Annotated in this window: 47 protein-coding genes, 1 rRNA gene and 1 pseudogene; 35 read left to right on the top strand and 14 right to left on the bottom strand. The window is 72.1% G+C overall.

All coding sequences use genetic code 11. From position 1 onward, the window contains the following. Positions 1-378 precede the first annotated feature (378 nt). The 5 genes from ACWGJO_RS24080 to ACWGJO_RS24060 all read left to right on the top strand — a co-directional run bounded on the left by ACWGJO_RS24080 (position 379) and on the right by ACWGJO_RS24060 (position 3,038). The gene (locus tag ACWGJO_RS24080; protein ID WP_452186721.1) at positions 379-570 is read left to right on the top strand and encodes a hypothetical protein; all 192 of its coding nucleotides are present in this window, start codon (positions 379-381) and stop codon (positions 568-570) included. Further along, positions 554-1,066 (top strand): DUF6879 family protein, encoded by a 513-nt coding sequence (locus ACWGJO_RS24075; RefSeq protein WP_452186719.1) that lies wholly within the window; start codon positions 554-556, stop codon positions 1,064-1,066. Before ACWGJO_RS24080 ends, ACWGJO_RS24075 begins: the two co-directional genes overlap by 17 nt. Then, positions 1,063-2,034, top strand: a complete 972-nt coding sequence (locus tag ACWGJO_RS24070) for a helix-turn-helix domain-containing protein (protein WP_452186717.1) — start codon at positions 1,063-1,065, stop codon at positions 2,032-2,034. The genes ACWGJO_RS24075 and ACWGJO_RS24070 overlap by 4 nt, the downstream gene beginning before the upstream one ends. Positions 2,035-2,316: 282 nt before the next feature. Further along, the gene (locus ACWGJO_RS24065; RefSeq protein WP_452186716.1) at positions 2,317-2,790 is read left to right on the top strand and encodes a hypothetical protein; all 474 of its coding nucleotides are present in this window, start codon (positions 2,317-2,319) and stop codon (positions 2,788-2,790) included. Beyond that, positions 2,730-3,038 carry a hypothetical protein gene (locus ACWGJO_RS24060; protein WP_452186714.1) on the top strand — a complete coding sequence of 103 codons (309 nt, stop codon included), beginning with the start codon at positions 2,730-2,732 and terminating at the stop codon, positions 3,036-3,038. The genes ACWGJO_RS24065 and ACWGJO_RS24060 overlap by 61 nt, the downstream gene beginning before the upstream one ends. Positions 3,039-3,074: 36 nt before the next feature. Here the strand turns inward: ACWGJO_RS24060 and ACWGJO_RS24055 are convergent, their stop codons facing one another. Both ACWGJO_RS24055 and ACWGJO_RS24050 read right to left on the bottom strand, forming a co-directional pair. Continuing rightward, positions 3,075-5,312 (bottom strand): transglycosylase domain-containing protein, encoded by a 2,238-nt coding sequence (locus ACWGJO_RS24055; protein ID WP_452186713.1) that lies wholly within the window; start codon positions 5,310-5,312, stop codon positions 3,075-3,077. Positions 5,313-5,551: 239 nt separating this feature from the next. Then, the gene (locus tag ACWGJO_RS24050; RefSeq protein WP_452186711.1) at positions 5,552-6,136 is read right to left on the bottom strand and encodes a YceI family protein; all 585 of its coding nucleotides are present in this window, start codon (positions 6,134-6,136) and stop codon (positions 5,552-5,554) included. Between the two features lie 213 nt (positions 6,137-6,349). On the opposite strand from ACWGJO_RS24050, the gene ACWGJO_RS24045 reads away from it, so the two are divergent. Beyond that, positions 6,350-6,703 carry a UBP-type zinc finger domain-containing protein gene (locus ACWGJO_RS24045; protein ID WP_359905082.1) on the top strand — a complete coding sequence of 118 codons (354 nt, stop codon included), beginning with the start codon at positions 6,350-6,352 and terminating at the stop codon, positions 6,701-6,703. Between the two features lie 297 nt (positions 6,704-7,000). Then, positions 7,001-8,308 (top strand): aspartate--tRNA(Asn) ligase, encoded by a 1,308-nt coding sequence (gene aspS, locus ACWGJO_RS24040; RefSeq protein ID WP_452186710.1) that lies wholly within the window; start codon positions 7,001-7,003, stop codon positions 8,306-8,308. Positions 8,309-8,419: 111 nt separating this feature from the next. Here the strand turns inward: aspS and ACWGJO_RS24035 are convergent, their stop codons facing one another. Together ACWGJO_RS24035 and rrf are read right to left on the bottom strand one after the other, a co-directional pair. Further along, on the bottom strand, positions 8,420-9,133 hold the full coding sequence (locus ACWGJO_RS24035; protein WP_030246527.1) for an IclR family transcriptional regulator: 714 nt from the start codon (positions 9,131-9,133) through the stop codon (positions 8,420-8,422). A 245-nt stretch (positions 9,134-9,378) separates the two neighbouring features. Continuing rightward, positions 9,379-9,495 (bottom strand): 5S ribosomal RNA (gene rrf, locus ACWGJO_RS24030). A gap of 391 nt (positions 9,496-9,886) precedes the next feature. On the opposite strand from rrf, the gene ACWGJO_RS24025 reads away from it, so the two are divergent. From ACWGJO_RS24025 to ACWGJO_RS23945, 17 genes are all read left to right on the top strand, one after another. Then, complete coding sequence (locus tag ACWGJO_RS24025) at positions 9,887-10,675, top strand: response regulator transcription factor (protein WP_452186709.1); 789 nt, start codon at positions 9,887-9,889, stop codon at positions 10,673-10,675. Positions 10,676-10,687: 12 nt separating this feature from the next. Then, complete coding sequence (locus tag ACWGJO_RS24020; RefSeq protein WP_452186707.1) at positions 10,688-12,187, top strand: sensor histidine kinase; 1,500 nt, start codon at positions 10,688-10,690, stop codon at positions 12,185-12,187. A 237-nt stretch (positions 12,188-12,424) separates the two neighbouring features. Continuing rightward, on the top strand, positions 12,425-13,318 hold the full coding sequence (locus tag ACWGJO_RS24015) for an LAETG motif-containing sortase-dependent surface protein (protein ID WP_452186705.1): 894 nt from the start codon (positions 12,425-12,427) through the stop codon (positions 13,316-13,318). A gap of 500 nt (positions 13,319-13,818) precedes the next feature. Further along, entirely contained in the window at positions 13,819-15,363 is a 1,545-nt protein-coding gene (locus ACWGJO_RS24010; RefSeq protein ID WP_452186703.1) for a cytochrome ubiquinol oxidase subunit I, read from the top strand. A gap of 33 nt (positions 15,364-15,396) precedes the next feature. Next, positions 15,397-16,422 (top strand): cytochrome d ubiquinol oxidase subunit II, encoded by a 1,026-nt coding sequence (gene cydB, locus ACWGJO_RS24005; protein WP_452186701.1) that lies wholly within the window; start codon positions 15,397-15,399, stop codon positions 16,420-16,422. A gap of 4 nt (positions 16,423-16,426) precedes the next feature. Then, positions 16,427-19,951 carry a thiol reductant ABC exporter subunit CydD gene (gene cydD, locus ACWGJO_RS24000; RefSeq protein ID WP_452186699.1) on the top strand — a complete coding sequence of 1,175 codons (3,525 nt, stop codon included), beginning with the start codon at positions 16,427-16,429 and terminating at the stop codon, positions 19,949-19,951. An 81-nt stretch (positions 19,952-20,032) separates the two neighbouring features. Then, a complete protein-coding gene (locus ACWGJO_RS23995) occupies positions 20,033-21,847 on the top strand; it encodes a GAF domain-containing protein (protein WP_452186697.1) in 1,815 nt (604 codons plus the stop codon). 244 nt (positions 21,848-22,091) lie between these two features. Continuing rightward, positions 22,092-22,505, top strand: coding sequence for a hypothetical protein (locus ACWGJO_RS23990; protein ID WP_452186695.1), 414 nt, complete (start codon positions 22,092-22,094; stop codon positions 22,503-22,505). Next, a complete protein-coding gene (locus ACWGJO_RS23985; protein WP_359914327.1) occupies positions 22,495-22,899 on the top strand; it encodes a hypothetical protein in 405 nt (134 codons plus the stop codon). Before ACWGJO_RS23990 ends, ACWGJO_RS23985 begins: the two co-directional genes overlap by 11 nt. Before the next feature lie 392 nt (positions 22,900-23,291). Continuing rightward, positions 23,292-24,335 (top strand): PstS family phosphate ABC transporter substrate-binding protein, encoded by a 1,044-nt coding sequence (locus ACWGJO_RS23980; protein ID WP_452186693.1) that lies wholly within the window; start codon positions 23,292-23,294, stop codon positions 24,333-24,335. A 246-nt stretch (positions 24,336-24,581) separates the two neighbouring features. Next, the gene (locus ACWGJO_RS23975; protein WP_387693984.1) at positions 24,582-25,175 is read left to right on the top strand and encodes a hypothetical protein; all 594 of its coding nucleotides are present in this window, start codon (positions 24,582-24,584) and stop codon (positions 25,173-25,175) included. 313 nt (positions 25,176-25,488) lie between these two features. Further along, positions 25,489-28,041 carry a hypothetical protein gene (locus ACWGJO_RS23970; protein WP_452186691.1) on the top strand — a complete coding sequence of 851 codons (2,553 nt, stop codon included), beginning with the start codon at positions 25,489-25,491 and terminating at the stop codon, positions 28,039-28,041. A gap of 158 nt (positions 28,042-28,199) precedes the next feature. Continuing rightward, complete coding sequence (gene pstC, locus ACWGJO_RS23965; RefSeq protein ID WP_387693982.1) at positions 28,200-29,231, top strand: phosphate ABC transporter permease subunit PstC; 1,032 nt, start codon at positions 28,200-28,202, stop codon at positions 29,229-29,231. Between the two features lie 109 nt (positions 29,232-29,340). Beyond that, positions 29,341-30,579 (top strand): phosphate ABC transporter permease PstA, encoded by a 1,239-nt coding sequence (gene pstA / locus ACWGJO_RS23960; protein ID WP_452186688.1) that lies wholly within the window; start codon positions 29,341-29,343, stop codon positions 30,577-30,579. Positions 30,580-30,617: 38 nt separating this feature from the next. Then, on the top strand, positions 30,618-32,435 hold the full coding sequence (locus tag ACWGJO_RS23955) for a phosphate ABC transporter substrate-binding protein PstS (protein ID WP_452186686.1): 1,818 nt from the start codon (positions 30,618-30,620) through the stop codon (positions 32,433-32,435). Further along, positions 32,432-33,343, top strand: coding sequence for a sortase (locus ACWGJO_RS23950; RefSeq protein WP_452186684.1), 912 nt, complete (start codon positions 32,432-32,434; stop codon positions 33,341-33,343). Before ACWGJO_RS23955 ends, ACWGJO_RS23950 begins: the two co-directional genes overlap by 4 nt. Positions 33,344-33,366: 23 nt before the next feature. Next, positions 33,367-34,284 carry a phosphate ABC transporter ATP-binding protein gene (locus tag ACWGJO_RS23945; protein ID WP_452186682.1) on the top strand — a complete coding sequence of 306 codons (918 nt, stop codon included), beginning with the start codon at positions 33,367-33,369 and terminating at the stop codon, positions 34,282-34,284. Positions 34,285-34,378: 94 nt separating this feature from the next. Here ACWGJO_RS23945 and ACWGJO_RS23940 read toward each other — a convergent pair whose 3' ends face one another. After that, positions 34,379-35,221, bottom strand: coding sequence for an HAD family hydrolase (locus ACWGJO_RS23940; RefSeq protein ID WP_452186680.1), 843 nt, complete (start codon positions 35,219-35,221; stop codon positions 34,379-34,381). 161 nt (positions 35,222-35,382) lie between these two features. On the opposite strand from ACWGJO_RS23940, the gene ACWGJO_RS23935 reads away from it, so the two are divergent. Then, positions 35,383-35,571: a hypothetical protein gene (locus ACWGJO_RS23935; protein ID WP_359898072.1), complete on the top strand. Its 189-nt coding sequence runs from the start codon at positions 35,383-35,385 to the stop codon at positions 35,569-35,571. 195 nt (positions 35,572-35,766) lie between these two features. On the opposite strand, the gene ACWGJO_RS23930 is transcribed toward ACWGJO_RS23935, so the two are convergent. From ACWGJO_RS23930 to ACWGJO_RS23920, 3 genes are all read right to left on the bottom strand, one after another. Next, complete coding sequence (locus ACWGJO_RS23930) at positions 35,767-36,471, bottom strand: hypothetical protein (protein ID WP_452186678.1); 705 nt, start codon at positions 36,469-36,471, stop codon at positions 35,767-35,769. A gap of 94 nt (positions 36,472-36,565) precedes the next feature. Continuing rightward, entirely contained in the window at positions 36,566-37,432 is an 867-nt protein-coding gene (locus tag ACWGJO_RS23925) for a hypothetical protein (protein WP_452186676.1), read from the bottom strand. Next, on the bottom strand, positions 37,429-37,974 hold the full coding sequence (locus tag ACWGJO_RS23920; RefSeq protein WP_452186674.1) for an RNA polymerase sigma factor: 546 nt from the start codon (positions 37,972-37,974) through the stop codon (positions 37,429-37,431). Before ACWGJO_RS23920 ends, ACWGJO_RS23925 begins: the two co-directional genes overlap by 4 nt. A gap of 86 nt (positions 37,975-38,060) precedes the next feature. Here ACWGJO_RS23920 and ACWGJO_RS23915 point away from each other — a divergent pair, with 86 nt between their 5' ends. The 4 genes and pseudogenes from ACWGJO_RS23915 to ACWGJO_RS23900 all read left to right on the top strand — a co-directional run bounded on the left by ACWGJO_RS23915 (position 38,061) and on the right by ACWGJO_RS23900 (position 40,428). Next, positions 38,061-38,972 carry a serine/threonine-protein kinase gene (locus tag ACWGJO_RS23915; RefSeq protein WP_452186672.1) on the top strand — a complete coding sequence of 304 codons (912 nt, stop codon included), beginning with the start codon at positions 38,061-38,063 and terminating at the stop codon, positions 38,970-38,972. 87 nt (positions 38,973-39,059) lie between these two features. Further along, positions 39,060-39,296: pseudogene (locus ACWGJO_RS23910) on the top strand (LLM class flavin-dependent oxidoreductase); the annotation flags it as partial. Positions 39,297-39,367: 71 nt separating this feature from the next. Continuing rightward, a complete protein-coding gene (locus ACWGJO_RS23905; protein ID WP_452186670.1) occupies positions 39,368-39,964 on the top strand; it encodes an ArsR family transcriptional regulator in 597 nt (198 codons plus the stop codon). Beyond that, on the top strand, positions 39,961-40,428 hold the full coding sequence (locus ACWGJO_RS23900) for a hypothetical protein (RefSeq protein WP_452186668.1): 468 nt from the start codon (positions 39,961-39,963) through the stop codon (positions 40,426-40,428). The genes ACWGJO_RS23905 and ACWGJO_RS23900 overlap by 4 nt, the downstream gene beginning before the upstream one ends. A gap of 20 nt (positions 40,429-40,448) precedes the next feature. Here the strand turns inward: ACWGJO_RS23900 and ACWGJO_RS23895 are convergent, their stop codons facing one another. Continuing rightward, positions 40,449-41,693 carry a hypothetical protein gene (locus tag ACWGJO_RS23895; RefSeq protein ID WP_452186666.1) on the bottom strand — a complete coding sequence of 415 codons (1,245 nt, stop codon included), beginning with the start codon at positions 41,691-41,693 and terminating at the stop codon, positions 40,449-40,451. Positions 41,694-41,725: 32 nt separating this feature from the next. After that, entirely contained in the window at positions 41,726-42,040 is a 315-nt protein-coding gene (locus ACWGJO_RS23890; protein ID WP_363571795.1) for a hypothetical protein, read from the bottom strand. Between the two features lie 80 nt (positions 42,041-42,120). On the opposite strand from ACWGJO_RS23890, the gene ACWGJO_RS23885 reads away from it, so the two are divergent. Then, complete coding sequence (locus ACWGJO_RS23885) at positions 42,121-43,008, top strand: LLM class flavin-dependent oxidoreductase (RefSeq protein WP_452186664.1); 888 nt, start codon at positions 42,121-42,123, stop codon at positions 43,006-43,008. A gap of 92 nt (positions 43,009-43,100) precedes the next feature. Next, positions 43,101-43,721 carry a hypothetical protein gene (locus tag ACWGJO_RS23880; RefSeq protein WP_452186662.1) on the top strand — a complete coding sequence of 207 codons (621 nt, stop codon included), beginning with the start codon at positions 43,101-43,103 and terminating at the stop codon, positions 43,719-43,721. Positions 43,722-43,748: 27 nt separating this feature from the next. Here ACWGJO_RS23880 and ACWGJO_RS23875 read toward each other — a convergent pair whose 3' ends face one another. Genes ACWGJO_RS23875 through ACWGJO_RS23860 form a run of 4 tightly spaced genes read right to left on the bottom strand, consistent with a single transcriptional unit; the run spans position 43,749 to position 47,614 of the window. Beyond that, positions 43,749-44,276 (bottom strand): hypothetical protein, encoded by a 528-nt coding sequence (locus ACWGJO_RS23875; RefSeq protein ID WP_452186660.1) that lies wholly within the window; start codon positions 44,274-44,276, stop codon positions 43,749-43,751. Then, entirely contained in the window at positions 44,273-44,878 is a 606-nt protein-coding gene (locus ACWGJO_RS23870; RefSeq protein ID WP_452186659.1) for a hypothetical protein, read from the bottom strand. Before ACWGJO_RS23870 ends, ACWGJO_RS23875 begins: the two co-directional genes overlap by 4 nt. Next, positions 44,875-47,157, bottom strand: a complete 2,283-nt coding sequence (locus ACWGJO_RS23865) for a hypothetical protein (protein ID WP_452186657.1) — start codon at positions 47,155-47,157, stop codon at positions 44,875-44,877. The genes ACWGJO_RS23870 and ACWGJO_RS23865 overlap by 4 nt, the downstream gene beginning before the upstream one ends. A 13-nt stretch (positions 47,158-47,170) precedes the next feature. Further along, on the bottom strand, positions 47,171-47,614 hold the full coding sequence (locus tag ACWGJO_RS23860) for a hypothetical protein (protein WP_452186655.1): 444 nt from the start codon (positions 47,612-47,614) through the stop codon (positions 47,171-47,173). A 215-nt stretch (positions 47,615-47,829) separates the two neighbouring features. Here ACWGJO_RS23860 and ACWGJO_RS23855 point away from each other — a divergent pair, with 215 nt between their 5' ends. From ACWGJO_RS23855 to ACWGJO_RS23840, 4 genes are read left to right on the top strand one after another with little or no spacing between them, the layout of a single operon-like run. Then, positions 47,830-48,807, top strand: a complete 978-nt coding sequence (locus tag ACWGJO_RS23855; protein WP_452186653.1) for an ABC transporter ATP-binding protein — start codon at positions 47,830-47,832, stop codon at positions 48,805-48,807. Beyond that, positions 48,791-49,690 (top strand): ABC transporter permease, encoded by a 900-nt coding sequence (locus ACWGJO_RS23850; RefSeq protein ID WP_452186651.1) that lies wholly within the window; start codon positions 48,791-48,793, stop codon positions 49,688-49,690. Before ACWGJO_RS23855 ends, ACWGJO_RS23850 begins: the two co-directional genes overlap by 17 nt. Before the next feature lie 27 nt (positions 49,691-49,717). After that, positions 49,718-50,635: an ABC transporter ATP-binding protein gene (locus tag ACWGJO_RS23845; protein ID WP_452186649.1), complete on the top strand. Its 918-nt coding sequence runs from the start codon at positions 49,718-49,720 to the stop codon at positions 50,633-50,635. A gap of 58 nt (positions 50,636-50,693) precedes the next feature. Next, positions 50,694-51,410 (top strand): ABC transporter permease, encoded by a 717-nt coding sequence (locus ACWGJO_RS23840; protein WP_452186647.1) that lies wholly within the window; start codon positions 50,694-50,696, stop codon positions 51,408-51,410. The last annotated feature ends 114 nt before the right edge of the window (positions 51,411-51,524 follow it).

Raw genomic sequence — 51,524 nt, 5'->3', positions numbered from 1 at the left:
CTCGGCCCCCCCCCCCCGGGGCGGCCCCCCCCCCCCCCCCCCCCCGGGCGGTGTTTGGCGGCCTACCCCCCCCCCCCCCCCCTAAGCTTCCCCCCCGGCGGCCCCTTGCACCCCGCAAGCACCCGCCGGTCAACGAGACTGTGGGGCAGGCGCATTCTCGCTTTCGAACACCTGCGTCCTCCGGACATCCTCCCCGGCAGGCTGTCCGATGAGCGGACGATCCGGGAGACAGAACCCGGCGTACAGGCCGACATCGGGAGCCAGGTCTTCCTTCCCCTCCGCGCCCTGTCTATGCGGAAACGTGAATGATCCTTGCCCGCCGACTTTCAGGCTCCCTAGGGTTCTGGTCACCAACCCGCACAGCATGTGGAGGGGACGATGGAGCTCACACGGATCGCAGGCGGCGACCCGAACTGCCGCAACGACGACTGCCCGACGATCTACACCACTGACCGGGGCACCATCGCCGTCCAGGGGTACACCGTGGAGCGGCGGACGCCCGCGGGGGAGTCTGTGGTGGAGATTCCCGAAGACGTGTTGCGGGAGGCGTTCCGTGCTCTTGGATGGTGACTCCTGGCGCCCGTTCTTCGACTCGTTCGAGCGTGAGGCGTTCCGGCTGGAGACCCTGAATTCCTATGCCATGCCCGGTGAGGACGAGGAGTTTCAGGAATTCCTGGCCACTGGCGAGTTGCATATTCCTGCGGACGATCCGTGGCTTGTCCGAGTTCGGAACTACTGTGCGACCGGGCGGTGGATCGGGCGGGTCCACGTCCTGACCGGGCCGCTGTCCGACTACCTGCGCTACGAGTTCGCCGCCTACGCGTACAACGTCGAGGCCGGCGAGGACATCCGGATCCTGGACCTCACCGGACGGGAGAATCCCGGGCTTCCGGAGCAGGACTTCTGGATGTTCGACAGCAGGAAAGTGGTCGACATGAAGTACCGCTCCGACGGCACGCAGATCGCGCGGGATCTCCTGGAGGATCCTGATCTGGAGCAGTACCGGCGCTGGCGTGATCTCGCTCTGTCCCTCTCGGTCCCGTTCACGGAGTACAGCACAGCTTGACCCTCGATCCCGGTAGGGCCGGAGAGCAACGTCGAAACCTTGCAGCGGCGCTCAAGGATCTTCGACGTGCCTCCGGCCTTTCCGGTGAGCGTCTGGCCGTGCGGTGCGGGATGAGTCAGAGCAAGATCTCCCGTATCGAGACCGGGAAGGTTCTCCCCACGGTCGTCGACGTCCAGCAGATCATCGCCGCGGTGGGCATGGACGCTGACCTGGCCCAGGAACTGCTCGACCTGGCCAGCGTGGCCAATGCCGAATACGAGGACGTCCGTGCTTCCGTCCGTCGTGGCCTGCATGTGCGGCAACGCGAACTGGCTGCTCTCGAAAGCGGCGCCCAGCACATCCGCTACTTCCTGCCCGCGATGCCGTCCGGTCTGCTTCAGACACCGGAGTACATGCGTACGGCCATGAGTCCTCCGATCGACCCCATCGAAGGCGATGTGTCCCGGACCATCGCTCTGAAGCTCGAACGCCAGGCCGTTCTCTACGACGAGAGCAAGCGATTCGACTTCCTGCTGACCGAATCGGCTGTCCGTTGGAAACTGTGCGCCTCGCCGATCATGGCCGTCCAGCTGGACCGAATCGCCTCCGTTTCTCAGCTCCCGAACGTCAATGTCGGCATCATCCCGCCGTCTGCCCAGGTGGCCGACGTTCCGTTTCACACCTTCACGGTCTACGGAGCGCAGCTCGTGACGATCGAGTTGTTCACCGGGCGGCTCGTCCTGCGTGATCCCAAGGATATCGATCACTATCGGCAGCTGTTTGATTTCTTTCGCAGCCCCTGGACGACCCGGGGTTCGCGTTCTGGGCCGATCTCCACCTCGGGCCCACCGTCGTCCGTGACGGCCGTGCGCTTCGCGACTTCGCGGACGGCTCGACCGCCCGCGCGCACGGCCCCACTGTCGTCGTCGGCGGCCCCCGGGACCTCTGGCGGACAGTCGAGGCCGCCCACCGGGTCTGGCTCGACCTGAACCGCCCTCGCCGTGAGTGGTTCACCGTCGAGGTCGGTCCGGAGGGTCAGTTCGTGGGCTGCGCGGCGCCGGACGGCAGCACGATCCGCTGGCCCCTCTGAGGACGCGGGAAGTCGGCGGCATCGACTTCCTGTGTGCGCGGATGCGGCATTGCACCGGATTCCGGCCCTTCTGGTCCGGATAGTGGCTCGATCGGCGCGCTTGTGAGTGACCGGGCACGTGCATAGCGTGACCGGGTCGCGCTGTGACACTCACACACAACGATGTGGAGGTGGATTCGCCATGCCCGAAACGCCCGAGTACGCCGAGCCCATCGAGCCCACCGCCGGTGTCACCGAGGCGAACCGGAAAGTCTCGACGGCGGTCGGGGCAGTCGACGAGAAGGGCGGCCGAGACTTCGCCGACGCCGACAGGTTCATGATCGCCCCGCCGAACGTGCCGGCGATCTACGCCCGCAGGGAGCCGCAGAAGGTCGTCCGGGGCTTCTCCACGTACGACTTCCTCGCCGACTCCGACCCGGGTTCCGTGCCGCCGACGGCCAACGGGAGTCTGTGGCGGCAGGGCCAACTCGCGGCTGTCGCAGGGCTGTTCCATGTCAGCGGCTGTCGCGCGTACCGGGTCTACCAGGTGCGCGGCTACGACCTGTCCAACATGACATCTACGCCGGCCCGGCGATGGCTCGGCACGCCCGGTACATGTACGCGGCGCAGCTGGACAAGGGGCCGACGGGGCAGGTCGGTGCCGGCCTGGGCCTGACCATCTCCACCGCCGAGGTGACCCTCGTCCCGCCGACCGTCCACATCGGCGGGCCCGAGCACCAGCCGGTGTCGAAGGCGCAGTGGAACGAGCGGGCCTACGTGATCCCCTGGCGGCCGGGGCTGTACCAGTACGAGCCGTCCGGCGTGCAGCTGCTGTTCCGGCTCACCCCGGGGAGCCGCCGGTATGCCGCCGGTACGCCTGCGGGGCCGGGGTCGGCGCTGAAGCACCTCGCCCCGCCGAGCTGATGCTCGGCGGGGCGGGTTGCTGCGCGGGACGCGCGGTCAGGGCTGCTGCGGGTCGGGCTGCTGCGGGTCCGACTGGGGCGCGGTCGCCGGGCCCGCGCCGGGCGCCGGGCCGGTGGGGGCCCCGGTCCCGGTGCTGTTCGGGTTGGTCTTGGGCGCCGGGTCGGGGATGTCGGCCATCGGCAGGGTCTGCTTGGGGGTGCCGCGCAGGGCCTGGTTCATGGCGTCCCGCCAGATCGGGCCGGGGCCGTCGGCGCCGAAGACCTCGGCGCGGTACTTCCCGTTGATGGTGATGTTGCGCATCTCCACGCCGCCCTGGGGGCCGCCGATCCAGACGGCGGTGGCGAGCTGCGGGGTGTAGCCGTTGAACCAGGCGGCCCGCTTGCGGTCCGAGGTGCCGGTCTTCCCGGCGATCTGCCGGTTGTCCTCCAGGCTGAGCGCCGCGCCGGTGCCGTTGTTCTCGGTCACGCCGTTCAGGACGGTGTTCAGTGCCCGCGCCGTCGAGTCGGAGAACACCTTCTCGCACTGGCCGGCCGGGACGGGGACGTCCTTGCCCTCGACGGTGGTGATCCGGTTGATGGCGACCGGGGCGCAGTGGGTGCCCTGGGCGGCGAAGGTCGCGTAGACGTTGGCCATGGTCAGCGGGCTCATCTCCTCGACGCCCAGGGCCATCGCGGGGACCTCCTCCAGGGGCTTGCCGCTGGCCTTGGTGGTGATGCCGAGCTTGTTGGCCATCTGCTTGACCGCGCAGAGGCCGATCTCCTGCTCCATCTGGATGAAGTAGGTGTTGACCGAGAGGGCCATCGCCATCTTCAGCTGGTACGGGCCCTTCTCGCTCGCGGACTCGTTGGGGACGACCGTCTTGGGCCGGGCGTCGTTCTTCCAGGTCCCTTCGCAGGTCTTCATCGTCGGGTACTCGAGCTTGTTGGGGGACGAGTACTCCTGGGTCGCCGGCAGGCCGGCCTCCAGTGCCGCGGCCGCGACGACCGGCTTGAAGGTGGAGCCGGGCTGGAAGCCGTTGCCGCCGCCCATCGCCGCGTCGACGTTGAGGTTGACGACGGTCTGGTTCTGGTTGGTGTCCAGGCCGTACGGGCGGGTCTGGGCCATCGCCAGGATCTTGCCGGTACCGGGCTCGACCATGGAGGCGGCGGCGGAGACGGTGTCGGTGACCCGCACGTTGGTGCTCACCGCGTTCTGGGCGGCGGCCTGCTTGTCGGGGTCCAGCGTGGTGTAGATGTTCAGGCCGCCCTGGTTCCAGAACTTCTTGCGCTCGTCGGCGCTCTTGCCGAAGGCCGGGTCCTGCTTGACCACGTGGCGCACGTAGTCGCAGAAGAAGCCCATACCGGCCTGGGCGGTGATGCAACCGTTCTGCGGGGCCTTGAAGTTGAGGCCCAGCGGGGCGGCCTTCGCCTCCTTCGCCTGCTCGGCGGTGAGGTGCTTGTTCTCCAGCATCTTGTCGATGACGGTGTCGCGGCGGTTCTGCGCGGCCTGCGGGTGCAGCTTCGGGTCGTACTGGGACGGGTTCTGCACCAGCCCGGCGAGCGTGGCCGCCTCGGCGACGGTCAGGTCCTTGTTGCTCTTGCTGAAGTAGCGCTGGGAGGCGGCCTCCACGCCGTAGGCGCCGTTCCCGTAGTACGTGATGTTGAGGTAGTTGGTGAGGATCTGGTCCTTCGGCACCTCCTCCTCCAGCTTGATGGCGACCTTGAGCTCCTGGATCTTGCGGCCCAGGGTCTTGCGCTGGGCCTCCAGGACGGCGTCCCGGTCGTCGCCGGCCTGTTCCACGTTGACGTTCTTCACGTACTGCTGGGTCAGCGTGGAGGCGCCCTGGGAGGCGGTGCCGCTCTCCGCGTTCTTGCTGATGGCGCGCAGTACGCCCTTGAGGTCGACGGCGCCGTGCTCGTAGAAGCGGGCGTCCTCGATGTCGACCTGGGCCTGCCGCATGAACGGCGACATCTGCTCGGCGGTGATGACGGTGCGGTCGCGCTCGTAGACCTTGGCGATCAGCCCGCCCTTGGCGTCGAAGATCTGGGTGGCCTGGGTGAGCGGCGGGGTCTTGAAGTCGGAGGGGACGTCCTCGAACCCCTCCGCCGTGTTCTTGGCCGCCAGCCCGATGCCGCCGGCGACGGGCAGGGCGAGGCCGGCCAGCAGGACGCCGGACACCACGCTCACCCCCAGGAAGGTCGCACCGAAGCGGGCCAGCCGGAGCGGCGCCTTGCGGGGCGGCTGGGGGGCCGCGTCCTCGGCGGAACTCCATATCGGGGGGTGGTTCGAATCCATTCCGGAATGCTAACCGGTGAAAGTCACCGGCCGAACGGTTTTTCGGGCGTGGTTGTCACGGCTGTGCAACAGGCGGGGGACCGACTCCGGCAGGGCTGGTCGTGTACGCACTGAATGAATGCGGGGGAATTGGGTGGTCCGTACGCAATGCGGACCGATCCGTGTGCGGCGCCGCTCCCTCCCGTGGTCCTGCACTCACTGTGATGCGGTGGGCGGGCCGAAAGGTTGCGGGCTTCCGGTCAGGCGGCGGCACCTCCGGTCCCGGGAGCGCTCTCCAGGACCGCTTCGACGTCGACCTCGACGTCGACCAGGTTGCCGACCACCGTGCCGCCCCGGTCCACCACGTCGTTCCAGCTCACGCCGAAGTCCTGGCGGTTGATCCGGGTGCTGGCGGTGAATCCGGCGCGCCGCCGGGGGCCCAGGTCGCGCCCGTCCTCCCACCACGGGGTGTCCCACTGCCCGAGGTAGGTCACGTCGAAGGTGACCGGGCGGGTCACGCCGCGGATGGTGAGCCGGCCCGTGACCTCGAAGCCGCTCGCGCTCACCTGGTGGACCTGTGATCCGACGAAGCTCCAGGTCGGGTGGTGCTCGACATCGAAGAAGTCGGCGCTGCGCAGATGCGCGTCCCGCTCGGGCGAACCGGTGTACACCTGGGTCGCGTCGATGGTCGCCTCGACCCTGGCCCGCTCCGGAGCGTCCGGGTCGACCTCCAGGAAGCCGTGCACGTTCTTCAGCTGGCCGCGCACGTAGGTGACCATCATGTGTCTCGCGCGGAACTCCGCACCGGTGTGGCTGGGCTCGAAGAACCATTTCGTGGTGGCCATGGCGACTCCGTGGGGTGGTGGCCGGAGGGTCCCCGAGATCCCCTCCAGCCAGCGTAGGACGAAGCCGGCCCGCGGTCGTCCGGACGGCGGCCGACCCGCACCGCCGCCTCCCCCGGACCGGCAGCACCCCCGCGGCCGCCCGCCGGGCTGGCAGCACCCGCGCGGCCGGGCCAGGCTGGTGGGGACGGGGACCGCCCAGCCCAGGAGGCAGGTATGACCGGCGAGCCGATCCCGGGGATCGACCCCACCGCGGTGCCCAGCGGCGAGGGCTGCGCGGAGTGCCTGGCCGGTGGCGGGTGGTGGTTCCACCTGCGGCGCTGCGCGGCCTGCGGCCACATCGGCTGCTGCGACTCCTCCCCGGCCCAGCACGCGACGAAGCACGCCCGCGGGGCAGGCCACCCGTTCCTGGTCAGCTTCGAGCCCGGCGAGGACTGGTTCTGGAACCTGGAGACCGGCGCGTACTACGAGGGCCCGCCGCTGGCGCCGCCCACCGCCCACCCGGCCGACCAGCCCACCCCGGGCCCGGCCGGCAAGGTCCCCGCCGACTGGCAGTCGCGGCTGCACTGACGGCCCAGCGGCCGCACCGGCGGCCCCGAGGCATTCGGCAGGTCACAACCGAGCCGGGCACAACCGAGCCGGGCACAACCGAGCCGGTCACAGCCGAGCGCGTCACAACCGAATCGTTCCGGCGGCCCCTTGCGCCTCGCGCGGGGCCGCCGGGCGCTGTCCGCCCGCCCGGACACGGCGGAAAACCGGGCGACTCCCGCGGGCTTGATCCTCTACGGTGAACGCGCCCAGGGCGGCCGTTTACCGCCCGTCGACGTGGCGCGACCAACGCGCCCGCACCCCAGGGGGTCCCCTGTCATGACGCGCACCCTTGTCGTAGAGCTCCACGCGCACCTCGGAGAGACGGTCACCGTCTACGGGTGGGTGAACACGCTCCGACTCCAGCGGCGCATCCAGTTCGTGCTGGTCCGGGACCACACCGGTCTCGTGCAGGTCACCCACCTCCGCGGTGGGGAGGGCGACGCCGTCGAGGCCGCCTTCGAGGGCGTGACGGTCGAGTCCGCCGTGAAGATCACCGGAAGGGTCGTCGCCAACCCGCAGGTCAAGCTCGGTGGGCTGGAGATCGTCCCGTCCCGGGTGGAGGTGGTCTCACCGGCCGAGCCGAAGCTGCCGATCGACGAGAAGACCGGTATCGACCAGCGCCTGGACTGGCGCTTCCTCGACATCCGGCGCCCCTCCCAGCACCTGGTCTTCGACGTCCAGACGACCGTCGAGCGGGCGATGCGCGAGGTGGCGGCCGAGGAGGGCTTCACCGAGCTGCACACGCCGAAGCTGATGGGGACGGCCTCCGAGTCGGGCGCCGAGGTGTTCGAGGTCGGCTACTTCGGCCGCACCGCCTACCTCGCCCAGTCCCCGCAGTTCTACAAGCAGATGGCCATCGCCGGCGGCATCGACCGGGTCTTCGAGATCGGGCCGGTGTTCCGGGCCGAGCCGTCCTTCACCTCCCGGCACGCCACCGAGTTCACCGGGGTCGATGTCGAGATCGCCTGGATCGACGGGGTCGAGGACGTGATGGACTTCGAGGAGCGGATGCTGCACCGAGTCCTCGCGGCCGTGGCCGAACGCCACGGTGCGGCGATCGCCGAGCACTTCGGCACCGCGGTCACGGTCCCCGGGCTGCCGTTCCCCCGGATCACGATGGCCGAGGCGCTGGCCCGGCTCCGCGCCACCGGCTGGGACCGGGAGGGCGTCAAGGACGACCTCGACCCCGAGGGCGAGCGCGCGCTGTGCGCCCTGATCGCCGAGGAGACCGGGCACGAGTTCGTCTTCGTCACGCGGTTCCCGGCCGCCGTACGGCCGTTCTACCACCTGCGGCCCGAGGACGACCCGACCGTCACCGAGTCCTTCGACCTGCTGTGGAAGGGCGTGGAGATCACCACCGGCGCCCAGCGCGAGCACCGGTACGACCGCCTCGTCGCCCAGGCCCGGGAGAAGGGCATGGACACCGGGCCGCTCTCCGGATACCTCGACTGCTTCCGCTACGGCACGCCGCCGCACGGCGGACTCGGTCTGGGGCTCGGCCGGCTGCTCATGCTGGCGCTGGGCCTGCCGTCGATCCGTGAGGCGACGTTCCTCTTCCGGGGCCCGCACCGGCTCGAACCGTAGGACTTGAACCGTACGGATCGACGGAACGGGCCGCGCCCGAGGAGGTCTCTTCCTCGGGCACGGCCCGTTCTCTCGTGTCCGTCGGCCGTCGTGTCCGTCGGCCGGATTCCGTCAGCTGCGGCGCAGGGCCTCGGTGAGCCGGTTGGCGGCTTCGATGATGGCCTGGGCGTGCAGCCGGCCCGGGTGGCGGGTCAGGCGCTCGATGGGGCCGGAGACGGAGACGGCGGCCACCACGCGGTTGGACGGCCCGCGGACGGGGGCGGAGACGGACGCGACGCCCGGCTCCCGTTCCCCGATGGACTGGGCCCAGCCGCGGCGGCGGACGCCGCTGAGCGCGGTGGCGGTGAAGCGGGCGCCCTGGAGGCCCCGGTGGAGGCGCTCGGGCTCTTCCCAGGCCAGGAGGACCTGGGCGGCGGAGCCGGCCTTCATCGGCAGGGTGCTGCCGACGGGGACGGTGTCGCGCAGGCCGGAGAGTCGTTCGGCGGCGGCGACGCAGATGCGCATTTCGCCTTGGCGGCGGTAGAGCTGCGCGCTTTCCCCGGTGACGTCGCGCAGGTGGGTGAGGACGGGGCCCGCGGTGGCGAGCAGTCGGTCCTCGCCGGCGGCGGCGGAGAGTTCGGACAGGCGGGGGCCGAGGATGAAGCGGCCCTGCATGTCCCGGGTGACCAGGCGGTGGTGTTCGAGTGCGACGGCGAGTCTGTGGGCGGTGGGGCGCGCCAGACCGGTGGCGGCGACCAGCCCCGCCAGCGTGGCGGGGCCCGACTCCAGTGCGCTGAGCACCAGAGCGGCCTTGTCGAGAACGCCGACGCCGCTAGTGTTGTCCATAGCATGATATTGCAGTCTCAGGTAGCGAGACGCAAGTCCGTTTCGATGTTCGCCATCCTCTCAGATACCCGCAAAGCGGCTCTTCCGGGACTTCGAGTCTCACATGCTGGATGTGTCGGAGGGCGCGCCGCGGCACCGGAACCGCAGGCGGCGAAACGGCGGGGGGAATGGCGGGGGGAATGGCGGGGGAAATAAAAAAAGCCCCTGCCGTGTCACTGTCGGACACGGCAGGGGCCGTAAAAAGAATTCGGCGGCGTCCTACTCTCCCACAGGGTCCCCCCTGCAGTACCATCGGCGCTGAAAGGCTTAGCTTCCGGGTTCGGAATGGAGCCGGGCGTTTCCCTCTCGCTATGACCACCGAAATGATCGGGCCGGGCAATTGCTCGAAAGCATTGCCTTCGCCTCACTGCAAATCATAGCAGGAGGGAAAACGAGGGGATTCCGCGGGCTCGGCGGCCGGCGTCCGTCGGGCCGGTCCGGCGGGCCGGCGGACGCCGAGCCCGGCCGTGGACACAGGGGCGGCCGGCCCGGAGCCGTGCGCGGGTGTGAGGCACGTCGCGCCGGGCGGACGGGCCCGTCCGGCGCGCGTCCGTCGTGTCCACGCCCGTGCGCACACCATCGAGCCCACCCCTGTGCGCCGATCGTCCAAAAACCGACCGATAAGGTGTTAATCCAACATTCATCCATGCCGCATAGCCTCCGGGGGCTAGCCTCATGCTGAACGTCATCGTCCGACCGGGAGGCGAAAGCCCCGTGCAAGGCACTGTCACCACACCAGGCGGCCCCACGGTGGCCGGGGGCCAGGGCGAAGCGTTCCTGCTCGTCGTGGACGACGAGCCCAACATCCGCGAGCTGCTCTCCGCCTCGCTGCGCTTCTCCGGCTTCCGCGTCGCCTCCGCCGCCAGCGGGACCGAGGCGCTCGAACTGGTCGCCGCCGAGCGCCCCGACCTGGTCGTGCTCGACGTGATGCTCCCCGACCTCGACGGCTTCACCGTCGTCGAGAAGCTGCGCGAGCGCACCAGTCGCGGACAGATAGCCGGCCCGGCCCACGGGCACCCCGGCGACCACCTGCCGGTGCTCTTCCTCACGGCCAAGGACGGCGTCGGCGACAAGGTGCAGGGCCTGGCCGCCGGGGCGGACGACTACGTCACCAAGCCGTTCAGCCTTGAGGAGCTGATCGCCCGGATCCGCGCCATCCTGCGCCGGGCCGGCGGGCCCGCCGAGGACGGCCGGCTGATCGTCGCCGACCTCTGCCTCGATCCGGTCGCCCACGAGGTCACCCGGGGCGGCACCCCGGTCTCGCTCTCCCCGACCGAGTTCAAGCTGCTGCACTACCTGATGGCCAACGTCGGCCGGGTGGTCTCCAAGTCGCAGATCCTCGACCACGTCTGGGCCTACGACTTCGGCGGGGACCTCTCCATCGTCGAGTCGTACATCTCCTACCTGCGCCGCAAGCTCGACTCCGGCCCGGCGCACGGCCCCAAGCTGATCCACACCGTGCGCGGCATCGGCTACGCCCTGCGCCGCCCCCCGCAGGGCTGACCGGGTCCGCTCGTGCTCGCCCGCTTCTCCGCCCGGATGTCGCTGCGCGCCCGGCTGCTGGTGCTCGTGCTCGCCCTGGTCACCACCGGGCTCGCGGTCAGCGACACCTTCGTGCTCGGCACCGTCCGGAGCCAGCTCGTGCAGCAGCTGGACGAACAGCTCCAGCGCTACGGGCCGCCGCTCTCCCGCAAGCCCCCGGGCCAGCTGACCGCGCAGAGCGCCGGCCGGCCCGCCGTCGCCGGCCGGCGGGTCAGCCTGCCCAGCCAGTACCTGGTGCAGTACCTCTCCTCGGACGGCAAGGTCCAGGCGCTGATGCGCCAGCCCGTCTCGGACAGCGACCCGGCGCCCCAGCTGGAGGGACTGGACCCGACCCGGACCGCCCCCGACGTCCCCTTCGACCTGCCCGACCAGCGCGGCCAGCACCGCTGGCGGGTCCTGGTGCTGCCGCTCCAGACCCCCCGCGGGCAGGCCGCCAACCCCAGCGCGTACGCCTCGCCGGCGGTCACCCCGACCCACGTCATGGTGGCGGTCTCCCGCGAGGACATCGACGCCACCCTCGGCAAGCTGCGCACCTCCTTCCTGGCCATCGGCGGCGGCGTCCTGGTGGTGATCGCCGCGCTCGGCCTCTTCGCCGTACGGGCCGGGCTGCGGCCGCTGCGCCGGATCGAGGAGGGCGCCGAGCGGATCGCGGCCGGCGAGCTGTCGCACCGGATGCCGGAGCTCTCCCCGGGCACCGAGGTCGGCCGGCTGTCGGTCGCGCTCAACGGGATGCTCACCCAGATCGAGGCGGCCTTCGCGGCCCGCGCCGAGTCCGAGGCCCGGATGCGGCGCTTCGTCGCCGACGCCTCGCACGAGCTGCGCACCCCGCTGGCCGGGATCCGGGGCTTCGCCGAGCTGTACCGGATGGGCGCGCTGCCCGCCGAGGCCGACGTCAAGCGGACCATGACCCGGATCGAGAGCGAGGCCGACCGGATGGGCGCCCTGGTCGAGGACCTGCTGGTGCTCGCCCGGCTGGACGAGGAGCGCCCGCTCGACCTCGCCCCGATGGACCTGCGCACCCTCGCCGCCGACGCGCTGCACGACCTCACCGCCCTCGACCCCAGCCGCCCGGTCGCGCTCACCGGCCCGGCCGGCACCGGCGCGCCCGGCGCCGCGCCCGTCATCGGCGACGAGGCCCGGCTGCGGCAGGTGGTCACCAACCTGGTCGGCAACGCGGTCAAGCACACCCCGCCCGGCACCCCGGTCCGGATCGGGGTGGGCACCGACCCCGGTGGCGTCTGCCTGCTGGAGGTCGCCGACTCCGGCCCGGGCCTCACCGAGGAGCAGGCCCAGCGGGTCTTCGACCGCTTCTTCCGGGTCGACCCCTCCCGCAGCCGGGACAACGGCGGCGGCGCCGGCCTCGGCCTCGCCATCGCGACCGCCCTCACCCGCGCCCACGGCGGCACCCTCACCCTGCACACCGCCCCCGGCGAGGGCGCCACCTTCCGCGTCGAACTGCCCTGCCAGCACTGACCGGATTTCCTGCGGGTTCGCCCGAATGTCGGGAATTCCGGCCTTTGCGCAGCGGGCCGCTCCCGACTTTGTCGACTCGTCAATTCCCCGGCGAACCGGGAAGACACGGTGCCCGGTCGTTGCCGGAATCCGGCATGGAGCGTCAAGAATGCGTATGCCTATGATCGGTGCTGCCCGGCCGTCGGACTCCGTTCCGGCCGAGGCTTTTGCTTTCCTGCAGGCCCGAAAGGGGTCATTGTGAAACTCCGCCGTTCGCTGCTCTCGGCCGCCCTCGTCGCCGCCGTCGTCTCGCCCGCTGTGGTGCTCTCCGCGGCACCGGCCTTCGCGGAGTCGGCCTCCGCGGCGCAGTCCCGGAGCGACAACGGCTCGATCGCCGAACTGGAGCAGGCCGCCGCCGACGCCGCCAAGGCGTACACGGCGGCCGTCGCCAACGCGGCCAAGGTGCAGGCCGAGGCCTCCGCCTTCCTCAACGACTCGCAGCCCTACCAGGGCAAGTACCAGGAGGCCAAGGCCGCCGCGGTGAAGGCCGCCGCGGCCAAGGACGCCGCCAACAAGGAGGCCGAGGAGGCCTCCTTGGCGTACGGCTCCGCCAAGGAGGAGGACCTGCCCAAGGCCAGGGAGCGGATGCTCAAGGCGATCGACGCCGCCAACGCCGCCATCGCCGCGGACGCGAAGGCCAAGGCCGCCGTGACCGCCGCCGGGAACGCCCTGGACGACGCCCGGGTCGACGCGTTCCGGCGGATCCACGCGGCGGATCAGGCCAGCAAGGCCGCGGCCGCCGCCAAGGCCGCCGCGGACCAGGCCCTCGCTGAAGCGAGGGCGGCCGCCGCGAAGCCGGTCGAGCAGCCCGCCGAGAAGCCGGCGGAGCAGCCCGCGGCGGTCACCCCGGTCTCCAACACCACCACCACGGCCAGGACCGGCACCACCGGCAAGTCGACCGCCTCGACCACGTCGGGCACCTCGACCGCGTCGAGCACCCGGGCCACCACCGGCTCGACCACCGAACTCGCCGAGACCGGCTCCAACCCGGCCACCCCGTACCTCGCTCTGGGTGCCGGCCTCGCGATCAGCCTCGGCGCCGCGGCCCTCTACGTCTCCCGCCGCAAGCCGGCCACCCGCCCCACCTCCTGACCCACCCCGGTCGCGCCCGCTCGGGAGGGCGGCGCGACCACCCCGGAACCGCAGGACAGGCCCCGGCCCGTCCTGCGGTTCCGGCGTTCCCGGCCCCCGGACCCCCGGATCGGGTGCACCCGGCGGAGCCGTCGCACGGTTCCCGCCGACCGGACGGACGCCGGTAGCACGCGGATCCGGCCGGGGCGACCGGGTCGCGGGCCTGTCAAGCGCCGGTTCGGCCAACAACTTCCGGCCGTCCGCCCCGTCGTTCGTTGCCCCGGCCCGCGGGGGGTCCGCAGACTGTGCGGACCGCACCGCGGCCGTGGCGCACCGCACCGGGCTGTCAAACCCACCCCACCTGCAGTTCCCTCGTAAGGATGGTGGATACTGCTCCTTGTGAACGTGTTCACGTTCACAAGCGGACAAGCTTGCGTGGTTGAGCAACGGTCTACGGCTATAGATGAAGTTTGTCCGGAAGATGCCCGTCGTCACGCGGGCAGGTTGGGAGAGAGGGCGACGTGGAACTGGCAATCGCTCACGAGACCATCGCGCGATGGCAATTCGGCATCACCACCGTCTACCACTTCCTCTTCGTCCCGCTCACGATCAGCCTGGCCGCGATCGTGGCCGGTCTGGAGACCGCCTGGGTGCGGACGAACAAGGAGAAGTACTTCCACGCCACCAAGTTCTGGGGAAAGCTCTTCCTCATCAACATCGCGATGGGCGTGGTCACGGGAATCGTCCAGGAATTCCAGTTCGGCATGAACTGGTCCGACTACTCCCGCTTCGTCGGTGACGTCTTCGGCGCCCCGCTCGCGATGGAGGCGCTGATCGCCTTCTTCTTCGAGTCCACCTTCATCGGCCTGTGGATCTTCGGCTGGGACAAGCTGCCGAGGAAGATCCACTGTGCCTGCATGTGGATGGTGGCCCTGGGCACCGTGCTCTCCGCCTACTTCATCCTGGCCGCCAACTCCTGGATGCAGCACCCGGTCGGCTACGCGATCGACCCGGTCACCGGCAAGGCCCAACTGACCGACGTCGTCAAGGTGCTGTTCCAGAACACCACCCTCGTGGTCGTCTTCCACACCCTGACCGCCGCCTTCCTCACCGGCGCGGCCTTCGTCGTCGGCATCGCCTCCTTCCACCTCTGGAAGGCCAAGCGCAAGCCCGAGACCGCCGACCCGAAGAAGACCGCCGCGATGCGGACCTCGCTGCGGCTCGGCCTGGTGCTCGCGGTGGTCTTCGGCGCCAGCACCGCACTCAGCGGCGACACCCTGGGCAAGGTCATGTTCGAGCAGCAGCCGATGAAGATGGCCGCCGCCGAGGCGCTCTGGGAGACCCAGGCGCCGGCCCCGTTCTCGGTCTTCGCGGTCGGCGACGTCAGCAAGGGCCACAACTCGGTCGCCCTGGAGATCCCCGGAATACTCTCCTTCCTCGCCCACAGCGACTTCAGCTCCTCCGTCCCCGGCATCAACGACACCGCCGCCGCGGAGGCCGCCCAGCACGGCGGTGACCCCAAGGACTACATCCCGAGCATCTTCGTCACCTACTGGGGCTTCCGCCTCATGATCGGCTTCGGGATGACCTCCTTCCTGGCCGGCCTGATCGGCCTGTGGACCACCCGGAGGAAGCTCTTCCTGCGCCCCGAGTTCCGCACCGGCGAGACCGAGGTGCCCCGGCTGATGCTCACCCCCAAGCGCGAGCTCGGGCCGCTGCTGACCAAGTGGAGCTGGCGGATCGGCATCCTGACCATGGGCTTCCCGCTGATCGCCAACAGCTTCGGCTGGATCTTCACCGAGATGGGCCGTCAGCCCTGGGCCGTCTTCGGCCTGATGACCACGGCCAGCGCCGTCTCCCCCAACGTCGGTGTCGGCACCCAGATCGGGGCACTGGCCACCTTCACGACCCTGTACGCGATCCTCGCGGTCATCGAGGTCCGGCTGCTGGTCAAGTACGCCAAGGCCGGCCCGGTGGTGACCGAGCAGCCGCCCACCAAGGACCCGTCGCTGCGCGGACCGTCCTCGGACGAGGACGCCGACAAGCCGCTCGCCTTCGCCTACTGAGGCGCCGGGACACCGGGGAACTGAGGATCTGACATGCAACTCCACGACGTCTGGTTCGTGCTGATCGCGGTCCTGTGGATCGGCTACTTCTTCCTGGAGGGCTTCGACTTCGGGATCGGCGTGCTGACCAAGCCGCTGGCCCGCAACACCGCCGAACGGCGGGTGCTGATCAACACCATCGGCCCGGTCTGGGACGGCAACGAGGTCTGGCTGCTGACCGCCGGCGGCGCCACCTTCGCGGCCTTCCCGGACTGGTACGCGACGCTCTTCAGCGGCTTCTACATCCCGCTGCTGGTCATCCTGGTCTGCCTGATCGTCCGCGGCGTGGCCTTCGAGTACCGGGCCAAGCGCGACGGCGCCCGCTGGCAGCGGAACTGGGAGGAGGCCATCTTCTGGACCTCCCTCCTCCCGGCCTTCCTCTGGGGCGTGGCCTTCGCCAACATCGTGCGCGGCGTGGACATCGACGCGCAGAAGAACTACATCGGCACCCTCTGGGACCTGCTGAACCCGTACGCGCTGCTCGGCGGCCTGGTGACGCTTGCCCTGTTCACCCTGCACGGCTCGGTGTTCGCCGCGCTCAAGACGGTCGGCGAGATCCGTGAGCGGGCCCGCAGGGCCGCCCTGCTGTCCGGTCTGGTGACCGCCGTGCTGGCGCTGGCCTTCCTGATCTGGACCCAGGCCGACCACGGCAACGGCCGCAGCCTCGCCGCGATGATCGTCGCGGTGGTCGCCCTGCTCGGCGCCCTGGCGGCCAACCAGCTCGGCCGCGAGGGCTGGGCGTTCAGCCTCTCCGGGGCGACCATCGTGGCCGCGGTCGCGATGCTCTTCCTGGCGCTCTTCCCGGACGTCATGCCCTCCACCCTGAACCCGGACTGGAGCCTGACCGTCGGCAACGCCGCGTCCTCGCCGTACACGCTGAAGGTGATGACCGTCGTGGCGGCGATCTTCACCCCGCTGGTGCTGCTCTACCAGGGCTGGACGTACTGGGTGTTCCGCAAGCGGATCGGCGTCCAGCACATCCCCGGGCACAACCCGGCCGCCCCGCTCGACCAGGCCTGACGCCGTGAAGCCGGTCGACCCCCGACTCCTCGGGTACGCCCGCACCACCAGGGCCTTCCTCGTCGGATCCGTGCTGCTCGGCGCGGTCGGCGCGGCCCTGGTGGTCGCCCAGGCGAGTCTGATCGCCGAGATCGTCGTCCGCGCCTTCCAGCGCGGGGCGACGCTCGGCGAGCTGACCACGCCGCTGCTGCTGCTCGCCCTGACGGCGGTCGGGCGCGGGCTGGTCGGCTGGCTCACCGAGCTCACCGCGCACCGGTCCGTCGCCCGGGTGAAGTCCACCCTGCGGCGCCGGCTGCTCGACCACGCCACCGCGCTCGGCCCGTCCTACCTGGCGGGCCGGCGCACCGGCGAACTCACCACCCTCGCCACCCGCGGCATCGACGCGCTGGACGACTACTTCGCCCGCTACCTGCCGCAGCTGGCGCTGGCCGTGGTCGTCCCGGTGATCGTGCTGCTGCGGATCGTCGGCGCCGACTTCACCTCGGCCGCGATCATCGCCGGAACGCTGCCGCTGATCCCGCTGTTCATGGTGCTGATCGGGATGGCCACCCAGTCCCGGATGGACCGGCAGTGGAACACCCTGGCCCGGCTCTCCCACCACTTCCTCGACGTGGTCGCCGGGCTGCCCACCCTCAAGGTGTTCAACCGGGCCCGCACCCAGGCCGCCACCATCGCCCGGATCACCGCCGACTACCGCCGCGCCACCCTGCGCACCCTGCGGATCGCCTTCGTCTCCTCCTTCACCCTGGAACTGCTCTCCACCCTGTCCGTCGCGCTGGTCGCCGTCACCGTCGGCTTCCGGCTGGTGGACGGCACGCTCGACCTGGAGACCGGGCTGCTGATCCTGGTGCTCGCCCCCGAGGTGTACTTCCCGATCCGCCAGGTCGGCGCGCTCTACCACTCCAGCGTCGAGGGGCTGACCGCCGCCGACGAGCTGTTCCGGGTGCTGGAGACCCCGCTGCCCGCCGCCGGCACCACCCCGGCGCCGGACCTCGCGGGTGCCGAGATCGCCGCCGACGGCCTGGTCGTCCGGCACCCCGGGCGCACCGAGCCCGCCCTGGACGGCGCCGGGCTGACCCTGAGTCCGGGCTCCAGCACGGCGCTCACCGGCCCCAGCGGCGCCGGCAAGTCCACCCTGCTGGCCGTCCTGCTCGGCCTCACCGCCCCGGACTCCGGCACCGTCCGGATCACCGCCGCCGACGGCCGCGTCCACGACCTGGCCGAGCTGGACCCGCAGAGCTGGCGGCGGCAGATCGCCTGGGTGCCGCAGCACCCGCACCTGTTCGCCGGGACGGTCGCCGAGAACCTGCGGCTCTACCGGCCGCAGGCCACCGACGAGCAGCTGTGGACGGCCCTGCGGTCCGCGCACGCGCTCGACTTCGTGACCGACCTGGCGGCCGTCCTGGGGGAGGACGGCGCCGGGCTCTCCGCCGGGCAGCGCCAGCGCCTCGCCCTCGCCCGGGTGCTGCTCGCCGACGACCGGCCGCTGGTGCTGCTGGACGAGCCGACCGCCAACCTGGACGGCGCCTCCGAGGCGGCCGTGGTGGACACCGTCCGGGCGCTGGCCGCCGATCCGGCGCGCACCGTGCTGGTGGTCGCGCACCGGCCGGCCCTGCTGGCCGCCGCCGACCGGCGGGTACGGCTGGCGGGGCCCGCCGCCGCCCCGCCCGCCCCGTTCACGGAGGGCGGTCGCCACGGCGGTCACCATGGTGGGAAGCGCGGCGGGAAGCACAGCGGGAAGCCGACCCCCGCCCCCGCCGTCGCCGAGGAGACCGGCCCCGAGGGCGGCACCACCCCCCGGCTGGCGCTCTCGATCCTGCTCGGCGCGCTCGCCCTCGGCTGCGCCGTCGCCCTGATGGCCACCTCCGGCTACCTGATCTCCCGGGCCTCCGAGATGCCGCCGGTGCTCTACCTGATGATGGCCGTCACCTCGGTACGGGCCTTCGGCATCGGCCGCAGCGTCTTCCGCTACGCCGAGCGGCTGGTCTCGCACGACGCGGTGCTGCGCACCCTCGGCACCCTGCGGGCCGCCGTCTACCGACGGCTGAGCGCGCTCGCCCCGGCCGGACTGCCCGCCTTCCGGCGCGGCGACCTGCTCTCCCGGCTGGTCGCCGACGTCGACGCGATCCAGGACCACTACCTGCGCTGGCGGCTGCCGGCCGCGGTGGCCGGCCTGGTCACGCTGGCCTCGACGGCGGCGATGACCGCCTTCCTGCCCGCCGCCGGGCTGGTGCTCGGCCTCGGGCTGCTGCTCGCGGGCGTGCTGGTGCCCGCCCTGGCCGCCCGCTGGTCGGCCGGTGCCGAACGGCGCCAGGCCCCGGCGCGCGGGCGCCTGGCCACCGCCGTGGTGGACGCCTTCACCGGCACCGCCGAGCTCACCGTGGCCGGCGCCCTGCCCGGCCGGCTGGCCGCCGTCCGCACCGCCGACGCCGCGCTGACCGGGCTGGCCGCCCGCTCGGCCGCCACCACGGCACTCGGCACCGGGCTGATCGCCCTGCTCACCGGGCTGACCGTGACCGCCGCGGCCGCGGTCGGCGTCCAGGGAGTGCGCGACGGGGTGCTGGCGCCGGTCTGCCTGGCCGTGGTGGTGCTGACCCCGCTGGCCGCCTTCGAGGCCGTCACCGGGATGCCGCTCGCCGTCCAGGCCCGCCAGCGCAGCCGCGCCGCGCGGGCCCGGCTGGACGAGGTGCTGAACGCTCCGGTGCCGGTCACCGAGCCGGCCGAACCGGTGGCGCTGCCCGAGCGGCCGCTGCCGGTCGCGGTCCGCGGGCTGACCGTCCGCCACCCCGGGCAGGCGGTGGACGCGCTCGCCGGGGTGGACCTCGACCTCGCCGCCGGGCGCCGGATCGCCGTGGTCGGCCCGTCCGGCTCCGGCAAGACCACCCTCGCCCAGGCGCTGCTGCGCTTCCTGGAGCCGAGCGCCGGGTCGGTGCGGTTCGCCGACGGCTGTCCACAGGCTGTGGACAGCCGCGCGCTGGCGGGCGAGTCCGTCCGCCGGGTGATCGGGCTCTGCGCCCAGGACGCCCACGTCTTCGACAGCTCGCTGCGGGAGAACCTGCGGCTGGCCCGGCCGGAGGCGGCGGAGAACGAGCTGCGCGCCGCGCTGGCCGGCGCCCGGCTGCTGGAGTGGACCGAGGGCCTGCCGGACGGCCTGGACACCATGGTCGGCGAGCACGGCGCCCGGCTCTCCGGCGGCCAGCGCCAGCGGCTGGCACTCGCCCGGGCCCTGCTCGCGGACTTTCCCGTCCTCGTCCTGGACGAGCCCGCCGAGCACCTCGACCTGCCCACCGCGGACGCCCTGACCGCCGACCTGCTGGCCGCCACCGAGGGCCGCACCACGGTGCTGATCACCCACCGGCTGGCCGGGCTGGACGACACCACGGTGGACGAGGTGCTGGTGCTGGACGGCGGGCGGGTGGCCGAGCGGGGCCGCTGGTCCGAGCTGGTCGCCGACCCGGACGGGCGGCTGCACACGATGTGGCGGCGGGAGCGGGAGGCGGACGGGCTGCTGGAGCCGGTGGGCCGGTAGCCGCGCGGCCCGCCGTACTGCCCGCCGTACTGCCCGTCGCGCCGCCCTTCGGCTGAAAAGCGTACAAACTAGGCTTTCTCCATGGACCCCACGCCGGACCTCCCCGAGGCCACGCCCGAGCCGACACCCCATCGGGTGCCCGAGATCGCCTCGCTGGGGCTGGACACCCTGGTCACCGAGGTCGCCGAGCGCCTCCAGTCGGCCGCCGCGGTCACCGACCGGATGCAGCGGCTGCTGGAGGCGGTGGTCTCGATCGGGGCCGGGCTGGACCTGCACGCCACCCTGCACCGGATCGCCGTGGGCGCGGCCGAACTGGTCGACGCCCGGTACGCGGCGCTCGGCGTGATCGCCCCCGGCGGCACCGGCCTGGCCGACTTCATCCACGTCGGGGTCGACGACGGGACCGCCGGCGAGATCGGCGAACTGCCCGCCGGCCGGGGCATCCTCGGCGTGCTCATCGACCGCCCCGAGCCGCTGCGGCTGACCGACCTCGGCGCCGACCCGCGCTCCTCCGGGTTCCCCCCGCACCACCCGCAGATGAGGACCTTCCTGGGTGTGCCGATCCGGGTCCGCGCGGAGGTGTTCGGCAACCTCTACCTCACCGAGAAGAAGGGCGGCGGGGCCTTCACCCCCGAGGACGAGCAGGTGGTGCACGCGCTCGCCGCAGCGGCCGGCGTGGCCATCGAGAACTCCCGGCTGTACGAGGAGGGCCGCCGCCGCGAACGCTGGATCGCCGGCGCCGCCGCCGTCACCACCGCCCTGCTCTCCGCCGAGCAGGCCGAGACCGCGCTGACCGTCGCGGCCGAGCAGGTGCGGGAGTTGGCGGACGCCGCGCTCGGCATGATCCTGCTGCCGACCGGTCCGGAGGACGGGGACGAGGGCGACGGGCAGATGCGGGTCGCCCACGCCTCCGGTGAGCTGGCCGAGTTCGTGCGCGGCGAACTGCTGCCCAGGGAGAGCTTCGCGGCCCGGCTGCTCGCGGGGGAGAGCGTCTACCTGGACGACATGTCCAGCGACCCGACCGTGGTGATCAGGCTCGCCCGCCGTTTCGGCCCGTCCATGGCGGTGCCGATGGTCGCCGCCGGGCGGGTGCTCGGCGGGCTCTGCGTCTGGCGCCCCTGCGGAGCGGTGCCGTTCACCGACAGCGAGAAGCAGCTCGCCGAGACCTTCGCCTCGCAGGCCGCGCTCGCCCTGCGCCTCGCCGAGGGCCAGCGCGACCAGCAGCGCCTGGCCGTCTTCCAGGACCGCGACCGGATCGCCCGCGACCTGCACGATCTGGTGATCCAGCGGCTGTTCGCCACCGGGATGATGCTGGAGAGCGCCGCCCGGCGGGCGGTCGTCCCCGAGGTGAAGGTCGGCATCGGCAAGGCGGTGGACGAGCTGGACGCCACCATCCAGGAGGTCCGCACCACCATCTACGCCCTCCAGCACGACAACCACGGCGACGCGCCGGACACCCTGCGCACCCGGGTGCTGCGCGAGGCCAGCCAGGCCGCGGCCGCGCTCGGCTTCAAGCCCGCGGTGAGCTTCGTCGGGCCGGTGGAGAGCCTGGTCGGCGAGAACACCGGCCGTCAGCTGCTGGCGGCCCTGCGGGAGATGCTCTCCAACACGGCCCGGCACGCGCGCGCCTCCCGGGTCGGGGTGGAGATCGACGCCACCACCCACCTGGACGAGGACGGCCGCCCGGTGGGCGGCGACCCGGAGTCGCTGGACCGGGGCGGGCGGCCGGGCGTCCTGCTCACCGTGACCGACGACGGGGTGGGCATCCCGCGGGGCGGCCGGCGCAGCGGCCTGCTCAACCTGACCCGGCGCGCCGAGGCGCTCGGCGGCGACGCCTGGCACGAGAGCGGGCCGTACCGCAAGGGGGCGATGGTGCGCTGGACCGCCCGGCTCTGAGCGTTCCAGGGCGGTTCCCGGCCGGTGGCCGGTCGGTTCCGGGCCGGATCCAGGTCGGTTCCGGAGCGGTTCCGGGTCGGTTCCGGAGCGGTTTCCGATCGAGACGCGTGAAAGTTAAACGAGAGAGAACTTCCCGACCAACGGCGCAAGTTGTGAACGTTCTGGGCTTTCGGGGGCTCCGTGTGCACACATAGCTTTACTCCGCTCGGAGGGGAATCCGGAGGGCAACCGGACGGAGGGGGCAGTGAACGCTGCCGGCCGCGGCTACACCGCAGCAGGGGCAAGTCGAGGGGGGTTCCGCGCCGAACGGGCGGCGGACGGGCGCTACCGCTGGCAACTGAAAGCGCCCAACGGACGGGTGGTCGCGATCACCCCGGCCGCGTTCGAGACGGCCGGTGAGGCCGAGCGGGGCTTCGACGGCCTGCGGGTCGTGGCGGTCGAGCTCACCGCGCGGATCACCCACGTGCGGGAGGGCATCGGCTGGATCTGGGTCGTCCCGGGTTCGCGGGCCCTGCCCGAGGTGCGCTCCAGCCGCGCGTACGAGCGGTACGCGACCTGCCAGAACGCCTTCCGGCGGTTCGTGGTGCTGCTCTCCAAGCAGCCGCCGCGCGAACTCCCGGAGCCCGCGGTGCCGTTGAGACGCACCGATGGCCGCTGAGCGGCGCGGTCCGCGGCTGTTGATCGTGCCGGCGGCCGACCGCTGCCTCGGCTGGGCGCTGCGGGCCGCCAACGGTCGGCCGCTCGGGGTCGGCGTGCGGACCTACCGGAGCGAGGAGGAACTCGCCGAGTCGGTCCGGGAACTGCTGATCGAGCGCGCCGCGCTGCGATGTTCGGTCGGACAGTCCGAGGGGCGTCAGTGGGTCTGGGCCGCCTACCTGCCGGTGCGCAGCACCCGGCGGGGGGCGGCCGACGCCGTTCCGGTGGCCCGCAGCGCGCGGGGGTACCTGCGGCGGGACCAGTGCCAGGCGGGGGTCGAGGGGTTCCTGGCCGGACTCCAGTGGGTGGGGCAGGAGTTGCGGCGGTCCGGGCGGGACGGCCGCTGGCCGCTGTGAGCGTTTGAGTCGATGACGGTCCGAGTCGGATGACGGGCCGTCATTCCGGCGTTCCCGGAAGGGGATCCTCCATCGGATCTCCGTCCGTGCTGTTCCGGTGAAGGGCAGGTTTCCGGCAACACTCCGAGCAGCCTCCTGGAGAAGAACGTCGACCGGGCTAGGAGCCCCGGCAGTGCCCCTGTCACGTGCACGCTGACCAGTGGCTAAACCTCGCTGAACCGATGAGTCGACATTCACCGGCCAGGCTCGACCTCTCTTCCGGCGGAACCTCCCCGGCGGACAGGATCGGCACTGCCGGCGAGGCCGCAGCGGACGCGGCCACACGGCCCCGAACTCCCGAACGGAGTACGGGTTTCACGCGATGTACGTCTCTCCCCCGGAGGAAGAGGAACATGCGTAAGACCGCTGCCAAGCTGCTCACCGTCGCCGCGCTGGCGACCTCCCTCGCCACCGTCGTCGGCGGCACCGCCGTCGCCGACCCGGCCACCGGTGTCACCCCGCGCGCCATCGACATCGTGGGTGTCGGCTCCGACACGACCCAGTCGGTGCTGAACCAGCTCGCCGCCGACTACAACGCGTCGCTGACCAGCTCCACCTCCCCGCGCCTCTACAGCTGGGACGCGATCCCGGCCGGCACCATCACCACCAAGACCGGTGCCACCGCGATCACCCGCCCGAACGGCTCCGGCTCCGGCATCACCGCGCTGAACGCCAACACCAGCGCCACCGTGGACTTCGCCCGTTCCTCGCGCGGCCCCGTGGCCACCGACCCGACCACCGACGACTTCGTCGCGCTGGCGCAGGACGCGGTCTCCTGGGCCGCCAAGAGCGGTGGCAACGCCCCGGCGAACCTGACCACGGCGAACCTGAAGGGCATCTACTCCTGCACGATCACCAAGTGGAACCAGATCAACGCGTCGCTCCCGAACGCCACGATCAAGCCCTTCCTGCCGCAGACCGGTTCGGGCACCCGTTCCTTCTTCCTGACCGCCATCAACGGTGGCGTCACCCCGCTCACCCCGGGCGCCTGCGTCAACAGCAGCGTCCAGGAGAACCAGGGCAGCGACACCCAGCTGAACGACATCAACGCGCTGGTCCCCTACTCCGTCGCCCACTACATCGGCCAGGTGTACTTCGGCAAGGGTGCCGGCGCCGACGTCCAGGGCCCGCTGACCATCCGCAACATCGACGGCATCGCGCCGGTCGACACCGTGAACAAGGTCATCAGCGACACCTTCGTGGCCACCCAGTACGGCCGCGTGGTCTACAACGTCTTCCGTGACGCCGAGTGGAACGCCACGGACGCCCACGGCACCGCCCTGCGCGCCATCTTCGGCGCCGGTGGCTGGATCTGCACCAACGGTGCCACGGACATCCAGAGCTACGGCTTCCTGCCGCTCTCGCCCTTCGCCTGCGGCAGCGTCACCCACTCCTGACCCAACTCGCACCGCACCGGCGGCCGCAGGGGCCTCACCCCTGCGGCCGCCGGCCCGGCTGAACCCTCGGACCGGGGAGCAGAGCGCACCACGGCCGTACTGCCGGGACCGTCCCCCCGGCACCCTCACCGGGCCCGTGCCGCCGGCCGCGTTCCGCCCGCGGCGGCGCCCGCACGAGCTTCCTCGAACCGCACCACCGATCACCTCTCCTCTCCCTCTCCCTCTCCCTCTCCCAAGGAGTTCGGCATGTCCCGCATCAGTGCCCGCCTGGCCGCGACCGGTGCCACCGTCGTCCTCGCCCTGACCGGTGTGAGCGGTGCGGCCGTCGCCGACACCACCGCCACCCCGGCCTCCGGCCAGGCCGTGATCACCACCGACGTGAGCTTCCTGGCGGACGCCGCGCTCAACGGCATCCTGGTCATCCCGCTGCAGCCGGCCGACCCGAAGCTCGACGCCGACACCGGTCTCACCGTGACGCTCCCGGTGACCGACGGCGCCGCGAACATCCCCGGCTTCTACGGGCACGTGCAGTTCGGCGGCGGTCTGCTCTTCATCAATCTCTCGACCGGCAAGAGCGTGACCTTCAAGCAGCTCGACTTCTCGGTGGCCAAGGGCTACTTCACCGCCGTGCCGAACGGTTCGACCACCCCGGTGCCGCTGCTGGACCCGCGCGGCAACAACGTGATCGGCCGCACCGGCACCACCCAGACCCTGAACTCCTCCAGCTTCCAGGTGGACGCGGCCGGCGCGAACTACCTGGACACCAACCTCGGCACCACGTACTTCAAGGGCGGCCAGCAGATCGGCTCGCTCGCGCTGTCCTTCACCCCGGCGAGCTGATCCCGGCTCCACCCGGCCGCAGATCGGCGGGCCCGCGCCTCGGTGCGGGCCCGCCGCATGCGGATCTTCCAACTCCGGTACGGAGTCGCCGCGTTGTGGTCTCGTACACCTGGCCGACCGGATCCCGCCATGTCCGGCTGGCCGAATAGTACGCACGGAATCGTCCGTCCCCAGCGCGATCCGACGCCCTCGCGCCGCTCCCTCGGCGGCCCGCATCTCCCGGAGGCCTCGCATGAGAACCCGCGTACCCGACCGAAGAGGTCGGGGAAGGTGGCGCCGTCGACTACCGGCCCTGGCCCTCGCCAAGGCGGTGGTGGCGGCGCTCGCTGTCGTTCCGATCGGGTTGGGCGCGGCGCCGCAGGCTCACGCCGACTCCTCGACGACCGTGACCGGCCCGAAGGTCTGGATCCCGGCCGCCGGAACGTACGGCGACGAGGGCAGTGTGACGGTCTCCCAGACGACCAACCTGACCAACCAGGTGCTCCAGGTCTCCTGGAGCGGCTTCACGCCGACCGTCACCCAGAGCGGCGGCCCGGTGACGACCACGCCCGTGGAGTCGACCCTCAACCTGTACGCGGTCCGGGTCTACCAGTGTCGCGGCATCGACCCCGCCGTGACGGACTGCTACGGCAGCACCCTCTACGGCGGCGACCGCGAGGCGGGCTTCGAGCAGCCGGCCCGCCCGGTGCACACGGAGACGCCGGACTGGCCCACGAACATGGTGCTGGCCCCGACCGGCCCGGACGGCTCGGGCACCGCCTCCATCGAGGTGTGGAGCGCCAAGGAGAGCACCACGCTCGGCTGCGACGCCACCCACCCCTGCTCGATCGTGGTCGAGCCGAACTACGGCGGCGACCCGACGGACCTGTACAACATCCGCGGCGGCAAGGCCGACTGCAACGACCACCGGATGGACAAGGACAGGTTCTACAACGCCGCTTCGGACGGCGTCATGAAGCCCGGCCGGATCAACTCGAAGACCAAGAACCGCACCAGCGAGCAGTGCGCCTGGCTGAACAGGACCGTGGTCCCGCTCTCCTTCGCGCCCACCCCGGACTCCTGCGTCGCGAGCGCCCAGGACTTCGGCGCCGCCGGTCTGGAGATGGCCAACCGGGCGATGCAGCAGTGGCGTTCGGGCCTGTGCCTGGGCGAGTCCCCGATGACCGTGGGCTACATCCCGGCCGGTGGCGAGCCGCAGGCCCGGTCGGCCTTCCTGGGCGGCAGCAGCAGCATCGACCTCGCGCTGACGGCCCGGCCGGACACGTCACCGCCCCCGCGGCCGTACGTCTACGCCCCGCTGGCGACGACCGGCATCTCCGTGACCTTCGTGGTCGACGACCCGAACACCGGTCGGCAGATCAAGGACATGAAGCTGAACGCGCGGCTGTTGGCCAAACTGCTGACCCAGTCCTACGCGTCGCCCGGTGCCGACATCCCGTCCGTGGCCGGCAATCCGATCTGCCTCTTCACCGACCCCGAGTTCAGGCAGCTGAACCCGGAGACCCCGGAGAACGGGATCAGCTGGCCGACCAGCTGCGGCGGAGCCCTGACGATCTTCCCCGGTGTCCCCGGCGGCACGACGGACTTCACCTACCTGCTGACCTCGTGGATCGCGGCCGACCCGGACGCCGCCCGCTTCCTCGACGGTGAGCCGGACCCGTGGGGCATGCACGTCGACAGCTTCTACCTGAAGCCCCGGTTCACCGGCTACCCGGCCGAGGCCTTCCAGCCCCAGGACATGTCCGGGACGAGCACGCCGCAGGACGGCGCCGACACGGCGCACTGGAAGCAGTTCGAGTGGGTGCCCTCCACCGAGGGCCTCTCCCGGGTCGCCCGCAACCAGGTCCAGAACCGCCCGAACTGCCAGCAGCCGACTTACAACGCCAACGGCGGGCACGACGCCTGCGCCGCGCAGCCGGCCGGCCAGCGCATGATGCTCGCCATCATGGACACCGCCCAGGCCAAGGCGTTCTCGCTGCCCGAGGCCACGCTGCTCAACCCGGCCGGCTCCTACGTGTCGCCGTCCACGGCCGGCTTCCAGGCCGCCGTCGCCGACATGCCGACCGACCCCGCCACCGGGGTCCAGCAGCTGCCCTACGGCACGCCCGACACCGCGTTCTCCCGCGACCAGCGGGCGTACCCGCTGAGCTACGTCCAGTACGCGATGGTCCCGACCGGCGGGGTTCCCGCCGCGAAGGCGGCCGTGATCTCCCGCTTCCTCAAGACGGTGACCACCACCGGGCAGACCTACGGCATCGCGCCCGGCCAGCTGGCCCAGGGCTTCCTCGCCCTGAACAACGCCCAGCGCCAGCAGGCCCAGCAGGCCGTCCAGCACGTCGAGGCCCAGGACGGCAAGCTGCCCGGCAACCAGACCGCCCCGCCGGCCGGGAAGCCCGAACCGGGCACCCCGGAGAGCGGCAACGGCGGCTCGGACTCCGGCGGCACCGTCGACGGAACCAGCCCGGTGAGCACCTCCGGCACCGGCACCACCAGCGCGGACGGCAACTCCGGCGGCACCGGCTTCGGTTCCTCCGACGGCCTGTCCGGCGGCGGTCTCTCCGGCACCGGCTCCACCGGCACCACCGGGACCGGCACGGCCGGCGGCGCCGCGGCCCCCGGCACGGCCGCCGGCGGCAAGCCCGGTGCGAGCGCCGCGCCCTCCGGCGGCCCGCTCGCCGCGGCCCCGGTCGGCACCCCGGTGCCCGACCGGCCCGGCACCGCCCGGCTGCTGCTGCCCGTCGCGCTGATCGCCGGCCTGGTGCTGCTGGTCGGCGGACCGGCCGCGCTGTTCCTCGGCGGCACCCCGGCCGGGGCGAAGGTGCTGACCGGCGCCCGCACCCAGTGGTCGCGGCTGCGCCGCAAGTAGGAACCCGCGCTCGGCGGGGGCGGCCGGCCCGGCCCCCCCCCCCGGTGACGACCCCCCCGGCCCGGCCCACCCCCCCCCACAGCACCCCCCGGGACGCCGCCGCGGCAGCGCCCCGGACCCTCACCGAGCACGCCCGTTCCCGAGCACGGAGAGCACACATGACATCCGCCGCCGAGCCCGCGGCACCGTACGCCGGGGCGCCGCACCAACCCGACCACGGGCCCGATCAGGACGTCCCGCGCACCATCACCGCCCCCGCGACCCCGGGGGACCGGGTGTTCCGCGGCGTGCTGCGGCTGGCCGGCCTCTCGGTCTTCGCGATCATGGGACTGATCGCCTTCTTCCTGGTCCTGCGCGGCACCGACGCGCTGCGCGCGGTCGGCTGGTCCTTCCTGACCGAGCAGAAGTGGCAGACCGCCGCCCACAACTTCGGCATCGCCGCCGTCCTGCCCAACGGTCTGCTGATCGCGGTGATCGCGCTGGTCATCGCCGTCCCGGTGGCACTCGGCACCGCGATCTTCATCTCCGAGTACGCCCCCGTGCGACTGCGCGCCGCGCTGATCTCGCTCGTCGACCTGATGGCGGCGATCCCCAGCATCGTCTACGGCCTGTGGGGCCTGTTCTTCCTCCAGCCGCGGATCATCGGCTTCGTCCGCTGGATGGCCAACCACCTGGGCGACGCCATCCCCTTCCTCAAGGTGCGCATCGGCGACATCGGCACCTCGTACACCTCCTCGACCTTCATCGCCGGCGTGGTGGTCTCCCTGATGATCATCCCGATCGTCACCTCGCTCAGCCGGGAGGTCTTCTCCCAGGCCCCGCAGGGCGAGCGGGAGGGCGCGTACGCGCTGGGCTCCACCCGCTGGGGGATGGTCCGCGCCGTGGTCCTGCCGTTCGGCAAGGGCGGCGTCATCGGCGCGGTGATGCTGGGCTTCGGCCGCGCGATGGGCGAGACCATCGCCGTCGCGCTGATCATCTCGCCGAACTTCAAGGCCATCACCCACATCCTGGAGAACGGCGCCAACTCGATCTCCGCGCTGATCGCGCTGCGCTTCGGCGAGTCGGACTCGCTGTCGCTCTCCGCGCTGATGGCCGCCGGTCTGGTGCTGTTCGCGCTCACCCTGCTGGTCAACGTGCTGGCCGGGGTCGTCATCAACCGCTCGCGCTCCGGCGCCGCGACGGCGGACTGAGCATGACGAACCCCCGAACCGCCCGCGGGGACAGGGCCTGTCCCCGGACGCCCGCCCGCGGGGCGACGACAGGCCCACGCAGCCACCCGAACCGTGAAGGGACCATCCGATGACCACGCTCGACCTGCCGCCGGTCGCGGTGTCCGGGCCCGCCGGTGAGCCCGCGCCCCCGGGGCCCGCCGCGGCCGGGGCCCCGGGCCCCGAGAAGAAGCTCCGGATCGGCGGCGTCACCCGCGACGACGTCCTCACCGTGGCGGGCGCGACGGCCGGCTCGCTCGCACTGGACTGGGTGCTGTACGAGCGGGTGCTGCCGTTCAGCGGCGCCTTCGGCTTCCTGCTCTGCTGGTACCTGCTCTTCCTGGCCGGCTACTACCTGCTCGGCCGGCTCCAGTGGAACCCGATGATGGTGCGGGACCGGCTGGTCGCCGTGGTCGCCTGGAGCTCCGGGCTGCTGGTGGTCGCGCTGATCGCCGACCAGATCGGCTACGTCGCCAGCCGCGGCTGGGAGGCGGCCCAGCACCTCAACTTCTTCACCAAGTCGATGGAGCACACCGGCCCGCTCGACCAGCTCACCTCCGGCGGCGCGCTCAACGCGATCGTCGGTTCGCTCGAACAGCTCGGCCTGGCGACCCTGTTCGCCGTTCCGCTGGGCATCGCGGCGGCCGTCTTCATGTCCGAGGTCGGCGGCCGGATGGCCCGCCCGGTGCGGACCCTGGTCGAGGCGATGACGGCGCTGCCGTCCATCGTGGCGGGCCTGTTCATCCTCGGCGTCGTGATCATCACCTTCGGTTTCGAGAAGAGCGGCTTCGCGGCCTCGCTCGCGCTCACCGTGATGATGATGCCGATCGTCACCCGGGCCGCCGAGGTGGTCATCCGGCTGGTGCCCGGCACCCTGCGCGAGGCCTCGTACGCGCTCGGCGGCAGCCAGTGGCGCACCGTGTGGAACGTGGTGCTGCCGACCGCCCGGCCCGGCCTGGTGACCGCGGTGGTGCTCGGCATGGCGCGCGGCGTCGGCGAGACCTCGCCGGTGCTGCTCACCTCCGGCTTCACCTCGCAGTTCAACGGCAACCCCTTCGAGGGGCACCAGGTCTCGCTGCCGCTCTACATCTGGAACTACGTCAAGCAGCCGTACGACGGCATGATCGCGCGCGGCTTCGCGGCCGGCCTGACGCTGATGGGCGTCGTGCTGGTCCTGTTCGTCACCGCGCGCGTGCTCGGCGGCCGCCGGCCCGGGCAGCTGACCCGGGCCCAGAAGCGCCGGATCGACCGGGACGCCCGCCGACAGGAGGCGGCCGCGCTCGGCGCCATCGCCCGTCCGTACGCCCTCCACTCGCAGGCGAAGCACTGATGTCCGGACCAACCACCCTCCGTCCCCGAGGAGTTCACATGTTCCGGGAGGCCGCAAGGCGCTCCACGGCCCGGCTGCTGGCAGGGGCCATGTCCCTGTCGCTCGCCACGGCCTCCCTGCTGATCGGGCAGACCCCGGCCCACGCCGCCTCGATCTCGCTGAGCGCGGACGGCTCCAGCTGGGCCGGCCCCGCCATCGACCAGTGGCGCCAGGACGTGTCCCCGCAGGGCATCCAGATCAACTTCAACCCGGTCGGCTCGGCGGCCGGCCGCACCCAGTGGTCGATCGGGCAGGACGACTTCACCGCCTCCGACGTGCCGTTCCGCTCCTCGCCGGACACCGGCCTCGGGCAGAACGGCCACGCGAACGGCGGCGGCGAGCGGGAGAACCCGGTCTACGGCTACTCCTACGTGCCGATCACCGCGGGTGGCACCACCTTCATGTACAACCTGGTGGTCGGCGGCAAGCAGGTCCGCGACCTGCGGCTCTCCCCGCAGACCATCGTGGACATCTTCACCGGCAAGATCACCAACTGGAACGACCCGAAGGTCACCAGCGACTACGGCAAGGCACTGCCCAACCTGCAGATCACCCCGGTGATCCGCTCCGACGGCTCCGGCGCCACCGCGCAGTTCACCCGCTGGATGGAGCACACCCACAAGGACCAGTGGGAGTCCTACTGCAAGGCCGTCAACGGGGTGAGCTGCGGTGATTACACCGAGTTCTTCCCGCCGTCCGGCCGGATGGTCGCGCAGAACGGCTCCGACGTGGTGGCCGGCTACATCAAGTCCCCGGGCAACGTCGGCACCATCGGCTACGACGAGTACGCGTTCGCCAAGCGCAGCAACTGGCCGGTCGTGAAGGTGCTCAACCAGGCCGGCTACTACGCGCTGCCGACCGCCTCCAACGTCGCCGTCGCGCTCACCGCCGCCAAGATCCGCGGCGTGGACGACGGCACCCCGGCGGACGACCCGAACTACCTGCAGCAGAACCTCGACGGCGTCTACACCATGGACGACCCGCGCGCCTACCCGATCTCCAGCTACAGCTACCTGATCGTGCCGCGGGCCGGGGCGGCCAACCCGCCGCCGCCGCGCTTCAACAACGACAAGGGCTCCGCCCTCAGCCGCTTCCTCTCGTACGTGCTGTGCGAGGGCCAGGGCAAGGCGGACGACCTCGGCTACTCGCCGATCCCGCGCGGCCTGGTCAAGGGCGGTCTGCTGCAGACCAGGAACATCCCCGGCAACGCCAGCCCGGTCGACCCGAACACCCTCTCCAACTGCGCCAACCCGACCTTCAACTCGGCCGGGGAGCTGACCGTCCTCAAGAACGCCCCGATGCCGAGCCCCTGCGACAAGGCCGGCACCCCGCTGGACTGCACCGTGCAGAACGGCCAGCCGGTCAAGACCGGTTCGGGCACGGGCGGTTCCGGCGGCGCGGCCGGCGGCTCCGGCGGTGCGGCGGGCGGTTCCGGAGGCGCCGGCGGGTCCGGTGGTTCCGGCGGCGGTACCGGCGGCGGCGCGGGTGGCGCCGGTACCGGCGCGGGCGCGGGAACGGCCGGCGGTGCCGGCGACCCGAACGCGGCCGGCGTCGCGGCCAGCGGTGACCCGAACGCGCCCGGTGCCGGCGACGCCACCGAGGACGTGGTCGACCCGCAGACCGGCCAGGTGGTCGCCCGCGGCCGCGGCGGCGCCGCCACCGAGGTGGCGGCCAACGTGGTCGAGGTCAGCGGCAAGCCCGAGGACTGGATGCTGTCCTCCCTCACCGCGCTGGAACTGCTCGCCGTGGTGCTCGTCCCGCCGCTGCTCGGCCGCCGGCTGCTGCGCCGCCGCAACGGCTCGGGCGGTGCCTCGTGACGGCCCCGGTGCTGGAGAAGCCGGTCGCGCCGAGCGCGCCGGAGCAGCCGGCCGCCCCCGTCGGGCCCACCGCCCCGTCCCGGCCCGCCGTCTCCCCCGGGCGGCGGCGGTTCCTCCAGGGCGCCTGGGCGGTCAGCCTGGCCGCGACCCTGGTGCTCGGCTTCGTCGGGTACCTGTTCACGCTCTCGCACGTCCAGCAGAAGCACTACCAGTCCACCGCGTACAAGACCTTCCGCGACCAGCTGGCCCGGGCGGTCGCCCCGACCGGCGCGGCCGCCGACGGCGACCCGGTGGCACTGCTGGACATCCCGGCGATCGGCCTGCACCGGGCCGTGGTGGTCGAGGGCACCACCGGCCGGGACCTGATGCGCGGCCCCGGCCACCGCCGGGACACCGCGCTGCCCGGCCAGCGCGGGGTCGCCGTAGTCTTCGGCCGCGGCGCCACCTTCGGCGCGCCGTTCGCCGAGCTGTCCAGGCTGCGGGTCGGCGACAAGATCGAAGCCACCACCGGCCAGGGCACGTTCACCTACACCGTCAACGTGTACGGCGACGGCGACCACCCGATCGTCGACCAGGCCCGCAACCGGATGGTGCTGGTCACCGGCGACTCCGACTGGATCCCCGGCTCCACCGTGCTGATCGGCGCCCGGCTGGACGGCGACCCGCAGCAGAACCCCGGCGGCCGGCCCGCGACCGTCCCGTACGACAAGGCACTGGCCGCGGACAAGGGCGCGCTGGCCACGCTCCAGCTGTGGTCGCTCGGCCTGCTCGGCGCGGTGGCCGGCGCCCTGCTGCTGGCCCGGTACTGGCGGCGCTCGGCCGCGTACCTGAGCCTCGCGCCGGTGGTCGGCGCGCTGCTCTGGGCGGTCTACGAGAACGCCGCCGCCCTGCTGCCCAACCTCTACTGACGCGCGCCCGGAGGACCGTTCCGATGACCGACGCACCACTGACCGAAACCCCGATGACGGCCCCCTCACCGGCCGACCCGGTCGCCGACACCATCACCCTCCCCCCGGTCGCCCCCGCCCCGTACGCCGACCGGCGGTACGCGGACGGCCACCCCGGCGACGAGCCGCTCGCCGGACTGGAGACCCGCGACGTCTCCGCCTGGTTCGGCAGCCGCAAGGTCCTGGAGCGGGTCTCGCTGGCGATGCCGGCCGGCGAGGTCACCGCGCTGATCGGCCCGTCCGGCTGCGGCAAGTCCACCTACCTGCGGATCCTCAACCGGATGCACGAGATGGTGCGCGGCGCCGCCCTCTCCGGCGAGGTGCTGCTGGAGGGGGACGACGTCTACCGGCCCGGCCGCCGGCCCGCCGAGGTGCGGCGCCGGATCGGCATGGTGTTCCAGCGGCCCAACCCGTTCCCGGCGATGTCCATCCAGGACAACGTCTCCAGCGGGCTCAAGCTGGCCGGGATCAAGGTGTCCAAGGACGAGCGCCAGCACCTGGTCGAGACCAGCCTGCGCCGGGCCGGGCTCTGGGACGAGGTGTCCACCCGGCTGCACACCCCGGGCGGGGCGCTCTCCGGCGGCCAGCAGCAACGCCTGTGCATCGCACGGTCGTTGGCCGTCTCGCCGGACATCCTGCTGATGGACGAGCCGTGCTCCGCGCTCGACCCGACCTCCACCCGGCGGGTCGAGGAGACGATCGCCGAACTGCGCGGGCGGCTCACCATCGTGATCGTCACCCACAACATGCAGCAGGCCCAGCGCGTCTCGCAGACCTGCGCGTTCTTCCTGGCCACCCACGACACCCCGGGGCGGATCGTCGAGGCCGGGCCGACCGAGCAGATCTTCGGCAGCCCGCGCGACCAGCGGACCTCGGACTACGTCAACGGCCGCTTCGGCTAGGCCGGTCCGACTGCTGCGACTGCTGCGACCGCTGCGACCGCTGCGACCGTTCTGACCGCTCCGGCCGTTCCCGGCCGGAGCGGTTCCCGTTGTCCTACCGGCCGAGGAGCCGCTCCAGCACCGCCGCGACGCCGTCCTGCTCGTTGCTCAGGGTGTGCAGCGGCACCGCCGCCAGCACCTGCGGGTGCGCGTTGGCGACGGCGTACGCGGTGCCGGCCCAGGCCAGCATCTCCAGGTCGTTCGGCATGTCGCCGAAGGCCACCACCCCGCTCCGGTCGATCCCGCGCCCGGCGCACCAGCGGGCCAGCGTGCTGGCCTTGGTGACGCCGGGCGCGCTGATCTCCAGCAGCGGGATCGCCGCCGAGCGGGTGATCTCGGCCAGGTGCCCGGCCGCCTCCCTGGCCTCGGCGAGGAACTTGTCCGGGTCGAGGTCCGGGTGCTTGGCCAGCAGCTTGAACAGGCCCCGGACCGACCCGCCGGCCCCCAGCAGCTCCTCCGCCGTGCCGACCTCGTGCTCCAGCTCGTCGCCCCACATCGGCACCGCGTACCCGGGCTCGCGGGCCCAGCCGCCCGGGTGCTCGAAGGCGAACGCGGTACCGGGCAGCTTGGCCCGCAGCGCCTCGACCACCGCCAGGGTGGTCTCCACCGGCAGCGGGAACGTCTCCAGCAGCTCGCCGCGCCGCACGTCCACCACTGCGCCGCCGTTCGAGCAGATCGCCACCCCGTGGCCGCCGATGTGCGGGCTCACCTGCTGCATCCAGCGCGGCGGCCGCCCGGTCACGAACACCACCTGCACCCCGGCCGCCTCGGCCGCCGCCAGCGCCGCGGCGGTGCGGTCGGTGACGGTGCCACCGGAGCAGAGCAGGGTGCCGTCCAGGTCGGTGGCGATGAGGCGGGGCGCGGTACGGGGTTCGGTCACCGGTCCATCTTCGCCCATCGGCGCGGCAGGGTCACCGGCCCGGCCCCGCGCCCACCGGCCGTCCGCGCCGTGATCAAGCCCTTCATACGCCGTTTCCGGCCGATCCCCAGGCCCCCGGGGTGCCCGGCCGGCCACGCCGGGAATGACTGCCCACGGCCACCCCGTCGGCAGGAAGAGCCATGCCCACACGCCAGCTCCGCGACCAGCCGCCCCCGACCGCCCGCCCCGACACCCGCGACCCGCGGGCGTCCGACGCCTCCCGCGACCCGGTCCTGCTCGGCGACGTCCTCTTCCACACCCTCGCCGAACTCGCCCGCCGCACCTGCGCCCCGTCCCTGCCCGCCCAGCGCACCCGCCCGCACCCGTAGCGCCGCCGCGCGAGCGCCCGCACCCGGCCGCCGGCCCCGGCCCGTGCGGGCCGCCCGCGGCGACGTGGAAGGAGACCCGCGGGGTCCGCACGCAGCCGGGGATGCTCCTGGCCCCGACCGTGCTGCGATATGTGCCGTGCCGGGTGGTTCGGGGCCCGCTCCGCCCGGCGGCGCGGGCGGAGCGGGGGCTCCCGTTCAGGAGGAGAGGCGCTTCAGTGCCGCGGTGGCGATGCCTTCGACGTCGTTCGAGGCGTCGGTGGGCCGGCCGGTGAGCTCGACGACGGCGACCCTGGTGCCGCTGCGCAGGACCGCGACCCCGCCGCTGACGGTGCCGTCGCCGTTGTAGGCCGGGTACCAGCGGGCGGTGCCGCCGGGGACGGTCAGGGTGTGGGCCGCGCCGTAGTGCCAGTGGCCGGCGGGCTCGTCCTGGCAGGTCTGGACGAGCGCGACGAGCTGCTGCTCCCAGGTGGCTGCCGCGGTCCCGGTGGGGGCGCTCGCGGCCGACTCGAACAGTCGGCCGTCGGTGGCGAAGGTCCAGGTCACGGACGCGTACGCGGTGGCCTTGGCCTCGGTCAGGTCGCGCATCGTCTCCTCGCCGGAGCACGCGGACAGGCCCTCGCGTCCGGTCAGCGCAATGGTCGCGCCGACCGGGTTCAGACCCTGCGGGAAGTCCTCGCTCTGGACGAGGCCGGCGGAGCCGAGTCCGGGCGCGGCGACCGCGGCCGGGTGGGCGGCGGTGACCGGGTGCGCGGCGACCGCGGCGCGCTGCGCGGTCCCGTCGGCGGTGGCCGGCTGGGTGCCGACGACGCCGGCCGTGATCAGTGCGGCGGCGAAGCAGGCCGCGGCGGCGACCCGGTTGCGGCGAACGGACTTCTGCTGGACGGCCTGGTTCTCGGTCATCTGGTCCCCCTGCTGGTCGGGACGCCTGCTGCGTCCTCGTACAACCGGGGAGATGCCGCCGGGGGAGGGAAAGCCGGAGCCCGGAGCGGCTGTTTCACAGCTGTGACAGAGCGGTCCTGACGACGCGGTCCATCGCGGCCGTCCCCAGGCAGGCATCGACCTCCAGCACCCCGTAGTGGTTGCCGCTGCGCAGTACGGCGATGCCGCCGCAGGGCTCCTTGCCCTCGGGCGCCGTGCCGCTGGTGTTGAGGGATCCCTGGTAGGTGCCCATCCAGCTCGCGGTGACGTCCGGGGCGAGCCGCAGCGTTGTGGTCCTTCCGTAGACCCAGTGCCCTGGCACTGCCTCCTGGCAGGGCACCTGCTCCAGCAGCAGGCGTTCGGCGAAGTTCTGTGCCAGGGAAGGGCTCCGGGCATCGGCGGCGACCTCGCGGGCGACCTGTCCGCCGCGCTCGGCGGACAGCGTGGAATCGTCCGGGCTGGTGCGGGTGCCGGTCGTCAGCCCGCGGAAGTGGGCACCCTGCCCGCCCAGGGTCTGGGTGAGGGTCTTCTCGCCGGAGCAGGCCGAGTTGGCGTAATTCCCGTCGCCGTACCGGTCGGTGACGCGGATCCGCTCGATGCCGATGTCCGGGCCGAACGCCGCGGGTTCCAGAAGATTCGCGGTCGTCACCGGCCCGGTCGCACCGGTCGCACCGGTCGCACCGGTCGGCGAGGCGGAGCCGGAGGCCGAGGACGCGGGCGTCGGGCCGGACCCGCCGGGCGTCGCGGGAGCGGACGCGCCCTGGGACGCCCCGCCGACCGCGGCACCCGACCGTGCTGCCGGGGGCGCGGCGGCGCCGGGGGGCGGCGGCAGGACGAATCGGCCGGTCGCCAGCCCGAGCGCGGCGGCTGCCACCAGGGCGGCGACGGCGGACCGGAGCCGGACGACGGAGTGGCCGCCGCCCGCCGCGGGACCGCCCTTCACGGACCGGTGACCAGGCGCTCGCGCATGAAGTGGCGGGCCCGGTCGATACGGTCCTTCACCGTGCTCAACGGGGCGTCCAGCTGCTCGGCCACCTGGACGTAGGTCAGGTCGCCCAGGTCGCGCAGCACGAAGGCCTCCACCAGGGTGGGGTGCTGCCGCTCCAGCGCGGCCAGCGCCTCCATCAGGTCGAGCCGGGTCCCGGCGATCACGCTGGTGGTGCGTGGGTCGACGGACTCGGGGAGGTCGGCGTGGCTGTCCTCGGCGCGCCGGCGCATCGAGCGGTAGGCGGACCGGGCGGCGTTCGAGGCGATCACCGTCACCCAGCCCTGGAAGGAGCCGCGGCCGCCGTACTGGCCCAGGTGCGTGCTGACGGACAGCAGCGCGTCCTGCGCCGCCTCCTCCGCGTCGGCGTGGTGGGGCAGGAAGCGCGAACAGCGGCGCAGCACCACCGGCCGCAGCTTGGCCAGCAGGTACTCCATCGACCCCGGGTCGCCTGCCTGAGCAGCCGCCACGAGCCGTTCCAGCTCGCCTTCCTCGAACACCCGGATCCCCCCGTTTCGTCCCGCCCGGCACCCCACCGTCGAACGGGAGTTCCGCGCTCCCCCCGACTCCGGCAGAATGCTGCCACATGCGCAAGCTCGGCCGTTACCTCCTCCTGGAGCGGCTCGGAGCCGGCTCCTTCGCGACGGTCTGGAAGGCCTACGATCCGGAGCTCGACACCGAGGTCGCGGTGAAGGTGCTGGCCGAGAACTGGGCCGCCAACGCCGATGTGCGCGAACGGTTCCTGGCGGAGGCGAGGCTGCTGCGCCGGATCGCCAGCCCCCGGGTGGTCCGGGTGCACGACGTCGGGGTGCAGGAGGACCGGCCCTACTTCGTCATGGACTACGTACGCGGCGGCACCCTGGAGGACCGGGTCGGGCAGTGCGAACCGCAGGAGGCGCTGCGGCTGGCCGCGGAGGCGGGCTACGCGGTCCAGGTCCTGCACGAGGCGGGCGTGGTGCACCGCGACGTCAAGCCGTCCAACCTGCTGCTCGCCACCGGCCCCGCGCCCGCCGCGGTGCTGGTGGCGGATCTGGGCAGCGCGAAGCAACTGGCCGACGCGTCCGGGCTGACGGTGACCACGGGCACGCCCGCGTACATGGCACCGGAACAGGCCTTCCAGACCGGCGGGTTCGACGGGAGGGCCGACGTGTACGCGCTGGCCGTCGTGGCCTACGAGCTGCTGACCGGGCAGAAGCCGTTCGGCCCGGGCGGACGCGCCACAGCCCTGATGACCGGCGGGCCGGCCGCCTCGACGCTGCCGGCGCTCCCGGCCGGAACGGAGCTCCCGCCGAACGTCGCCCTGCTGCTACGGACCGCGATGTCCGTCGAGCCGGCGGACCGACCGCCGACCGCCCAGGCCTTCGCGGACGCGCTGCTGGCTCCGGTCCCGCAGTCCCGGGCCCCGGAAGGCCCCGGGTGGCTGACCCCGCGCGCGGTCTGTCTGGCGTCGGGCACGGTGTTCGCGGCGACGACCCTGCTGAGCTGGCTGCAGCGTTGAATCCGACAGGGAGCCGGTCCGCACCGGCCCGAACGGCGGCCCCGACGGGCAGGCCCGGCCGCCGACGGCTGCCGTAGGGCCGGTGGCATGCGGCTGAGCACCGTGATCCTCCCCGTCCACCGGTGGAGCGAAGGGCAGAAGATCTGGCGGCGGGCCGAGGAGCTCGGCTTCCACGCCGCGTACACCTACGACCACCTGAGCTGGCGGTCCTTCCAGGACGAGCCGTGGTTCGGCTCGCTGCCGACGCTGACGGCGGCGGCCTGCGCCACCGAGCGGCTGCGCCTCGGCACCCTGGTGACCTCGGTCAAGCCTCGTTCACCCATCGCGGCCTGACCTGCGCAGTAGTCGTATTTGATGAGAAATATCTGCATTGCGCGCATGATATTCTGCGCTTAATGAAGATGTCTGCGCCCTCGCTACTTCCGCTCTTCCGGTCCCAGTTGCAAGGGGACCTCCTGGCACTCGTGCTGTTGCACCCGGATCGCAGTTGGACGCTCACCGGCCTTGCCGGGGAACTGGGGGCCTCGCACACAGCCGTCCTCCGAGAGGTGGACCGGCTGATCGGGTCGGAGATTCTTGCGGAGGAGCGGGTCGGACGAACCCGGGTCATCACAGCCAGGACCGACACCGTTCTGTACAGGCCGCTGTGCGACCTGTTGCTGGTGACGTACGGGCCGCTGCCTCGACTGAGTTCGCTCCTGGCCGACCTCGACGGCATCGACGAGGCGTACATCTACGGTTCCTGGGCAGCCCGCCACAGCGGCGTGCCCGGACCGATCCCAGCAGACGTCGACGTCCTTGTCGTCGGACGCCCCGATCCGGACGAACTCTTCGATCTCGCCGAACGTGCCTCCCGGGAGTTGCGCCGGGAGGTCAACGTCCACCGTGTCGCTCCAGAGGCATGGGCATCGCCGAGTGACGAACCCTTCCTGACCTCGGTCCGTGAGCGACCGCTGGTCCGCCTGCACCTACGTGAGGAGAACGGCGAATGAGCCGCTGGGAGCAGGGCCGGACCGTCGTTGACGACCTGATCCATCGCAAGGAGGTCGAGAGGGTGCCGGCCTCGACGGAGCATGCGGAGGCGGAACTCGCCCAGGCCCGACAGCACTTGGCCTCCGCAAGGATGCTCCTCGATGTCGACCCGGTCGGTGCCTACAGCCTTGCCTGCGACGCTGCGCGCAAGGCGCTTGCGGCGGTCCTGGTGAACCAGGGACTTCGCGCCACGAGCAGGGGCGGCCATGTCGCGTTCTACGAGACGGTGAAGGCGCAGCTGGACCCGCCACTCGGAGGCATCCTGCGACCGTTCAGCCGCATGCGTGTCCGCCGGAACGAGAGCGAATACCGATCTGCCGAAGCTCCGCCGGTCACCCCCGAGGAGGTCAGGGGAGATCTGCCGAAAGCACAGGCGATCATCGAGCTGGCGGAGAAGGCCATGCCGCACATGGGTCGCTACTGATCACCGAAAACCAGCCTCGGTCACGGGTGGCCGGGTCGATCCGGCACACGCCGTGTCCTGGTGAACCTCTGCCGACGGCCGCCAGCAGCGAGTTCGCTGAGGCGCTCACCGATCACGGAAACGCCCGGGCGGGGCTCCTGCTCGTAGTACCAGGGCTTGCGCCGGCGCAGCAGCTCCTCGCCGTGCTCGTCCCAGGTGAATCCGGGCTTCCGCAGCAGCTTCCGGAACACCTCGTCGACGGTCTCCGGGTGGGCGGCGGCCAGGCGGCGGAGCGGCAGCGGTGCAATCGACTCCTCGCGCAGGTACACGCACAGCAGGTCCTGGTGCTGCCTGCGGCCAGGGAGGGCCGGATCGGCGAAGAGGTCCCGCAGCATCCCGTAGTCCGGGTAGAAGTTGAGCCCGTCCACTTCGTCGTAGATGACGCCGACCGTGTCCGATTCGGCGAGTCCTCGCGGCAGTTCGAAGGCCGGGAAGGCCAGGCCGGGGAGCCGCCTGCCCCGGGCCCGGTCGGGATGCTCGGCGACGGCGGCCTCCTGCCGGTGCCGGTAGTAGGCGTTGAGCCGGTCCTCGACTTCGGCAGGGGGAAGGACCAGTTCGTCGCTGCCGCAGAACTCGACGAACGCGGCCCGGTCCTCCCGCATCGACTCCCATCCCTGCTCGATCTTCTCGGGGTTGCGGAAGACCAGTTCAGGGTGGCTGGTGGCCAGTTGGAGTGCCGCCCGGGCGATCTCGGTGGCGCTGGACTTCGGGTAGGACGACATCGCCCCGGAGATCAGCCACGCCCCGTCCGCCGAGTGCACGGGCACCACGCAGGCGAGGAGGAAGCCTCCCTTGGACACTCCGCGGAAGGCCGCCCGCCCGACGTTCGAGTAGGTGCGGTACTCCAGGTCGTCGACCAGGTTCAGCAGGACGACGGCGTCCCCGTCCTTGCGCCGGATCTCGAAGACGCCCTCGACCGGGTCACGCCAGCCGAGCAGCATCTCCCGATCTGCCTCGGTCAAGCCCCGTCGTCCGGCCACGAACCGGTCCACCACGGTAGAACCGTCCGGCAAGCGGTACCGCAGAATGAAGTTGTCGACGATCCGGATCGCATCGCCTTCCCCCAACTGCCGCTGAGGCCCGGCGGCCTCCAGGAGGAGGGGCGTCAACCACCGGTCGAACCGCGCGCTCTGGGCGAAGGCGACGAGTTCGCCCTTCAGTTCGGAACTTCGCTCGATCAGGCGCCGCAACGACGCCTCGTCCTCGCTCCGTACAGCGACAGTCATGAGAGCTCTCTCGGTCTTGAAGGTTCCGACGCTCACTGCGCCCAGTAATGGCGATATGCCTCGACCCACTCCGCTCCGTCCGGCGCCGGGTCCGGCAACGGAAGATCCAGGAGCCCGATCGCCTGCCGGAATCCACCGCGGGTGCACAGGGCGACGATTCTTCCGTCCCGCGAGAGGTCGACGCTGCGCACGGTCACCTCGGCGCCCAGCACCGAGGTGCTGAACGGAACGGCCAGGTTTTCCTCGACGGCGGTGAACAGAGCCGACACCTCCTCGTGCTCGTCGTAGGTGTCGACCGTCGCTTCCTCGACCAGCGCGGTCAGTTCTCGCCTGCTCAGCGTGCCCATGGCGCCACGCTAGCCCACCTGCTCGTGCCGACTTGCGAGCGGTCCGAAGCCCCTCCGGTTCGCGCGAGTATCGTCGCAGCATGCGACTGAGTACCGTGATCCTCCCCGTCCACCGGTGGAGCGAAGGGCAGAAGATCTGGCGGCGGGCCGAGGAGCTCGGCTTCCACGCCGCGTACACCTACGACCACCTGAGCTGGCGGTCCTTCCAGGACGAGCCGTGGTTCGGCTCGCTGCCGACGCTGACGGCGGCGGCCTGCGCCACCGAGCGGCTGCGCCTCGGCACCCTGGTGACCTCGCCGAACTTCCGGCACCCGGTGACGCTGGCGAAGGAGCTGATCACGCTGGACGACGTGTCCGGCGGCCGGTTCACGCTGGGGATCGGGGCCGGCGGGACGGGCTTCGACGCGACGGCGCTGGGGCAGGAGGCGTGGTCGCCGAGGGAGCGGGCGGACCGGCTGGGGGAGTTCGTGCCGCTGCTGGACGAGCTGCTGCGCAGCGACGCCACGACGCGCGAGGGCACGTACTACTCGGCGGTCGAGGCGCGGAACGTCCCCGGCTGCGTGCAGAGCCCGCGGCTGCCGTTCTACGTGGCGGCGACCGGCCCGCGCGGGCTGCGGCTGGCCGCCGAGCACGGGCAGGGCTGGGTGACGTACGGCGACCCGAAGGGCCCGGCGGACGTGCCCGTCGAGCAGGCGCCCGGCGTGATCGCGCGGCAGATCGAGAAGCTGACGGCCGCCTGCGAGGAGCGGGGCCGGGACGTCGCGACGCTGGAGAAGGTGCTGCTCCAGGGCTCGACCGCGGAGAAGCCGCTGCAGTCGGTGGAGGCCTTCGTGGACTGGGCGGGCACCTACCGGGAGCTGGGCGTCACCGAGCTTGTGATCCACTGGCCGATTCCCGACTCGATCTTCGAGAACGACCTCGCCGTCTTCGAGGAGATCGCCACCGAGGGCCTCGCCCGGCTGGGCTGAGCCCCGTCGGCGGGGCGGGCGTCCGTCCGGGGCGCTAGTCTGTCGGCCGCATCACCTAACTGATCATGCGTCACCACGGGGGTTCCTTCGTCATGCCTTCTTCCAGCTCCGGCTCCGGCTCCAGGAGACTTCTCGCCACCGCCCTGGTCGCCGCCGCGGCGTTCGGCCTGGCCGCCTGCGGCCCCGACGACAGCGCGGACCAGGGCGCGGGAGGCGGGGCGACCACCGCCGCCTCCGGCGCGCCCACCGCCGCCCCGGCCGGCGCCGCGAGCCAGGCGCCGAGCGGCAAGCCCGCCGGGACCGGCAAGCCCGCCGCGACGGGCACGCCGTCCGCCGACGGCGAGCCGGAGGGCTTCTGCACCCACGGGCCGCTGCCCGCCGGGCAGAAGTGGGTCTACCCGGCGAAGGGCACCAGCGCGACGACCCTGGTCTACAAGGACACCAAGGACGCCTGCGGCGTGAACGACGTCGTCTTCGAGCCGGTGGGCGCGGACAAGAGCGCCCCGTTCGCGCCCACCGCCAAGGGTCACCTGAGCTCGGTGCTGGCCCCGCCGAAGGACGTCAACCTGGCCGACCTGGTGAAGCACGTCAACGAGTGCCTCGCCGCGCCGCACAACGAGAAGGGCTCGTACCCCTGCTCGGCCGGCGACTACAAGGTGGCGATCGACGCCTCCGGCAAGGTCACCGAGCTGTGGGAGCGGGCCCACAGCTGACGGGCGCCGGGAGCGGCGCCGGCCGGCTCACATCACTTCGAGCCGTTCGGCGCCGCCCGCGCAGCCGAGCTGCCGTTCGGCGGCCCGCTCGGCGAAGCCGCCCGCCAGTTCTCCCATCCGCTTCCGGCCGGGTCCGTCGGGAAGGTGCCCGCCGTCCTTCGCGGTGATCCTGAGGACGGCCCGGTAGGCCTCGGTCCGGCCGTTCACCGAGCAGCCGAAGGCGGCCGCTCCGAGGGTGTCGCCGCCGGACCGCACGTCCCCGAACTCCGCGTCGGCGGTCAGCGACCGCCCGTCCTCTCCGGAGATCCGGCAGTGCAGGGACGGCTTGACCTCGGCCGTCGCCGACGTGTACTCCGTGACCGCGAAGACCCGGGGGGCCCGGCCCAGCAGCTCGGCGACGGCCGGGTCGTCCAGCAGACCCCGGCACTCCCCGTGCGACAGGGACACGGCCGGTGGCCGGTACGCGGCGTGGTCGAGGTACAGGTGCCAGCCGAGCAGGCCGCCGCCGAGCAGCAGTGCCGTCGTGCCGGCGAGCAGCGCCTGGGAGCGTTTCATGAGCACCGGTCCTTCCTCGCCTCCACCAGCGCGGCCCGGGTGAGCTCTTCGAGGTCGGCCCGGCCGCCGTCGCCGGAGGCGCGGGCGGCCTCCCCGGCGGTGACCTCCAGCTGCACGTAGTCGTTCGAGGTGTACTTCCCGCCCAGGCAGCTCGCGGCCACGGCCGCGCCGCCCGGCCACGAAGTGCCGAGGCCGGCGATGTCGAAGCCGCGCGCCTCCGGGTGCTTGGCACCCTCGGCGGTGAGGGCGAGCTCGCCCTGGCGCCGGACGGACGTGAAGGTGATCGCGCCGCGTCCGTCGACCCGGATGACACAGGTCTGCGGGTCCTGGCCGATGAGGGCCTTCGTCCGCTCCTCCACGTCCTGGCCGCCGTCGGGCAGCAGCCGCGCGAGCGGGGTGCCGGCGCCGGTGGGCATCCGGCAGAGGTGGGCGGCCCGGCCGGGCGGGTCGGCGGGGCGGTGGCCCCGCCAGTCCAGGTAGCCGACGGTCCCGGCCCCCGCCACGGCGAGGACCAGCACGCGGGGGAGCCACCACCGGCTGTCGAGGCGCCACCCCCACCGGTTCGTCAGGAAGCGGCCCCACCGGGCCGCGAGGTCCTTCACGCGCCGCCCTTCGCGTGGTTGACGTGGTTGTTGACGACGCCGTTGCTGTAGCCGTTCATCACGTTGATCCCGGCGCTCTCGGCGAGGCGGTTGACGTCCTCGCGGCTCATCCCGGAGGTGCCGCCGGCGTCCTTGACGGCCTGCTTGACGCTGCCCACCGCCTGGTTCTGCCCACTCGCGTTCTCGTCGCGCGCCGTCTGGTCGCCGGCCGCCGTGGTGTCCTGCTTGTTGGCCTCGATCACGCTCTCGGCGATCGAGTCGATGATCTGGTCCGCGACCTCGCCGCCCAGCGGGATCTTGTCCGTCACGGTGCCGATGACGGCGCTGAAGGCGTCCTTGCCGTAGCCGACGTTCTTCTCCAGCGCCTCGTTGAACTCCTTGTCGGACTCGGCGTGCTTGTAGTGCACCTCGTCGACCCGGGCCTCGTTGAGGATGCCGCTGGTGATCCCGCCGGCGTGGGCGATGTTGTTGATGTCGACGTTGAGCCGGGCGAAGTCGGTCTGCCCGCCGTCCATGTGGCCGCGGATGAGGGCGGTGGTGTACGCCTGGTTGGCGTTGACCACGGCGCCGTAGGACTCCGGATCGCGTCCGAGCGCGTCCATCAGCCCCTCAACGGAGGACTTGCCGAGGTTGGCCGGCGAGCCGTTGACCGGCAGCTCGTGGGTGAGGGCGAGCGCGTTCTGCACGTCGCCGATGTACTCGGCGGTCATGTGCCCGAGGCTGCCCCGCATGGCGGCGAGCTTGCCGTCGCCCTTGATGTCGTCCAGTCCGCCGTCGTCGCCGTGCCGGCCGAAGGTGTCCACGACCCGCTTCATCAGGTCGGCCTGCTCGGTGGTGTGCCGCTCCGGCGGGACGGGGCCGGGTTCGTCGTACGGGTGGCCGGTGGTGGCGGCCTCCAGGGCGCGGCCGAAGGCGGCCGGCCCGGCCTGCTTGCTCGCGTCCCACACCTTGGAGTCCCGCGAGGTCGTGTCCGGGATCCAGTCCTTGTCGTGGGCGTAGTAGTCGAAGTAGTCCGAGGGCTTGGGCTTGCCGCCCTGGTTGACCGTGCCGTCCTGGTTGTACGCGGTCGGCTGCTCGGTGAAGAACTTGTTGGCGGCCTCCGGGCTGTGCGCGAGCGCCTCCAGGACGGCGGTGGTGGGACGGAAGCCGGAGCCCGCCTCGTCGCCCCCGGTCAGGTTGAAGCCCTGGATCTTGGAGCCGGGCATCGGGGCCGGCCAGTACCTGTCCTGGGTGTCGAGCTGGGTGACGTGCTCGGCGATCGGGTTGATGAAGTGGGCGTCGTAGTTGCCGTTCATCAGGATGCCGGAGAGCACCTGGTAGCCGTACGGCACGTAGTCGAGGCCGGAGGCCCGGTAGGGCTTGTCCCAGACCGGCTGGGATCCGGCCTTGCGCAGCGCGGCGGACCACTCGTCCGACAGGTGCGGCTCGTTGGTGGTGCGGGTGGCGGTGGCGAGGGTGAGTCCCAGGTTCTTCTGGAGGTCCTGGTAGGCCTTCCAGCGCGGGGACTTGTCGTCGCGGGGGTGCGCCGGGTCGCCGACCATGCCGTTCCAGGACTTGATCAGGCCGTCCGGCCCGAGGTCCTGGTAGAACTTGGTGGCGAACTTCGGGTCGTTGCCGTGCGAGGCCAGCAGCGAGTTCAGTTCGGTGAGTTCGGGCTCGGTGATGTCCCCGCCCTTGGCGGCGAGCTGGGCGGCGCGCTTGCCGTCGGCCTCGGGGCCGCCGCCGATGGCCTTGCCGTTGAAGGACTTCTGCCCGTCCGTCATGCTGTCGGCGCGCAGCGCGTAGGCGATCCGCTCGTCGGCGGCGGCGGCCTCGGCGACGGCGGCGTCGATCGCCTTGCGGGCGGCCTCCGCCTTGTCGCCCCACTCCTTCTGGTAGTCCCGGAGGGCCTCGTAGTCGTGCCGGGTGGCGTTGTCGGCCGGGGGCCAGCTGACGGTGCCGTTGTCGGTGACGGTCAGCCCGGCCGTGCGGGCCTCCGCGACCGCCTTGTCCAGCTTGGTCTTCGCCGCCTTGAACTCGGTCGACGCCTCCGTGAAGATCGAGGCGAAGGCGTTCGCCTCGGTGACGGCGGCGGTCAGCTGCTCGTTGGTGCGCTGCAGGCCGGGGCGGGCCTGGTCGGCCGAGGGGCCGCTCCAGCAGGCGGAGTTGACCTGGGCGATCACCGTTCTGTCCCAGTCGTCGTCCATCGACTTGAGCTTCTGGGCCACGGTGGTCCAGGCGGTGGCGGCGGTGTCCAGGACACCGAAGTCGGCGGTGCTGAGCTCGTGGAAGTCGACCATCGCTGCTCTTCTCTCAGGTGCCGAGGTCGTGCTGGACGGCCGACTCGTTCTGGCGGTAGTTGGTGGCGGTGGCGCGCAGCGCCTGGGTGGTCTGCCCGATGGTGCCGCCGAGCGCGGCGACGCACTGGTCCCAGGTGCCGGCGGCGCCCGCCGCGGCCTTGCCGGTGCTCCAGTTGGCGAGCGAGGTGGAGACCTTGGTGGTGGCCTCGTCGGCGCCCCGGCCGTCGGTGTTGAGGCGGGCGTGGATCTGGTCGGAGTTGTTCCCCGCGGTGGTCAGCGCGTTGGTGTCGGCGCTGAAGCCGGATCCGCCCCCGCCGCCTCCGCCGCCCGGTGCCGAGGCCGAGTTGATCTGCGTGCGGGCCGCCTCCTGGGCGCGGGCCCGGTCGGTCAGGTTCCCGTCCGCGTCGTAGGCCCAAGGGTTCATCATCCGGTCGAACGCGGTCGCCCGATCAGACATGTCGATCGATCCCCTCCCGTGCCGGAACGCTGTTCCGGCACCCCCGTTGGCAAAGAATGTGGCAAGTGCGTCAAGAGTTCGACAAAGGGTACAGGCGGGTTCCGGTTTTGCCGAACCCCTAGGGGAGAGGGGGGCCGACGTCATACCGCAGCAGCAGACGGGCTCGTCATTCGAGCTCATGACCCCTGTGGCACAAGACCGTTACGGTGGTCGGCGTGTCCACAGCTGTCATCAAGACGGACGGCCTCACCAAGAGGTTTCCCCGGGTCACCGCGCTCGACCAGCTCACCGTCGAGGTGCGGCCGGGTGTGGTCGGCCTGGTCGGGGCCAACGGCGCGGGCAAGTCCACTCTGATCAAGATCCTTCTCGGGCTCGCCCCGGCGACCTCCGGCCGGGGCGAGGTCCTCGGCCTGGACGTCGCCACCCGCGGGTCCGAGATCCGCGCGCAGGTCGGCTACATGCCCGAGCACGACTGCCTGCCACCGGACGTCTCCGCGACCGAGTTCGTGGTGCACATGGCCCGGATGGCGGGCCTGCCCGCCACCGCCGCCCGTGAGCGCACCGCGGACACCCTGCGGCACGTCGGCCTCTACGAGGAGCGGTACCGCCCGATGGGCGGCTACTCGACCGGCATGAAGCAGCGGGTCAAGCTCGCCCAGGCGCTGGTGCACGACCCGAAGCTGGTGCTGCTGGACGAGCCGACCAACGGCCTCGACCCGGCCGGCCGGGACGAGATGCTGGGGCTGATCCGCCGGGTGCACACCGACTTCGGCATCTCGGTGCTGGTCACCACCCACCTGCTCGGCGAGCTGGAGCGGACCTGCGACCACCTGGTCGTGATCGACGGCGGCAAGCTGCTGCGCTCCTCCTCCACCGCCTCCTTCACCGAGGTGACGGCCGTCCTCGCGGTCGAGGTCGGCGACCACCCGGAGGACCACGGCCTGGAGCCGGGCCCGGCGGTCCGCGAGCGGCTCGCCGCGGTCGGCCTGTCCGTCCAGTCCGAGGGTTCGCACCAGCTGCTGGTCCGGCTGGCCGACGAGTCGACGTACGACACCATCCGCGACGCCGTCGCCGAACTGGGCCTCGGCCTGGTCCGGTTGGAACAGCGCCGGCACCGGGTCGCCGAACTCTTCACCGACTCCCAGGACACCGAGCAGAGCAGGGGAGGGACGAACGATGGCGCTGCCTCCTGACACCAGGTCCGCCGACACCGGCGTCATCCACGACATCGGCTACCGCGGCTACACCGGCCCCCGGCTCGGCCGCTCCTACGCGACCCGCGCGCTCTTCACCCAGAGCCTGCGCGCCGCGTACGGCCTCGGCCGCTCCGGCAAGTCCAAGGTGCTGCCGATGCTGGTGCTGGGTGTGGTGACCGTGCCCGCGCTGATCATGGTGGCGCTCTCGGTCGTGATGAAGCGCGAGGAACTGCCGGTCGAGTACGCCGGCTACCTCTCCATGCTCAGCCTGGTGGTCTCGGTCTTCCTCGCCTCCCAGGCGCCGGTACTGCTCTCCCGGGACCTGCGCTACCAGACCGTCCCGCTCTACTTCTCCCGCCCGATCACCCGCACCGACTACGTCCGGGCCAAGTTCGGCGCCATGGTCTGCGCCCAGCTGCTGCTGATGGCGGCCCCGTTGCTGGTGCTGTACATCGGCGCGCTGCTCGGCGGGATGGACTTCGGGCACAACACCGGGCACTTCCTGTACGGCCTGGTCGCGGCCGTCCTGTACGCGCTGGTGCCGACCTCGGTCGCCCTGGTGATCGCGGCCGCCACCCCGCGCCGCGGCTTCGGGGTGGCCGCCATCATGGGCTACCTGGCGGTCAGCGCCGCCCTGGGCGCCGCCGCGGTCGGGATCAGCAACCCCAGCACGACCGGCTCCGACACCGCGCAGTGGATGTCGCTGATCTCGCCCACCGACCTGGTGGAGTCCCTGGTCAACGAACTGTTCGGCCTCGGTGAGGGATTCGACCGCCGGCACGCGCCGGGCGGCCTGGGCCTCGCCGTGTTCGCGCTCGTCGCGGTGGCCATGGTGGTCGGCTCGTACCGGCTGCTGCTGCGCCGCTACCGCCGTGTCTAATTCAACTGCAGTGTCTGAGAGGGCGGCATGGCCACCATCAGCATCGACAAGGTCTCCCGCTGGTTCGGGAACGTGGTCGCGGTCAACGACATCACCATGGCCATCGGCCCCGGCATCACCGGCCTGCTCGGCCCCAACGGGGCGGGCAAGTCCACCCTCATCCACATGATGAGCGGCTTCCTGGCCCCCTCCAGCGGCTCCGTCACCCTGGACGGCGCGCCGATCTGGCGCAACCAGCAGGTGTACCGGCAGATCGGCCTGGTGCCCGAGCGGGAGTCGATGTACGACTACCTGACCGGCTGGGAGTTCGTCCTCGCCAACGCCGAACTGCACGGCCTGCCCCAGCCGGGCGCCGCCGCCGGCCGGGCGCTGGACCTGGTGGAGATGGCCTACGCCAAGGACCGCCGCACCGGCACCTACTCCAAGGGCATGAAGCAGCGGGTCAAGATGGCCTCCGCACTGGTCCACGACCCGTCCGTCCTGCTGCTCGACGAGCCCTTCAACGGCATGGACCCGCGCCAGCGGCTCCAGCTGATGGACCTGCTGCGCCGCTTCGGCGCGGACGGCCGGACCGTGCTGTTCTCCTCCCACATCCTGGAGGAGGTCGAGCAGCTGGCCCGGCACATCGAGGTGGTGGTCGCCGGACGGCACGCCGCCTCGGGCGACTACCGCAAGATCCGCCGGCTGATGACCGACCGCCCGCACCGCTACCTGGTCCGCTCCAGCGACGACCGCAGGCTCGCCGCCGCGCTGATCGCCGACGGCTCGACCACCGGCATCGAGGTGGACGAGCGGGAGCGGGCGCTGCGGATCGAAGCGGTGCACTTCCAGGGCTTCACCACCCTGCTGCCCAGGGTCGCCCGGGATGCCGGCATCCGGCTGTACACCGTCTCCCCGGCGGACGAATCGCTGGAGAGCGTCTTCTCCTACCTGGTCTCCGCATGAGCGGGCACGTGAGCACCGCCGCCAGGACCGTCGTTGCCCAGGAAGGGGCGGACCGACCATGAACCCCACCGTCGCCAGGCTGACCCTGCGCGGGCTGCTGGGCCGCCGCCGCGGCCTGCTGCTGCTGGTGGTCCCCGCCCTGCTGCTGATCGTCGCGGCCATCGCCAGTGTGTCCAGCGCCGACCCCCACGAGACGGCCGGCAACGTCCTCGGGGCCCTCGGCCTCGGCACCCTGATCCCGATCCTCGGGCTGGTCGTCGGCACCGGGGTGATCGCCAACGAGATCGACGACGGCTCGATCGTCTACCTGCTCGCCAAGCCGCTGCCCCGGTGGCGGATCGTCACCACCAAGCTGGTCGTCGCGATCGGTGTCACCTGGCTGTTCTCGGTCGTCCCGACGCTGCTGGCCGGGCTGCTGCTGGTCGGCACCCAGGACGGCGTGGCGCTCGGCTACACCGTGGCGGTGCTGGTCGCCGGCGCCGCGTACAGCGCGCTGTTCCTGCTGCTCGGCGTGGTCACCCGGCACGCGGTGGTGGCCGGGCTCGCGTACGCCCTGATCTGGGAGTCGACGGTCGGCAACTTCGTCGAGGGCGCCCGCACGCTGAGCATCCAGCAGTGGGGCCGCTCGGTGGCCGAGGCGGTCGCCGGGCAGAACGCGATCAGCTCCGACGTCTCGCTCGCGGCGGCGGTGCCGCTGCTGCTGGTGGTCACCGTCGCGGCGACGGTGTTCGCCTCGGTGAAGCTGGCCGGGATGACGCTGGCCGGCGAGGAGTGAGCCCGGCCCGGCACTGAGCCCCCGTACGGCGGTGGGCCCGGTCCGGCGGTGGGCCCGGTCCGGCAGCGGACCCGGTACGGCAGTGGGCCCCGGACACCTGAGGGTGTCCGGGGC

The sequence above is a fragment of the Kitasatospora sp. NPDC054795 genome (assembly GCF_053611565.1).
The sequence above is the reverse complement of the archived record's forward strand: the minus strand, read 5'-3'. Positions and strand labels throughout refer to the sequence as shown.

Bases quoted from the DNA above. Each gene is read 5' to 3' on its own strand.
- ACWGJO_RS24080 (WP_452186721.1), top strand. From the start codon at position 379: ATGGAGCTCACACGGATCGCAGGCGGCGACCCGAACTGCCGCAACGAC.
- ACWGJO_RS24065 (WP_452186716.1), top strand. From the start codon at position 2,317: ATGCCCGAAACGCCCGAGTACGCCGAGCCCATCGAGCCCACCGCCGGT.
- ACWGJO_RS24060 (WP_452186714.1), top strand. From the start codon at position 2,730: ATGTACGCGGCGCAGCTGGACAAGGGGCCGACGGGGCAGGTCGGTGCC.
- ACWGJO_RS24055 (WP_452186713.1), bottom strand. From the start codon at position 5,312: ATGGATTCGAACCACCCCCCGATATGGAGTTCCGCCGAGGACGCGGCC.
- ACWGJO_RS24050 (WP_452186711.1), bottom strand. From the start codon at position 6,136: ATGGCCACCACGAAATGGTTCTTCGAGCCCAGCCACACCGGTGCGGAG.
- ACWGJO_RS24045 (WP_359905082.1), top strand. From the start codon at position 6,350: ATGACCGGCGAGCCGATCCCGGGGATCGACCCCACCGCGGTGCCCAGC.
- aspS (WP_452186710.1), top strand. From the start codon at position 7,001: ATGACGCGCACCCTTGTCGTAGAGCTCCACGCGCACCTCGGAGAGACG.
- ACWGJO_RS24035 (WP_030246527.1), bottom strand. From the start codon at position 9,133: ATGGACAACACTAGCGGCGTCGGCGTTCTCGACAAGGCCGCTCTGGTG.
- cydB (WP_452186701.1), top strand. From the start codon at position 15,397: ATGCAACTCCACGACGTCTGGTTCGTGCTGATCGCGGTCCTGTGGATC.
- ACWGJO_RS23995 (WP_452186697.1), top strand. From the start codon at position 20,033: ATGGACCCCACGCCGGACCTCCCCGAGGCCACGCCCGAGCCGACACCC.
- ACWGJO_RS23985 (WP_359914327.1), top strand. From the start codon at position 22,495: ATGGCCGCTGAGCGGCGCGGTCCGCGGCTGTTGATCGTGCCGGCGGCC.
- ACWGJO_RS23980 (WP_452186693.1), top strand. From the start codon at position 23,292: ATGCGTAAGACCGCTGCCAAGCTGCTCACCGTCGCCGCGCTGGCGACC.
- ACWGJO_RS23975 (WP_387693984.1), top strand. From the start codon at position 24,582: ATGTCCCGCATCAGTGCCCGCCTGGCCGCGACCGGTGCCACCGTCGTC.
- pstC (WP_387693982.1), top strand. From the start codon at position 28,200: ATGACATCCGCCGCCGAGCCCGCGGCACCGTACGCCGGGGCGCCGCAC.
- pstA (WP_452186688.1), top strand. From the start codon at position 29,341: ATGACCACGCTCGACCTGCCGCCGGTCGCGGTGTCCGGGCCCGCCGGT.
- ACWGJO_RS23955 (WP_452186686.1), top strand. From the start codon at position 30,618: ATGTTCCGGGAGGCCGCAAGGCGCTCCACGGCCCGGCTGCTGGCAGGG.
- ACWGJO_RS23945 (WP_452186682.1), top strand. From the start codon at position 33,367: ATGACCGACGCACCACTGACCGAAACCCCGATGACGGCCCCCTCACCG.
- ACWGJO_RS23940 (WP_452186680.1), bottom strand. From the start codon at position 35,221: ATGGGCGAAGATGGACCGGTGACCGAACCCCGTACCGCGCCCCGCCTC.
- ACWGJO_RS23935 (WP_359898072.1), top strand. From the start codon at position 35,383: ATGCCCACACGCCAGCTCCGCGACCAGCCGCCCCCGACCGCCCGCCCC.
- ACWGJO_RS23930 (WP_452186678.1), bottom strand. From the start codon at position 36,471: ATGACCGAGAACCAGGCCGTCCAGCAGAAGTCCGTTCGCCGCAACCGG.
- ACWGJO_RS23915 (WP_452186672.1), top strand. From the start codon at position 38,061: ATGCGCAAGCTCGGCCGTTACCTCCTCCTGGAGCGGCTCGGAGCCGGC.
- ACWGJO_RS23905 (WP_452186670.1), top strand. From the start codon at position 39,368: ATGAAGATGTCTGCGCCCTCGCTACTTCCGCTCTTCCGGTCCCAGTTG.
- ACWGJO_RS23900 (WP_452186668.1), top strand. From the start codon at position 39,961: ATGAGCCGCTGGGAGCAGGGCCGGACCGTCGTTGACGACCTGATCCAT.
- ACWGJO_RS23895 (WP_452186666.1), bottom strand. From the start codon at position 41,693: ATGACTGTCGCTGTACGGAGCGAGGACGAGGCGTCGTTGCGGCGCCTG.
- ACWGJO_RS23890 (WP_363571795.1), bottom strand. From the start codon at position 42,040: ATGGGCACGCTGAGCAGGCGAGAACTGACCGCGCTGGTCGAGGAAGCG.
- ACWGJO_RS23885 (WP_452186664.1), top strand. From the start codon at position 42,121: ATGCGACTGAGTACCGTGATCCTCCCCGTCCACCGGTGGAGCGAAGGG.
- ACWGJO_RS23880 (WP_452186662.1), top strand. From the start codon at position 43,101: ATGCCTTCTTCCAGCTCCGGCTCCGGCTCCAGGAGACTTCTCGCCACC.
- ACWGJO_RS23875 (WP_452186660.1), bottom strand. From the start codon at position 44,276: ATGAAACGCTCCCAGGCGCTGCTCGCCGGCACGACGGCACTGCTGCTC.
- ACWGJO_RS23865 (WP_452186657.1), bottom strand. From the start codon at position 47,157: ATGGTCGACTTCCACGAGCTCAGCACCGCCGACTTCGGTGTCCTGGAC.
- ACWGJO_RS23860 (WP_452186655.1), bottom strand. From the start codon at position 47,614: ATGTCTGATCGGGCGACCGCGTTCGACCGGATGATGAACCCTTGGGCC.
- ACWGJO_RS23850 (WP_452186651.1), top strand. From the start codon at position 48,791: ATGGCGCTGCCTCCTGACACCAGGTCCGCCGACACCGGCGTCATCCAC.
- ACWGJO_RS23845 (WP_452186649.1), top strand. From the start codon at position 49,718: ATGGCCACCATCAGCATCGACAAGGTCTCCCGCTGGTTCGGGAACGTG.
- ACWGJO_RS23840 (WP_452186647.1), top strand. From the start codon at position 50,694: ATGAACCCCACCGTCGCCAGGCTGACCCTGCGCGGGCTGCTGGGCCGC.